We start from the raw sequence: 52,667 nt of genomic DNA on the forward strand, positions 1-52,667 counted from the left end.
CCGGATGGTCGGAGCAGGATCCGAACGCCTGGATCGCCGCGCTCGGCACGGCCATGGACGCCTTGAAGCGCGAACGTCCGGCCGAGGTCGCCGCCGTCAAAGGGATCGGCCTCTCCGGTCAGATGCATGGCGCCACGCTCGTCGCCAAGGACGGTGCGCCGATCCGCCCCTCGATCCTGTGGAACGACGGACGGTCCGCGGAGGAAGCGCGCCGCCTCGACGCCGATCCGCGCTTCCATGAGATCACCGGCAATCTCGTCTTTCCGGGCTTCACCGCGCCGAAGCTCGCCTGGGTGAAGACGCATGAGCCGGAAAACTTCGCCGCGACCGCCAAGGTGCTGCTGCCCAAGGACTTCGTGCGCCTTTATCTGACGGCGGATGCGGCAACCGACATGTCGGACGCCTCCGGCACCTCCTGGCTCGATGTCGGCAAGCGCTGCTGGTCGCCGGAGCTCCTGGCGGCGACGGATATGGACGAAAGCCAGATGCCGAAGCTCTACGAAGGCTCGCAGGCAACCGGCACGCTGCGCCCGGCACTGGCCCGCCTCTGGGGCATGACCGGCGAAGTGGTCGTCGCCGCCGGCGGGGGCGACAATGCCGCGGCCGCCTGCGGCGTGGGCGTCACCCATCCGGGCGCCGCCTTCGTCTCGCTCGGCACCTCGGGCGTCGTCTTCGCCGCAACGGAGGCTTTCGCGCCCAACGTGGAAAGCGCCGTTCACGCCTTCTGCCACGCCCTGCCGAACACCTGGCACCAGATGGGCGTCATCCTGTCGGCCGCAGGCTCGCTCGAATGGCTGAGCCGGCTTCTCAAGGAGCCGGTGCCCGATCTGATCGGCCATCTCGGCGCCACCCCGGATTACCCGGCGCCCGTCCTCTTCCTGCCTTATCTTTCCGGAGAGCGCACGCCCCACAACGATGCGGCGGCGCGCGGCGTCTTCATCGGCCTTGCGCAGGAAAGCGACCGCGCCACCCTCACCCAGGCGGTGCTGGAAGGCGTTGCCTTCGCACTCGCCGATTGCCAGGCAGCCCTTGCCGCCGCCGGCACCACCATTCCGCGCTATCTCGCGGTCGGGGGCGGCTCGCGCTCCAAGACCTGGCTGACGATCATGGCAAGCGCCCTCAACACCCCGATCGGCATTCCCGAAGAAGGCGATTACGGCGCCGCCTTCGGGGCGGCTCGTCTCGGCCTCCTGGCCGCAGAGGGCGGCGATCCCGCCGAGATCCTCACGCATCCGCCGCTCGCCGACACCATCGATCCGGTTCCGGCCCTGAGCGAAGCCTACCGCGACAGCTATGAGCGCTGGCGTGCACTCTATCCGGCGGTGCGCGACGTCATGCGGTAAGCCCGCGCGGCCACCGCATCTCGCCGGGAGATCGCCGACGGCCCTGCTGAGCCGGGGTGCGGCGACCACGTCCGCCCTCCCGCAACCCTTTGAACAAAAAGCGCTCGCGCCTGCTTTTCAGGCGCTTCAAAGTGTTGTGCAAATGAAAAATTTGACCAACTGGTCGAAAATGCGCATTCTTCCCGTGGGAACAGCAATATTCACGGGAGAAAGAAGCCGTGAACCAGATTTCGTCAGGCCTGCCGGCAGCAACACCGGCGGGCGAACCGGATATTTGTGCCGCCCGCCTAAATGTTGAAGATTATCTGAAGAATTTTTCTGACCTGCACCCGCCGCTTTCGCCGCACGAGGCGCTGGTGGAGGCAGACCGTTGCTATTTCTGTTTCGACGCCCCCTGCACCGAGGCCTGCCCGACCTCGATCGACATCCCGCTCTTCATCCGCCAGATCCAGGCGCACAATTCGAAGGGCGCGGCCGAGACGATTTTCGAGCAGAACATTCTGGGCGGCATGTGCGCCCGCGTCTGCCCGGTGGAGACGTTGTGCGAGGAAGCCTGCGTCCGCAATCTCGCCGAGGACAAGCCGGTGAAGATCGGCTTCCTGCAGCGCTTTGCGACCGACGCGATGATGGCGGCAGGCGAGCATCCTTTCGAACGCGCAGCGCTAAGCGGCAAGCGCGTCGCCATCGTCGGTGCGGGACCGGCGGGGCTCTCCTGCGCCCATCGGCTGGCCATGCATGGCCACGACGTCACGATCTTCGAAGCGCGCGACAAGCCCGGCGGCCTCAACGAATACGGCATCGCCGCCTACAAGACCCCGGACGGCTTTGCGCAGAAGGAAGTCGAATTCCTGCTCAGGATCGGCGGCATCACCATCGAAACGGGCAAAGCACTCGGGCGCGAGCTCAGCCTCGACGGCTTGAAAGCTGATTACGACGCAATCTTCCTCGGCCTCGGACTTGCCGGCGTCAACGCGCTCGGCGCCGAAGGTGAGGATGCCTCAGGCTCCGCCGACGCCATCACCTGGATCTCCGACCTGCGCCAGACGCTCGACCTTTCCACGCTGCCGATCGGGCGCCGCGTCGTCGTCATCGGCGGCGGCATGACCGCCGTCGACGCGGCCGTGCAGTCGAAGCTTCTCGGCGCCGAAGAGGTCACGATCGTCTACCGCCGCGGCCCCGAGGCCATGAAGGCCTCCGGCTTCGAGCAGGAACTCGCCCAGACGAAGGGCGTCACCATCCGCCATTGGGCCAAGCCGAAGCGCCTCCTCGCCGAGAACGGTCATGTGGCAGGGATCGAGCTCGAGCGCACCCGCGAGGAAGACGGCCGCCTCGTCGGCACGGGCGAAACCTTCGCTCTCGCAGCCGACATGGTGTTCAAGGCGATCGGCCAGACCTTTCTGCCCGCCTCGCTCGACGGCGCGGCCGAAGCCATCGCGCTCGCGCGCGGCCGCATCGACGTCGACGACGAACGCCGCACCTCGGTTACCAGTATCTGGGCCGGCGGCGACTGCGTCCTCGGCGGCGAAGATCTCACCGTCGCCGCCGTCGAAGACGGCAAGGTCGCAGCCGAGAGCATCCACCGCGCATTGATGGGGTAAGAGACAGAACATCTCGACACTGTCGGAGAATGCCATGAAGCCCATCAAAGACACCAAACTTACGGATCAAAGAGACACAAGCTCTCCATGGGACGAAAGCGCGATTGAATTTATCTCTTCATCACACGAAATAAATGCGTGGATAACATCCATAACAAAGACAGATTTAATTAAAGACACAAACCCCTTCAAATCATCATCCACGTTAGAAATATATGGAGTTTTAAAGTATACGAAAATCGTGTTTATAAATATTGATTTTCAGTTCTCTGGGTGCGGTATAGGTGATTTTTCGTACTTTATTAACGGGGGAGTCCTATCTGAGAACGATGATAATTTAATGATATTAAGCATATCCCTCAATCAGCACGCAGATTTTTTAATCAATAATATAATTAAATCACACAAAACCGCTCTCGATATGGGGAAGACGTGTTCCGATATTCGTTTTTTCAAGAACCCCGGCGATGGAGAGATTACGCATGCCGAGCGCTTGAACAAGTATACGCGTGAAAGTCGATATCCGATCACGGGTTTGGTCACTTGGGACACACTCGAATCACCAAATCTTGCCAGATGGGCTCGCCCCTACGTGGATACGGCGTTCTCTATGGAAAACGCTCCTACTAATCCCTTCCAACAACCCGAGCTCACCTTACAGGAAGAATCGTTGGTTCGAAGGAGGTGACGATGCCCGACCTTTCTCCCAACGTCTTCGGCATTAGATCGCTGAACCCGCTTTGGATTGCCTTCGCGTCCACGCTACCGGCAGCTCACCCACCGAATTGCATACAAAACTCGCCCTCTACGAGACGGAAACCGGATGGTGGAAAGACTTCAGAGTTGAAGAGATGAGTTTCTCCACAGCACACCACCCGAACAATCAGTGTTGCTCAACTTGTTACTATTGGCTGCTCAACCCGAAAGGAAACGGAGCCGTTGAACGTTTGCGCAGCCGCCCTCCGTTTATCGAGCAAATCATACGGAGAGAAAAGCTCCCGGTCGGAGTCTGCCAAAGATACCCACCCCCTCCCCAAGGATTGTTCCAGAGAGGAGTTCCCGTGGAGACGAATGCTTCTCAGTGGTGCGGCGAGTGGAAGAGCGATGATATCGGACAAGGCCTATAGCTCAAGAGAGCCGCGCAACTGAAACAACTCATCCGGAGGCGATATTTCATGCCTGACCTTTCTTCGAACTTTCTCGGCATCAAATCGCCGAATCCGTTCTGGCTCGCCTCCGCGCCGCCGACGGACAAGGAGTACAACGTGGTGCGCGCCTTCCGCGAAGGCTGGGGCGGCGTCGTGTGGAAGACGCTCGGCGAGGACCCGCATATCGTCAACGTCAACGGCCCGCGCTACGGCGCCATTCACGGGCCGGACCGGCGGCTCTTAGGCCTCAACAACATCGAACTGATCACCGACCGTCCGCTGGAGGTGAACCTTCGCGAGATCAAGCAGGTGAAGCGCGACTGGCCGGATCGCGCCGTCGTCGTCTCCCTCATGGTGCCCTGCGAGGAGAGTAACTGGGTCAACATCCTGCGCCGCGTGGAAGAAACCGGCGCCGACGGGATCGAGCTCAATTTCGGCTGCCCGCATGGCATGTCGGAGCGCGGCATGGGCTCAGCCGTCGGCCAGGTGCCGGAATACATCGAGATGGTCGCCCGCTGGTGCAAGGCGAACACGCGCATGCCCGTCATCGTCAAGCTGACGCCGAACATCACCGACATCCGCTACCCGGCGAGGGCGGCGCAGAAGGGTGGCGCCGACGCGGTCTCCCTGATCAACACCATCTCCTCCATCACCGGCGTCGACCTCGACCTCTTCGCCCCGGAACCGACCATCGACGGCAAGGGCTCGCATGGCGGCTATTGCGGCCCGGCGGTGAAGCCGATCGCCCTCAACATGGTGGCCGAGATCGCCCGCGATCCGGAAACCCGCAACCTGCCGATCTCCGGCATCGGCGGCATCACCACCTGGAAGGATGCGGCCGAGTTCATGGCGCTGGGGGCGCAGAACGTTCAGGTCTGCACGGCCGCGATGACCTACGGCTTCAAGATCGTCCGCGAGATGGTGGAAGGGCTCGAGCGCTGGATGGCCGAGAAGGGGTTTGAGACCCTCGACGACTTCATCGGCCGTGCCGTGCCCAACGTCACCGACTGGCAGTATCTCAACCTCAATTACGTCACGAAGGCGCGCATCGACCAGGAGCTCTGCATCAAATGCGGGCGTTGTCACATCGCCTGCGAGGACACTTCGCACCAGGCGATCACCCACATGGTCGACGGCAAACGCCATTTTGAGGTGATCGACGCCGAATGTGTCGGCTGCAATCTCTGCGTCAATGTCTGCCCGGTCGAGAACTGCATCACCATGGAGCAGGTCGCCGATTACGATCCCCGCACGAAAAAGCCGATCCCGGCCGAATACGGCAACTGGACGCGCCACCCGAACAACCCGATGGCGAAGCCCGACGCCGACATCGAAAAGATCGTCCCGGACGCGGCGGAGTAGCGCCAACGCCGGCTGCGCTCGCCGCATCGTCGTGATATTCTCGGGCAACCAAGAGCGAGGATCGACGGATGACTGAAAGCTCAACCCATTCGATCGAAATCACGGCAGACTGGGACCCTGAGGCAAGGGTGTGGGTCGCGGTCAGCGAGGACGTGCCGGGACTGGTGGTAGAGGCACGCAGTGTTGACACACTTGTCGCGGAGATCGAGGCGCTCATACCGCAACTCCTGAGAGCAAACGGGCATCATTCCGACGCCCCCGCAGGGATCGAGTATCATCTGACAGCCCACGTTCGGAGCACCCTTTCCGCTGCTGCGTGAGATCCTTCTGGCTCATCGCGATCGGGGGCGACGGCGATGGGAAACTACTACCGAGATTTGGCAAAGATACTCAGGGCCAACGGCTGTCGCTTCGTACGGCAGGGGACAGGCAGCCATGAAGTCTGGTACAGCCCGCTTTCACAACAGCATTTCACCGTGGCGGTGACCGTAGCTTCGCGCCACACCGCGAACGCGATACTCAAGCAAGCTGGCATATCCCGAAAGCTGTAGAGCGGCTCAGCTGAGTCGCATCCGGCCCACCCCGACACGCTCATTCGACATTTCTGCGATCGTCTTCGTCTTCCCCGAAAGCCGCGCGCCGAGCGTGAGGAGGGCGGGCAGCGCTTCGATCGCGCCTCCCATCAGCCGCGCGCCAGCCGGCCTCAGAGCAAGCCCGGCGATGGCGGAAGCGGCGAGGATGCGTGCACCGAACTGGGCGCGCCAGCGGCGGGAATAGCGGCGGCCGGCCGCATCACGTTCGGCACGTCTCGCCGGATCGATCGCTTCAAGCTCTTCGGCGAGATGCCAGGCCGATTGCATCGCCATCGAAATCCCCTCCGCGATCACCGGATGCGATTCCCCCGCCACATTGCCGATGCGAAAGACGTCGTCCCGGTAGCGGGCGCGCATGCCGGGCCGGATCGGCCCGGCCGCAAGCCATTGACCTTGAAGTTGCGCCTCGCCGATCGCCGCGCGCACGCCGCGACAGGAGGCGAGGAGATGGCGGTGCACCGCATCCGAAGCCGAGCCACCGCCGGCCTCCTTGCGAAGGGCTGCGAGCGCATCGCGGCGGATGCAGAGCGACAGCGAAAGCCGGCCACGATCCGCCCACACCATGCCGCCATAGCCGCCGGGAAAGACAAGAAGCGGCATCAGGTCCGGCTCCAGCCTCGCCCCCGAAAAGTGCGCCTTGAAGCCGAGGAGATCGGATGGAGCGTTGGTCTTCTGAAGCTGGCTCGGCAGGCCGCCCGGCTCCCAGGAACCATGGGCGGCGATGACGACCGGGGCCGACAAGGTCGCCTCCTCATCGCGCGAGGCGATCGTCACCGCGCTCTCGTCCCCGCTCGGACGCACACCGGTGGCGCGGAACGGCTGGAAGAGTGTGGCGCCGGCACGCGACGCCTCCTGCACCAGAAGATCGTCGAGCACGTCGCGACCGAGCGCCCGCCCGAATCCTGCCCCATGCGCGGCCGGCATCCGTGCCGTCACGACGCGTTCGCCAGAGAACAGCGCGACGCGCCGCACCTCCGGCCCGGCGAGCGATCGCCATGTGCTTCCGAGCCCCAGACGGTCGATCACCGCAAGGCTGGTTGCGGAGACGAACTCGCCGCAGACCTTTCGGCGCGGAAATTCCGCCTTCTCGACGAGCGCGACCTGAAAGCCGCGACGCGCAAGGACGATCGCCGCGGTGGAGCCCGCAGGTCCGGCGCCGAGGATGATCGCATCGAAGCTCATGCGGCCGCCGCCTCGCTCCGTCGCGCCACGAAGGCCTGGGTGAAGAGCCCCCGCCGCCCCTCCTGAAGCCTTCCGCGAAAGCCTGCCGGCCAGAGCGCCGAGAGCTCCCTGCCCGCAAAGCCGGCGCGCACGCTCGCCACCGCGTCGTGGCGCGTGACGTCGTTGGCGCCGATCGCCCAGAGCATGTGCGCCGTAACGAGAGGCAGCTTCCCGCGGAGCGGCTCCGTCGCGACGAAGACCGGCGCGATCTCCGCAACTCGGGCAAAGAGACGACCGAGCTCTTCGTCGTCAAAATGATGCAGGAAGAGGTTTGCGGTGACGAGATCGAAATCTCGGTCTGCCGATCGCTCGACATAGTCGAAGACGTCGGCCTGAACGGGCCGCACCTTCCAGCCGAGTGCGCCGAAGGCGGCGAAACTCTCATCGCTCAACAGATGCTGCCGGTCGAGGAGAACGAGGTCGACATCCCGCCAGTGGGGCGCCAGCCGGCGCGCGAGCTTCACCATAAAGGTGCCGTCGCCCGCGCCGATCTCCAGAATACGTTTGGGCGGTTTCACGAGGCTCGCGCGCAGAAGACCCGCTGCGATCGGCGCCTGCGCCATGATCACATTGATCCACTTCAAGTCGCGACGAGAGCCGACCGCCCGCGGATCCTGCTCCGACAGCTGATCGAGGATCTCCGGCTCGACCCGCCGAAACGCCAGGCCGCTCATGGCTGCCGTCCGACGGCTTCAAAGCGCATCGTCTCTGCCGTCAGACCCGGCCCGAAAGCCATACCGCAGCCGCGTTCGCCGGCCTTTGCCGTCGCCAGCATCTTTTCCAGCACGAACATGACGGTCGCCGAGGACATGTTGCCGTTGTCGCGTAGAACCGCCCGCGAGCAGTCGAGGGCATGCGCGTCCAGAGCGAGCGCCCGCTGCACCGCATCGAGCACGGAGCGTCCGCCCGGATGCACCGCCCAGAGATCGATGTCCTCGACCGCCGTGTTGCCCAAAACCTCTCGCTGACGGCCCCCGAGCAATTCATGAATGACCGCCGGGACACGGCCCGAAAGCACCATGTCGAAACCGTCGTCACGCACGTTCCAGGTCATCAATTCGCGGCTGTCGGCGGCAAGGAGCGTGCGAAAACTGTCGAGCCGAAGGCCGACCGGGTCGGCCGAGACGAGCGAGGCGGCGCAGCCGTCGCCCCAGAGGCAGAAGGAAAGAAGCGCCTCCATGTCGACGGTGTCTTTCAAGTGCAAGGTGCAGAGCTCGATGTTGACGACGAGCACCCGCGCTTCCGGTTCGGAGCGCACGATGTGGCGGGCGAGTTTCAGCGCGTTGAGCGCCGCGTAGCAGCCCATGAAGCCGACGAGCGTGCGCTCCACCGTTTGGGCAAGGCCGCAGCGCGCGACGAGTTCGAGATCGATGCCGGGCGCGGAAAAACCGGTGCAGCTCGTCACGATGAGATGCGTGACGCGGTCGCGCTCCTCTTCGAGATCGAGCCGCTCCACGGCAATCTCCGCGAGGTCCGGCGCATGGCTCTCGTAAAGGTCCATGCGCTGCGCCGTTCCCGGAAACGCACCGCGCAGGAAAATACCGCCCGCATCGACCTTGATGCCTTCGGGGTCCTCGGCCGGCGCCACACAGGAATAGCGGTGCTCGATACCGCCCTTGTCGGCCATCCGCGAAAAGATCGCCCGCTGGCGCGGGTCGTCCTTCAGCTGCGCCGCGGCAAAGCCAAGGAAATAGCGGTGCACGTCGTTGGCGGGCACCGCCGTCGCAATGCGGTTGATATAGGCTTCGGCCAAAATGCCCTCGACGCGAATTGCTGTTGTCAGCAAGATTAAGTAGCGCCCATCGGCACATGACAAAGGCAAACGCCGCTCGAATTTCCACTTCGACCGTCACGACGACGCCAAGAAACCAAATCCCTTTTGGCAACCTGCTCGGAATGCTTCTATTCCGCACCGCTGGCCGGCACGATCAGCCTCTCGGGCACCAGCACCTTGTCGATGACGTCGATCAGGCCGTTGCTGGCCGCGATATCGGCCTTGCGGATGCGCGCCTCGCCGACCATCAGCTGATCGCCGATCGAGGTCACGGTCAGCTTGGAGCCATCGAGCGTCTCGACCTCCGTCGCGCCGTCGAAGGATTTCGTCGGCAGCGCGGCTTCCACGATATGGTGGCGCAAGAGAGCGGCGAGCGTCTCCTTGCCGTCCGGCTTCTTCAGCATCTCTTCAAGCTCGCTCGGCAATTGCTCGAAGGCGACATTGTCCGGCGCGAGCAGCGTCAGCGGCTCATCGCCCTGCAGCGTTTCCTTGAGGCCGGCTGTCTCGACAGCCTCGGCCAGCGAGGAGAGTTCCGGCCGGTTTTCGATCGCGCTCCACAAATCCGCCTCGGCGGCAAACGCAGGTGCACTTTGAAGCCCGAGGCCGACAACAGCAGCAGCGGCGAGAATTTTCAGATGATTGCGCACGATATCCTCCCTCGTTGCGGGATCAACGGCGCGGGCCGGAACCCGTTCGACGGGTGCAGTCATATTTGCGCGAGGCGTCTTTCTGACGACGACAAGGAGGCGGAGGTGAGGCGTGCCCCGGTCAGCCGCCCCGTCAGCGTGGCAGGAGGCCCTCGAGAACCACCCGCCGCACGGTCTCGGCCGCGGTGTCGAAACGCGTCTCGTCGTCGGAGACGAGGACCGCACGCACCTGGACATCGAAATCGGCGTAATGCTGGGTCGTCGCCCAGATCATGAAAATGAGATGGCGCGGATCGACCGGACGGAGGCGGCCGGCCGCGATCCAATCGGCGATGATGCGCGATTTTTCATCGACGATCGCCTTCAACGGCCCGTGGAGGAATTCGATGATGGCACCGCCGCCCTGCAGGATCTCGCTCGCAAAAAGCCGCGACGCCGCCGGATTGTCGCGCGACATGGCGATCTTGGCGTCGATATAGCGCGACAGCTCTTCGGCCGGATCGCCGTCGGCCTTCATCGCGGCAAGCGGGGCGAGCCATTGGGCCAGCGTCTCTTCGAGCACCGCCACGTAAAGGCTCTTCTTGCGCGGGAAGTAATAAAGAAGATTGGGCTTCGACATGCCGGCCTTTTCGGCGATCTCGTCGAGCGTGGCGCCACGATAACCATAGGCGGAAAAGACGGAAAGCGCTGCCTGCAGAATGGCTTCGCGATTGACGGTCTGAATGCGCGTTCTCTTCCTCTTGGAGATGGCATCATCCAGCATCTTTGCCCCGCCCGAACGGATGCCTACTTGCTAGGCAGTCAGTCCAGCTTTTCGCCTTGACCGTAAATTAAGCCCCACCTAGCGTGAGATTTGACCATTTAGTCAAGTTTTCTGCCCCGCATGGCAGAAACCACAGGGGGGAATGCTGTGGACTCCAATCTGCGGATCAATGCCGACCGGCTTTGGAATTCCATTCACGAAATGGCCGAGATCGGACCGGGCCTGCGCGGGGGCAACAACCGCCAGACCTTGACCGATGACGACGCCGAGGGCCGGCACCTGTTCAAGACATGGTGCGACGAGGCCGGGCTCACGATGGGCATCGACGAGATGGGGACGATGTTCGCCCGTCGCGAAGGCACCGACCCGGACGCCCTGCCCGTCTATGTCGGCTCGCATCTCGATACACAGCCGACCGGCGGCCGCTATGACGGCGTTCTGGGCGTGCTCGGCGCGCTTGAGGCCGTGCGCTCGCTCAACGATCTCAACATCAAGACGAAGCACCCGATCGTCGTCGTTAACTGGACGAACGAGGAAGGTGCGCGCTTCGCCCCGGCGATGCTCGCCTCCGGCGTTTTCGCCGGCGTCCACACGCTCGATTACGCCTATGGCCGCAAGGATCTCGAAGGCAAGACCTTCGGCGAGGAGCTCGCCCGCATCGGCTGGAAGGGCGACGAAAAAGTCGGCGCGCGCAAAATGCACGCCTATTACGAATTGCATATCGAGCAGGGCCCGATCCTCGAAGCCGAGAACAAGGAAATCGGCGTCGTCACCCATTGCCAGGGCCTGTGGTGGCTCGAATTCACGCTGACCGGCAAGGAGGCCCATACCGGCTCCACGCCGATGGCGATGCGCGTCAATGCCGGCCTCGCCATGGCCCGCATTTTCGAGATGGTGCAGAAGGTGGCGATGGACGCCCAGCCGAACGCCGTCGGCGGTGTCGGCCAGGTGACGTTCCAGCCGAACTCGCGCAACGTCCTGCCCGGCAAGGTCGTCTTCACCGTCGATATCCGCACCGTCGATCAGGAGAAGCTCGACGGCATGCGCGCCCGCATCGAGAAGGAGGCGGCCGCGATCTGCGCCGAGATCGGCGTCGGCTGCGAGGTGGAGGCGGTTGGCCATTTCGATCCGGTCACCTTCACGCCCGAGCTCGTCGCCACCGTACGCAAGGCCGCGGAGACGCTCGGTTACGCCCACATGGACATCGTGTCGGGCGCCGGCCACGACGCCTGCTGGGCGGCAAAAGTCGCCCCCGCCACCATGGTCATGTGCCCCTGCGTCGACGGCCTGTCGCACAATGAAGACGAAGACATCTCCAAGGAATGGGCCGAGGCCGGCGCCAATGTCCTCTTCCACGCAGTGCTCGAAACGGCGGAGATTGTGAGCTGAGCGGCACTCACTGCCGAAGCGTTCGGGCTCAGGGAGGATCGGATGAGATGTTCGGTACGGTCTCCTTCGACCCCCACCCCTATCCCCTCCCCACAAGGGGGAGGGGGATATGCCGTGCTTGTCGGGTCATGCCGATGACACCCTCCACGATCGAACCTCGGACGATCGGCCTGGCGCGCGCATTCCGGCGCGACCTGACGCTCGGCGAGAGGAAGCTATGGAACGAGCTGCGCGAGCTTCGCCGGCTCCATGGGGTTCACGTGCGAAGGCAGGCACCGATAGGGCCGTATGTCGCCGATTTTGCCGTTCACTCCGAGAAGCTCGTCATCGAAGTGGATGGCCACCATCATCTCCACAGCAGAACCGCTGCGAGAGATCGCACGAGAGATGCGTGGCTGAAAACTCAAGGATATCGCATCCTGCGCTTTTCGACCGCCGAGATCGATGAAGCCTTCGACGGATGCGTGGAGGAAATCCTGCGGGAGCTGGGGATTGCATGAGAAGAGAAATCCCGCGTTCCGCGCGAAGCGCCGATCTCGAAGGAGAGCCCCAGCCACAGACAAAGCCTCGATTGCAGAAGCTGGGCGGGGCAGAGTGGTCATCCCTCCCCCTTGTGGGGAGGGAATGAGGGTGGGGGTCTTCGGAGTGCAAGTCCGGAAAAGAGTTTAGGGGAGCAAGAGCGCCATGACCAAGATCATCAAGGGCGGCACGGTCGTCACCGCTGACCGCACCTACAAGGCCGACGTCTTCATCCAGCACGACAAGATCGTGGCGATCGGCCCCGATCTCAATCACGACGCCGATCACGTGATCGATGCGACCGGCTGCTACGTGATGCCGGGCGGCATCGACCCGCACACCCATATGGAAATGCCCTTCATGGGCACGCATTCGACCGACGATTTCGATTCCGGCACGGCCGCGGCGCTTGCCGGCGGCACCACGATGACCGTCGATTTCTGTCTGCCCGCGCCGAACCAGGGCCTCATCGACGCGCTCCAGCAATGGTACCAGAAGGCTGGAAAAGCGCGCACCGACTATTCCTTCCACATGGCCATCACCTGGTGGGACAAGCAGGTCTTCGACGAGATGCCGAAGGTCGTCGCGCAGGGCATCAACACCTTCAAGCATTTCATGGCCTACAAGGGCTCCTTGATGGTGAACGACGACGAGATGTTCGCCTCCTTCTCCCGCTGCGCGGAGATCGGGGCGATGCCGCTCGTCCATGCCGAAAACGGCGATGTCGTCGCCTTCCTGCAGCAGAAGCTTCTCGCCGAAGGCAACAACGGGCCGGAAGCGCACGGCTTTTCGCGCCCGCCGGAAGTCGAGGGTGAGGCCGCCAACCGCGCCATCATGATCGCCGACCAGGCGGGCGTGCCGCTTTATATCGTGCATGTCTCCTGCGAGCAGACGCATGAGGCGATCCGCCGGGCGCGCCAGAAGGGCATGCGCGTCTTCGGCGAGCCGCTCATCCAGCATCTCCTCCTCGACGAGACGGAATACTTGAACGACGATTGGGACTATGCCGCCCGCCGGGTGATGTCGCCCCCCTTCCGCAGCAAGGACCATCAGAACTCGCTCTGGGCGGGGCTTGCCGCGGGTTCTCTCCAGGTCGTCGCCACCGACCATTGCGCCTTCACCACGGAGCAGAAGCGCATGGGGCTCGGCGATTTCACAAAAATCCCGAACGGCACCGGCGGCATCGAGGAGCGCCTGCCGCTTCTGTGGACCTATGGCGTCCGGACGGGCCGGCTGACGATGAACGAATTCGTCGCCGCCACCTCCACCAACATCGCCAAGATCCTCAACATCTATCCGCGGAAGGGCGCGATCGTCGAAGGCGCGGATGCCGACATCATCATCTGGGATCCCGAGGCGACGAAGACGATCACCGCAGGGAGCCAGAAATCGGCGATCGACTACACGGTCTTCGAAGGCATGCCCGTGCATGGCCTGCCGCGGATGACCCTGTCGCGCGGCCGCGTCGCCTATGAGGAGGGCGAGGTGAAGGCCGGCACCGGCGATGGCCGCTTCGTGGAGCGCCCGGCCAATCCGCCGGTTGCGAAAGCGCTGTCGACATGGAAAGAGCTCACGGCCCCGCGCCGCGTGGAGCGCGCCGGCATTCCGGCTGGTGTTTGAGGAGCCACATGCACAACGCCTCTTTCATCCCATCAACGCCTTCGGGAGCCTAGAGGCCCATGGTCGAAGCTGACACCACACCCGCAACGGCCGCGCCCCCCAAATCGGCGCCCCCGAAACCGGCGCATACCGGCGCGGTCATCGCCGCGTCCGACCTGTCGCTGACCTTTCAGACGGCCGACGGCCCCGTCCAGGCGCTTGCCGACATCGATCTTGCGATCCATCGCGGCGAATTCGTCTCGCTGATCGGCCCGTCCGGTTGCGGCAAGACCACCTTGCTGCGCGTCATCGCCGATCTCGAACAGCCGACGTCGGGTGAGATCACCGTCAACGGCGTCTCGCCCGATGCGGCGCGGCGCGAGCGCTCCTACGGCTATGTCTTTCAGGCGGCGGCGCTTTATCCCTGGCGCACCATCGCCAAGAACGTCGCTCTGCCGCTCGAAATCATGGGTCTGCCGAAGGCGGAACAGCAGAAGCGGGTCAAAAAGAACCTCGATCTCGTCAACCTCGCGGGGTTTGAGCGCAAATTCCCCTGGCAGCTTTCCGGCGGCATGCAGCAGCGCGCCTCCATCGCCCGCGCGCTCGCCGTGGAGCCGGATCTTCTCCTCATGGATGAGCCTTTCGGCGCCCTCGACGAGATCGTCCGCGACCACCTCAACGAACAGCTCCTGCAGCTCTGGGCCAAGACCAACAAGACCATCGTCTTCGTCACCCATTCGATCCCCGAAGCGGTCTTCCTGTCCTCGAAGATCGTCGTCATGTCGCCGCGCCCGGGCCGCATCTACGACGTCATCGATTGCGGCCTCCCCCGCGACCGCGGCCTCGACATCCGCGAAACGCCGGAATTCCTGGCAATCGCCCACCGCGTCCGCGAAGGCCTCCGCGCCGGCCATTCCTATGAGGACTGAGATGTCGGAGCGCGACCTTGAGATCGATCCGACTGGGGCGTTTTTGCGCTCACAAGCCGGCCTGAAACAGCGGGGCGGCGGCGACGCAATTGGCGTCCCCCTCCCCCTTGTGGGGAGGGGACAGGGGTGGGGGTCGAACGAAGACCTGAAGGCGGCCGCTTGTCCGCCCGAAAGCCCAGTCGGAGAGCCCCGCCCATGAGTGAGATCGCGGAGCCCGGTGGCGGGGTCGGTTATGCGCCGCGCGTGTGGGTTCAGCGCATCTTCGCTGGCCAGACGGGCCCGGTTCTCGTGGTCGTCGCGGCGCTGATTCTCGTCTGGTATGCGGGCGCGATCTATCTCAACGCCCCGCAGCAGATCGACCGTGACCGCCGTGCCGGCATCGAACGCAATTTCATCGATTTCGCCGCCGCCACCTACGCCCAGGAGCGCCCCGTCCTGCCTGCCCCGCACCAGGTCGCCGCAGAGATCTGGAAGACGACCGTCGAGGTGAAGCCGTCCTCGAAGCGCAGCCTCATCTACCATGGCTGGGTGACACTCTCTTCGACCCTCACCGGCTTCGGCATCGGCACGCTTCTCGGCATCGTGCTGGCGATCGGCATCGTCTCCTCGCGCACCCTCGACAAGAGCCTCATGCCCTGGATCATCACCTCGCAAACGATCCCGATCCTGGCGATCGCGCCGATGATCGTCGTCGTGCTTGGATCGCTCGACGTCCCGCCGATCTGGGCGAAAGGGACGGTCTCCGCCTATCTCGCCTTCTTCCCCGTCGCCGTCGGCATGGTGAAGGGGCTGCGATCGCCCGACCCGATGCTGCTCGATCTGATGCGCACTTATTCGGCGAGCCCGGCACAGACGATGGCGAAGCTGCGCCTGCCGGCCGCGATGCCGTTCCTGTTTGCGAGCCTCAAGGTCGCGATCGCCATTTCGCTGGTCGGCGCGATCGTCGGCGAGATGCCGACGGGCGCCCGCGCCGGGCTCGGCGCGCGCCTTCTCTCCGGCTCCTATTACGGCCAGACGGTGCAGATCTGGTCGGCCCTCCTCGTCGCGGCCTTCATGGCGGCGATCCTCGTCACCATCGTCGGCATCGCCGATCGCATGGTGCTGCGCCGCATGGGGGTGAAAGCGTGAGCGCAGCACACGTCACCGCCGAGCGGCCGCAAAGCCAGGGCGCATTTCTTCTCACCCTCCTCGCGGCGATCCTCGCCATCGTCGCGCTGCCGTTTCCGGTGGCCGAAGGCGGGTCGCGCGTCGCCGGTTCGTCGCTTCTCCTCGGCGCCCTCCTCCTCGTCGTGCCGATGGCCGGCTGGCCCCGCATCGTCGGCTTGCGCCTTCTCCTCAATGCCGTCATCGCGACGGCGGCCTTCACCCTGCTTCTCTTTTTCCTGTCCGCCATCGAAGGCCGGGCGGGGCTCGGCTTTTGGGCGACCCTTGCCGCAGCCGCCCTTCTCACCGTGCAGGTGATGCGCGATCTCGCACGCCTGACGGAGGGGCGGCCGACGCCTCTGCGCCGCGCCTTCTCGCTCGCCGTACCCGTCGTCTTCGGCCTTTGGCTCCTGATCTTGTGGGAATGCCTGGTGCGCGGCTTCGGCGTGCCGCCTGTGCTGTTGCCGCCGCCGAGCGCGATTGCCGTCACCTTCGCCTCCTCGCTTCCCACGCTCTGGGCCGATTTCAGGCAGACGTTTCTGAAGGCGGTCATTGCCGGCTATGCGATGGGCTGCGGCGCCGGCTTTCTCCTTGCCCTTCTCGTCGACCGCGTGCCCTTCCTGAAGCGCGGGCTCCTGCCCGTCGGCAACCTCGTCTCGGCGCTTCCGATCGTCGGCATCGCCCCGATCATGGTGATGTGGTTCGGCTTCGACTGGCCGTCGAAGGCGGCCGTCGTCGTCGTCATGACCTTCTTTCCGATGCTGGTGAACACGGTTTCGGGCCTCAATGCCGCCGGCGCCATGGAGCGCGACCTCATGCGCACCTATGCGGCGACCCACACCCAGTCGCTCATCAAACTGCGCCTGCCGGCGGCGCTGCCCTTCATCTTCAACGCCCTCAAGATCAACTCCACCCTCGCCCTCATTGGCGCGATTGTTGCAGAGTTTTTTGGCACGCCGATCGTCGGCATGGGGTTCCGCATTTCGACCGAAGTCGGGCGCATGAACATCGACATGGTCTGGGCGGAGATTACCGTCGCGGCGATCGCCGGATCGCTCTTTTACGGCCTCGTCGCCATGATCGAGCGGGCGCTGACATTCTGGCATCCGTCCTACCGACATTAGGGCGGCGGCCCCAAAAAGAGAGGGAGAATGGTATGAAGCGAGTTTTGGCAGCTCTCGGACTGGCCGTCGGCATGTCCGCCGTCGCCGCCGGTCCCGCGGCTGCGGACGACAATGTCGTCCTGCAGCTCAAATGGGTCACCCAGGCCCAGTTCGGCGGCTATTACGTGGCCCAGGACAAGGGCTTTTACGAAGAGGCCGGCCTTGATGTCGAAATCAAGCCGGGCGGCCCCGACATCGCGCCGGAACAGGTGATCGCCGGCGGTGGCGCCGATGTCATCGTCGACTGGATGCCCGCCGCCCTTGCGGCCCGCGAGCGCGGCGTCCCCCTCGTCAACATCGCCCAGCCCTTCGCCAAATCCGGCATGGAGCTCACCTGCCTCAAAGAGACCGGCATCACCAAGCCGGAGGATTTCAAAGGCAAGACGCTCGGTGTCTGGTTCTTCGGCAACGAATATCCGTTCCTGTCGTGGATGAGCCATCTCGACATCCCGACGACGGGCGGCGAGGACGGCGTCACCGTCATCAAGCAGGGCTTCAACGTCGACCCGCTCATCCAGAAGCAGGCCGATTGCATCTCCACGATGACCTACAACGAATACTGGCAGGTGATCGACGCCGGCATCCCGGAAGATGAGCTCGTCGTCTTCAAATACGAAGATCAGGGCGTGGCGACCCTCGAAGACGGCCTCTACGTCATGGAGGAGAACCTTCAGGATCCCGAATTCGTCGACAAGATGGCCCGCTTCGTGAAGGCCTCCATGAAGGGCTGGGACTATGCCCGCGAGCACCCGGACGAGGCGGCCGAGATCGTGCTCGACAACGACGACACCGGCGCCCAGACCGAAAAGCACCAGAAGCGCATGATGCGCGAAATCAACAAGCTGACCGAAGGCTCCGACGGCACCCTCAATGTCGAAGATTACGACCGCACCGTGAAGACGCTGCTCGAAGGTGGTTCCGACCCGGTCATCACCAAGGAGCCGGAAGGCGCCTACACGACAGCCGTCACCGACAAGATGAAGGAGATGTGAGCCGGGCTCACGTCACATCGCGCGCATGACAATGAAAGGGAGGCTCAGGCCTCCCTTTTTTCTTCCCCGCCGGCACGGCTGTCCCCATCACCCTCATCGCCCGGCACTTTCGCGGAGACGATCCTGAGCGCCAGGATGATGAAAAGCCCGATCCCGGCCCCAAGCATGGCGATGATGCCGTAACCGAGGCCGGCCGCGGCGCCGATCGCCCCCGACAGCCACATGCCCGCGCCCGTCGTCAGCCCTTCGACCCGGCCGCGCGAATGCAAAATCACACCGGCGGCAAGAAAGGCGACGCCCGCCGTGATGGAATCGATGAGCCGGATCGGGTCTGAGCGCACATTGTCCCCGGCGCCCTCGTAAAGCGCGACGATCTCGAGCGTCAAAACCGCAAACGTCGCGGCCGCGAGCGCCGTCACCATATGCGTGCGCAGACCCGCGGGCTTTGCCTGCCACTCGCGTTCGAGACCGAGAATCGCCCCGAGCACGGCCGCCAGAATGAGCCGTGCCGCGATGACCGCGACAGGCGTCGTCGTGGTCTCGAACAGACCGTTCAGGGCCAGGCTCAGTTCCTCCATGCCGCTCCTCCTCGCCGTTCCTCAGACAGGGAGCGAACACATGTCTTGCCCTCCGGTTGCGTCGCATTCCAACCGAAGCAGAGCGCCCGAAACGAAAACGGCAGGCGCTGGGGCCTGCCGTCTCCTCACTCGTCGATTTGCCACAAATCGGCCGCAGCGGGCTCAGCCGTGCTTCGCCTTCGCCTCGATGCGCCGGCGATAGAGGATGGGCTCGGTATAGCCTGAAGGCTGCACCCGGCCCTTGAGCACCAGATCCTTGGCCGCCTGGAAGGCGACGCTGTCGTCGTAATTCGGCGCCATCGGCCGGTAGCTCGGATCGCCCTCGTTCTGACGATCGACGACCTTCGCCATGCGCTCCAGCGTCTCCACGATCTGCGCTTCGCTGACCACGCCATGGTGAAGCCAGTTCGCCATATGCTGAGACGAGATGCGCAGGGTCGCTCGGTCTTCCATCAGCCCGACATCGTTGATGTCCGGCACTTTCGAGCAGCCGACGCCCTGGTCGATCCAGCGCACGACATAGCCCAGAATGCCCTGCGCGTTGTTGTCGAGCTCGGCCTGGATCTCTTCGTCCGTCCAGTTCGGGCTCTCCGCCACCGGAATGGTGAGGATGTCGTCGAGGCTCGCTTTCTCGCGGCTCTTCAATTCCGCCTGGCGCTCGAGCACATCGACCTTGTGGTAGTGGATCGCATGCAGCGTCGCCGCCGTCGGCGACGGCACCCAGGCCGTGTCGGCGCCGGCTTGCGGATGGCCGATCTTCTGCTCCAGCATCGCCGCCATCTTGTCCGGCATCGCCCACATGCCCTTGCCGATCTGCGCGCGGCCCCGAAGCCCGCAGGCAAGGCCCACATCGACGTTCCAATCCTCGTAGGCGCGGATCCAGGCAGAGCCCTTCATGTCGCCCTTGCGGATCATCGGGCCGGCTTCCATCGAGGTGTGGATCTCGTCGCCGGTGCGGTCGAGAAAGCCGGTATTGATGAAGACGACGCGGTTCTTCGCGGCGCGGATGCATTCCTTGAGGTTGACGGTGGTGCGCCGCTCCTCGTCCATGATGCCCATCTTCAAGGTGTTGCGCGGCAGGCCGAGCGCATCCTCCACACGCCCGAAGAGCGTGTCGGAGAAGGCGACCTCGAAGGGGCCGTGCATCTTCGGCTTGACGATGTAGACCGAGCCCGTGCGGCTGTTGCCGCGACGCCCGTTCGGCCCGATGTCGTGCAGCGCGATCAGGCTCGTGCACATGGCGTCGAGCATGCCTTCGAAGACCTCGTCGCCGTTCTCGTCGAGCACCGCGGACGTCGTCATCAGATGCCCGGAATTGCGCACGAGCATCAAGGAACGGCCGGGGAGGACAAGCTCCGATCCGTCGGGCGCGGTATAACGCCGGTCCTCGTTGAGCGCGCGGGTCTTCGTCTCGCCGCCCTTTTGGAAGGAGGCGGTGAGATCGCCCTTCATCAGGCCGAGCCAGTTGCGATAGACGAGCGTCTTGTCCTCGCCGTCGACCGCGGCGACCGAATCCTCGCAATCCTGGATGGTGGTGACGGCCGATTCCAGGATCACGTCGGCGATGCCGGCCTGATCGGTGCCGCCGATCGGGTGATCGCGGTTGATGACGATCTCTGCGTGCAGATGGTGGTTCGCAAGAAGGACGGCCGAGGGCGAACCCGCCTCGCCGCGGAAGCCTGCAAACTGCTCCGGCGCTTTGAGACGGACGGAACGCCCCTCCTCGACCCAGACGGCGAGCGCCTGGTCCTGCACGGACAGCCCCTTCGCGTTGCGCCAGCTGTCGCCGTCGAGCGGGAAACATTCATCGAGGAAGCCGCGGGCATAGGCGATCACCTTCTCGCCGCGCTTCGGATTGTAGCCGCCGCCGATCTCCGCCCCGTCGTCTTCGGAGATCGCGTCGGTGCCGTAAAGCGCGTCATAGAGCGAGCCCCAGCGTGCATTGGCGGCGTTGAGCGCATAGCGCGCATTCATCACCGGAACGACGAGCTGCGGGCCCGCGATGGTGGTAATTTCGCGATCGACATTGTCGGTCTCGACGGTGACCTCGCCGCGCTCCGGCTGCAGATAGCCGAGCTCGCGTAGGAAGGCGGTATATTCCGCCGCTGAGGTGCCCTTGCCGCGACGCTGGCGGTGCCAGTCGTCGATGCGCGCCTGCAGCCGCTCACGCTCGGCCAGGAGTGCGCGGTTCTTCGGGGTGAGATCGCGCACGATCGCCGCGAAGGAATCCCAGAATGTCTCCGGCGCGATGCCTGTGCCGGCCAGAGCCTCGTTGTTGATGAAATCATAAAGCGGGCGGGCAACCTTCAGTCCCCCGGCCTCGACACGGTCACTCATGACGCATCCCCCTGTTCTCGCCCTCCGGTCGCTTGCCAACGTCCGGAGCATGGTGTTGTTGCCGTGTGATCTAAGGAATTTTCCATTCTGTCAAACTGGCGGAAAGGCTGAGAGGCGGGGTTCGAAAGTGTCAGAGCCGAAAATCGAAATGGTCGGAGGCTTCGGCCTCCTCTTCATCATGGCGACCGAGCAGGAATATCGCAGCGAGCTGCGGGCGCGCATTCACCCCCTGATCACCGGCGTCGGCCCGGTGGAAGCGGCCATCAGCACCACGGCCTTCCTCGCCCGAACGAAGCCCGAGGAACGCCCGGATCTCCTCGTCTCCATCGGCAGTGCCGGCTCCAGGGCACTCGAGCAGGGCGCGGTCTACCAGGCGAGCCACATCAGCTTCCGCGATATGGATGCCTCGCCTCTCGGCTTCGAGAAGGGGCGCACGCCCTTCCTCGATCTTCCGGCGGAAATCGAAATCCCGCAGCAGATCGGCGACGTCGCCGCCGCAAGGCTCTCGACCGGCTCCAACATCGTCTCCGGCGCCGCCTATGATCTCATCGATGCGGACATGGTCGACATGGAAGGCTTTGCGGTGATGCGCGCCGGCCATGCCTTCGACCTGCCGACGATCGCCCTCAAAGGCATCAGCGACGGCAAGGCGGACCTCCGCCATTTCCGCGACTGGGCCGACTATCTGGAGGCCGTCGACGAGTCTCTCGCAAAGGTGATCGACCGGCTGGAGGGCGCCATCGCCGCCATGGATCGCGCCTACTGGACGCAACTGCCACATCGCACGGCGGCGCGCTGAGAGCCCGCCGTACGCGGGGTTTCGGCAGGAGCCGCTTTACCGCCATAAAGGCGCCCCTTATGCTCGCCTGACGCAGAAAAAGTGTTGGGGAGCGTGCGGTGTTTGCACTGTTTCGCGGATTTCCGGCGGCCCTTGCCGCCCTTGCCGTCGTCTTTCTCACTCTCCAGCCAGAGCCTGCGAGCGCCCAGGCACAGGAGCGCCGGCTTCTGACCACGGAAGGCGCCGACTATTTCGGCGGCGATTACGACGTCATCAAGGATGTCGAGCTCGAAGGCTGCAAACGCGCCTGCGTCGTCGATGGCCGCTGTGCCGCCTTCACCTACAACACCAACGCCAAATGGTGCTTCCTGAAGGAGGAGGTCGGCGATCTCCGCGCCGTCAAGGCCGCCATCTCCGGCCGCATCGTCACCTCCGATCTGCCGACCTTGTCGCTTGCCGAAGAGCGCACGGCCGAGCTCTCCTTCCTGCCCTCGCGCTTCATCGACGAGGCACGCCGCCTCTCCGGCGATCTGGCGCGGGCCGACGGCGCCTCCTCGCTCGACGCGGCACTCGCCCTGGCCGACAAGGCCGCGGTGAACGGCAACTATCTCCTCGCCGCAACGCAACTCAAAAGCGCGCTCAAGATGGCGCCGGATCGCGTCGATCTGTGGCTGCGGCTTGCCGCCGTCAGCGCCGAGGCGACCTCCGACGACTGGCAGACCCGCCAGCGTCTCGCCGAAGAGCGCACGGCCGCCGCCGTCGACGCCTACCTCCACGCCCGCGGCTCACGCGACCGCGCCGCAGCCCTTGCGCTTCTTGCCCGCTCGCTTGGCGAGCGTGACGAGTGGAAGCCCGCAATCAAGGCCTACCGCGCAAGCCTCGCGCTCGAAGAACTGCCGGACGTGCGAAGCGCCTATGAAAGTGCGGTGGCCGAACACGGCTTTCGCATCGTCGACCATCAGGTCGATTCCGACGCCGCCGACCCGCGCATCTGCCTCAACTTCTCCGACCAGCTGCCTGTGACGCGTTCCGATCTGAGCGATTTCGTCTCGATCGAAAATGCCGACAATCTCGCCGTCGAGGCAGAGGGCCAGCAGATCTGCATCAGCGGCGTCGAACATGGCCGCCGCTACCGCATCACCGCCCGCGCCGGCCTGCCGTCCGCCGACGGCGAGGCGCTTCTGAAATCGGCGACCCTCGACATCTATGTGCGTGACCGCTCGCCCGCCGTGCGCTTCTCCGGCAACGCCTATGTCGTGCCGGCCGGCGGCAGCGCCTCCTTGCCCGTCACCACCGTCAACACCTCGACCGTCGAGGCTTCGCTCTACTGGATCGCCGATCGCGGCATCGCCGAGACCCTGCGCAACGGGAATTTCCTCGACCAGCTCTCCCAATGGCAGGCGGACGAGATCGAAAGCGAGAGAGGCCGCAAGGTCTGGGAAGGCAGTGTCGACGTCGAAACCCGCCTCAACCGCGAGGTGGTGAGCGCCATTCCGATCGGCGAACTCGTCGACGACCTTGAGCCCGGCATCTATGTCCTCGTCGCAAGCGCGGAAAACGACGCCCAGGATTGGGGCGCGAAGGCGACGCAGTGGTTCCTCGCAAGCGATCTCGGGCTTGCGACCTTCGCCGGCAATGACGGGCTCGATGTCAGCCTGCGCTCGCTCGCAAGTGCGGAGCCCGTCGAGGGCGTGCATCTGCGCCTCATCGCCACCAGCAATGAGATCCTCGGAGAAGCCGACACCGATGCGGACGGCAAGGCGAATTTCGCCCCCGGCCTCATCCGCGGCACCGGTGGCATGGCGCCGGCGCTCCTCGCCGCCGAGACGAAAGACGGCGACTACAATTTCCTCGATCTCACAAAACCGTCCTTCGACCTCACCGACCGCGGCGTCGAAGGACGTGCGGCGCCCGGCCCCGTCGACGTCTTCCTGACGACGGAGCGCGGCATCTACCGCGTCGGCGAGACCGTCTATCTGACGGCGCTGGCCCGCGATTCCCGCTCAACGGCGCTCACCGATCTGCCGCTGACGGCAAAGATCACCCGCCCGGATGGCAAGGAAGACCGCCAGGAGCTTCTCGAGGATGAAGGCCTCGGCGGCGCGCTCGCCGAGATCGCGCTTTCCGACAATGCCATGCGCGGCCAGTGGCGCGTCTCCATCCACACCGACCCGAAAAAGCCGGCGATCGCCGAGACGACCTTCCTGGTGGAGGATTTCCAGCCGGAACGCCTCGACTTCACGCTGGAAACGGAGGCAACGCAGTTCGAACCGGCGAACCCGCCCGAGATCAGCGCCGATGCCCGCTTCCTCTATGGCGCACCGGCCGCGGATCTCGACGTGGAGGCGGAAACCATCGTCTCCACCGCCGACGAGCTTGACGGCTGGGCGGGCTACCGCTTCGGCCTTGCCGACGAAACCTTCGACACGCAGACCGCGCCCCAGTCGGGCCTTGCAACCGACGAGAACGGCCATCTCGCCTTTCGTCCGCAGCTCCCCGAGACGGCCGTCTCCTCGCATCCCCTTAAGGCGACGGTGAATGTCCGCGTCATCGATACGAGCGGCCGCCCGGTCGAGCGCAGCCTCACGTTGCCCCTGGCAGGCGACACGCCCAGGCTCGGCATCAAGCCGGCCTTCGAGGACGAGGTCGACGAGAATTCGACCGCGAATTTCAGCGTCATCGCCTTGTCTGAGGACGGATCGCGGATCGCCGCCGACGGCCTCAGTTGGACCCTCTCCAAGATCGACACGAATTACCAATGGTACCGGTCCGACGGGCGCTGGAACTACGAGACGATCGAGACGCGCCAGCGCGTGGCGAGCGGCGATGTCTCGATCTCCGCCGAGGATCCGGCCAAGATTGCGGCCGATGTCGAATGGGGCAAGTACGAGCTTGAAGTCGCCAAGGCGGACGGCTCTCTCCTCCCCGCCAGCATGACCTTCGAGGCCGGCTGGTATTCCGCCCCGAAGACACTCGAAACGCCGGAATTCCTGAAGCTCTCACTCGACAAGGAGCGCTACCGGATCGGCGACACCGCAACGGTGCATCTGGAGCCGCGCTTTGCCGGCATCGCCCAGGTGATGGTGATCGACGACCGCATCGTGGCGACGAAATCCGTCGAGGTCTCCGAAGGCTCCACCGAAATTACGCTTCCCGTGACCGAAGACTGGGGTGCGGGCGCCTATGTGACGGCCGCGCTCTACCGCCCGATGGATCTCGAAGCGAAGCGCATGCCGGCGCGCGCCCTCGGCCTGTCCTGGGCGGGCGTCGAAAATCCCGCGCAGCGGCTCGCCGTCACCATCGACGCGCCCGAAAGCGCCAAACCGCGACAGGCTTTCGAGGCGAGCGTGGGGATCGCCGATCTCGCCGAGGGCGAAGAGGCCTATGTGACGCTCGCCGCCGTCGATCTCGGCATCCTCAACCTGACTGGCTTCGAAACGCCCGATCCGGAAAGCTATTATCTCGGCCAGCGCCGTCTCGGCGTTGAAATCCGCGACATCTATTCGTCCCTGATCGACCGTTTCCAGGGCGCGCCGGGCCGTGTCCGCACCGGCGGCGATGCGGCACTCGCCCGCTTCGAAGGCCCCGCACCGACCGAGAACCTCGTCGCCTGGCATTCCGGCATCGTGAAAGCCGGGCCGGACGGCAAGGTGACAGTCTCCGTGCCGATCGGCGATTTCAACGGCACCGTGCGCCTGATGGCCCTCGCCTGGAGCGAAAAGGGTGTCGGTCATGCCGAAAACGACGTCCTCGTCCGCGACCCGGTGGTGGTTTCGACCGCCCTGCCGCAATTCATGGCGCCGGGCGACCAGTCCCGCCTCGCGCTCGATCTCACCCATGTGGAAGGCCCCGCCGGACCCGTTTCGGTCGAGGTCGCAAGCAGCGACGAGGACATCGTGAGCGTCGCAGGCTCCCCCGTCGAGACGGACCTCGCCGAGAGCGCCCGCAGCCAGCTCCTCCTGCCGGTGACGGCCGGCAAGGAAGGCGATGCGACCCTTTCGGTCCGCCTCACCACACCGTCGGGCGAGGTTCTGGAAAAGGATCTGGCGCTCACCGTTCGCGATGCGACGCCGGAAGTCGTCCGCACCTCCTTCGTCACGCTCGCGCCGGGCGGATCGGTCGATCTCTCGTCCGACCTTCTCGACGGCCTCGTCCCGGGTTCGGGCAAGGTGCGCGTCTCCGCCTCCGGCGCCGGTCGCATCGACGTGCCGCAGATCTTGAGAAAGCTCGACCGCTATCCCTATGGCTGCGCCGAACAGCTGACGAGCCGCGCTCTGCCGCTCGTCTATCTCAACGACGTCGCAGTCGCCGCCGGCCTCGGCAGCGATGCGGAAACCGACAAGCGCATCGATAAGGCGATCGAATCGGTCCTCGCCTATCAAAGCGCCAGCGGCGGCTTCGGCCTCTGGGGACCGGGCTCCGACGATCTTTGGCTCGATGCCTATGTGAGCGACTTCCTGACCCGCGCCCGCCGCGCCGGCCACGAGGTTCCCGACACGGCCTTCACGATCGCGCTCGACAACCTGAAGAACCGCATCGCCTATGCCTCAGACTTCTCCGATGGCGGCGAAGACATCGCCTATGCGCTTTATGTGCTCGCGCAAAACGGCCGCGCCGCGATCGGCGACCTGCGCTATTACGCCGAGACGAAGCTCGGTGATTTCGCCACCCCGCTCGCCAAGGCGCAGATCGGCGCGGGCCTTGCCCTTTATGGCGATCGCAGCCTGTCGCAGACGGTCTTCCGGCGCGCGGTGTCCGAACTTCAGGAGGCATCATCGAACGAGCGGCGCAGCGATTACGGCTCCAAGCTCCGCGACGGCGCGGCGATCCTGACCCTCGCCTCCGAAACGAGCGCCGATTCCGTCGATCTGCCGCTTCTCGCCAATTTCGTCGCCGACCGTCGTGCCGAGGAAAAGCGCACCAGCACGCAGGAAGACGCCTGGTCGCTGATGGCCGCCCATGCGCTGATGCAAAGCGCCGCCCGGCCGGAGCTCGAGGTCGCAGGCAAACGCTATGACGGGCCGATGTCGACGGCGATCGCGGAAGACGCACTGCAAGGCGAGGGACCGAAAATCGCCAATCTCGCCGCCTCGCCCGTCGATGTGGCGATCAGTGCGACCGGCAAGCCGGCCTCGCCCGAACCCGCCTCCGGCAATGGCTATCTGATCGCGCGCGAAACCTTCACGCTCGAAGGCGATCCTCTCGATCCGAGCCATGTGGCACAGGGCGACCGCCTCGTCGTCGTTCTGACCGTCACCGCCGAACAGACAGGCTCCGGCCATCTCATTCTCGACGATCCGCTGCCGGCGGGTTTTGAGATCGACAATCCCAACATCCTGCGTTCCGGCGATGTCGGCACGCTCGACTGGCTCGATCTGTCGACCGAGCCGGCGCATGTGGAATTCCGCGCCGACCGCTTCGTGGCGGCCCTCGATCGCCAGCCCGACGATCAGACCCGCTTCAGCCTCGCCTACATGGTTCGCGCCGTCTCGCCGGGCGATTTCGTGCAGCCGGCCGCCACCATCGAAGACATGTACGAGCCGGAGCTTCGCGCCCGCACCGAGGCCGGACGCGTGCATGTGGAGGGGCCGCTGCGCTGAGCGAGAACGGCCCCCATACGCGCGGCCGTCGCCGGGGACGACGCCGCCTCGGCATCGGCCTCGTGCTGGCCTGCGTCCTCGCGCTCGCAGCGCCCGCGGGCCTGCGGCTCGCAGTGCATCTCACGCCTCTGCCCGACCTTCACCCGCCGACCTCGCAGCTCGTCGTCGACCGCAACGGCACGCTGCTCCGCCCCTTCCCGGTGGCGGACGGCATCTGGCGCCTCAACGCCGCGAAAGGTGATGTCGACCCGCTCTTCACCCGTCTCCTTCTCGCCTATGAGGACAAGCGCTTCTTCACCCATCACGGCATCGATATGGCCGCGATGGGCCGCGCCTTCTGGCAGATGCTGCGCCACGGGCGCATCGTCTCCGGCGGCTCGACGCTCACCATGCAGGTGGCGCGACTTCTCGGCGACGACGACACGCGCAACCTCGCCGGCAAGGTGCACCAGATCCTCCTGGCGCGCGCCCTTGAGACGCGCCTGTCGAAGGACGAGATCCTCGATCTCTATCTCCTGCTTGCCCCCTATGGTGGCAATATCGAAGGCGTACGCGCCGCCTCGCTCGCCTATTTCGGAAAGGAGCCGCGCCGTCTGACCGCGGCCGAGGCCGCGCTTCTCGTCGCCATCCCGCAATCGCCGGAAGCCCGCCGGCCGGACCGTTTTCCGAAGCGGGCAAAAGAGGCGCGCGACCGTGTGCTCGCCCGCGCAGCCACGGCCGGCGCGCTCCGCTCCGAAATCGCCCGCCAGGCGCGCACCGAAGCCTCGCCGGACACGCGCCATCCCTTCCCGATGCTCGCGGCCCATCTCGCGAACCGCCTCGCCCATCAGCCGGACGCGCCTGCCGTCGTCGCCCTTTCGATCGATGCGGATGCCCAGGCCCGCCTGGAAGCTCTGGCGCACAAGGCGGCAAAGACGCTCGGGCGCAAGACGAGCGTCGCCATCCTCGTCGCCGACCACCGCACCGGCGAGGTTCTGGCCTCTGTCGGTTCCTCCGATCCGCTCGATTTCGCCCGCGCCGGCTTCATCGACATGACGGAGCGCGAGCGCTCGCCGGGCTCCACCTTGAAGCCCTTGATCTACGGGCTCTCCTTCGAGCTCGGTCTCGCCCATCCCGAAAGCCTGATCGACGACCGTCCGAGCGCCTTTTCCGGCTACACGCCGTCGAGCTTCGACGGCGAATATCGAGGCACGGTGACGGTGCGCCGCGCCCTGCAATTGTCTCTGAATGTGCCGGCGATCACACTTCTGGAAGAGGTCGGCCCGGCGCGGCTTCTCGCCCGCATGCGCCGCGCGGGTGTGCGCCCCGCTTTGTCCGACGTCTCGCCGCCGGGCCTAGCGATCGGCCTGGGCGGGCTCGGCGTCACGCTCCGCGATCTCGTCACCTTGTCGGCGGCGATCGCCCGCGGCGGGCGCGCCATGTCGTTGACGGAAGAAAAGGGTCAGACAGGCAAGGCGCTCGGGCGCGTCCTCTCCGAGGCCGCGGCCTGGCAGGTCTCCGACATCCTCGCCGGCGCGCCGACGCCGCTTGGCGCCAAGGCCGACAACATCGCCTTCAAGACCGGCACCTCCTATGGCTACCGCGATGCCTGGGCGGTCGGCTTCGACGGAAACCACGTGATCGGCGTCTGGGCGGGCCGCGCCGATGCGACCCCCGTTCCGGGCCTCGTCGGCATCGAGGCCGCCGCCCCGATCATGCTGGAGGCCTTCGCCCGCCTCGGGCCCACAAAGCGCCTGCGCGCCGCCCCGCCGAACCTTCTCGATGTCGCGACGGCGGATCTGCCGCCGCCACTCCGCCATGTCGCCCGCACCTCGCAGCCGGGCACACCAGGGCCCGAAATCGCCTTTCCGCCGGACGGTGCCCGCATCGACCTCGGCCTCGCCGACCAAGTTGGAGAAGGCCATGGCGAAGCGCTTGCCGTGAAACTTCGCGATGGCGCCCCACCCTTCACCTGGTTTGTCAATGGTCGCCCGGTCGGCCGCACCGCCTTTCGTCGCGAGCTCTTCTTTGAGCCGGACGGTCCGGGTTTTGCCGATGTCACGGTGCTCGACCGAACCGGCAAAGGCGCCTCCGTCCGCGTCTTCCTGCAATAGACCGCTCCCGAAGCCCCAAAAACGCCCCCGACCAAACAAAAAGGCGGCCGCCGGAGCGACCGCCTTGTTTCTTGCCGAAGAGTGCGTGCCGCTTATCCGTGCACGAGCACGTTGCGGAACTGCCAGGGATCGCTGTCGTCGATATCTTCCGGGAACAGCCCGGGCCGGTCCGTCAACGGCGTCCAGTCGGTGTAATGGCCTTCGACGGGCCCGAGATAGGGAAGCTGCACCTCGAGGCAGCGGCGGAAATCCATCTCGTCGGCTTCCACGATGCCGGCTTCAGGATGTTCCAGCGCCCACACCATGCCGGCGAGCACGGCGGACGTCACCTGCAGGCCGGTCGCGTTCTGATAGGGGGCGATATCGCGCGTCTCCTCGATGGAAAGCCGCGAGCCGTACCAATAGGCGTTCTTCTTGTGGCCGTAGAGCAGCACGCCGAGCTCGTCGATGCCGTCCTCGATCTCGTCTTCGTCGAGAATATGGTGCTTCGGCTGCGCCTGACCGGCCTGACCGAACATTTCATGCAGCGACAGAACGGCGTCGTTCGCCGGATGATAGGCGTAATGCACCGTCGGCCGGTATTCCGGCTCGAGCCCTTCGCCGATCGTAAAATAATCGGAGATCGACACCGATTCATTGTGGGTGACGAGGAAGCCGTACTGCGCACCGGGCGTCGGGCACCAGGTGCGGACACGGGTATTGGCGCCCGGCTGCAGCATGAAGCGGGCCGATTGGCACCCCGTCTGCTGCACCCGCATATTTTCGGGCATCCATTTTTCATGCGTGCCCCAGCCGAGCTCGGACGGCTGCAGGCCTTCCGAAATGAAGCCTTCCACCGACCAGGTGTTCCAGAAGACGTTCATCGGCTTCGGATGCTTGGCACGCTGCGTGTCGCGCTCGGCGATATGGATGCCTTTGACGCCGACATCGCGCATCAGCTTCGCCCAGCCGGCGCGATCGTCCTGCGCAGGCTCCTCATAGGAAAGCTGCAGTGCCTCGGCGAGATCGACGAGCGCCTGCTTCACGAACCACGACACCATGCCCGGATTGGCGCCGCAGCAGGAGACGGCCGTCGTGCCGCCCGGCGAACGCGCCTTCTCGTCGCGCACGGTCTGACGCAGCGCATGGTTGGTGCGTTGCGCCTGGTCCATGCCGCGGTCGAAATAGAAACCCAGCCAGGGCTCCACCACGGTGTCGATATAAAGCACGCCGATCTCGCGGCAGAGCTTCATGATGTCGAGCGAAGACGTATCGACCGAAAGGTTGACGCAAAAGCCCTGTCCCTCGCCCTTGGTCAGAAGCGGCGTCAGAAGCTCGCGATAATTGTCCGCCGTCACTTCCTTCTGGATGAAGGCGATGCCGCGCTCGTCGAGGAGCTTGCGGTCCGTGTCGACCGGGTCGATGACGACGAAGCGGTCCTTGTCGAACTCGAAATGCCGCTCGATCAGAGGCAGCGTCCCGCGTCCGATCGAGCCGAAGCCGATCATCACGATGGGGCCGGTAATCTTGCCGTGGACGGGCCAGTCGCTCATCAACATCTCCTTCGGGCTCATGCCGGCTTCCGATTGGAGGAAAGCGGCAGAAAGGGCAAGGCGGCAGAAGAGAAAAGGCGCCGGAGACTGAATACGCGTTAAACACAACCCTACCGCGCATTTCTGCTTGATTGCGCCATTTTGTTCTTCTATTGTTCTCGCCATCACGACGGCGGGGGGTTGGCCGTGAACACCGATACGATCGATATTGCAGGCGCCGTCACCCATCTCGGGGCCTGGCTCTTCTGCGGTTTTCTGATTCTGAGTTTCGCCTGGTCGCTCGTCGAGCGTCTGCTCATGTGGATCGATGCTGCGCTCATCAAGCCTGGCCTGGCGCGCCTGCTCGACGGATCGAAGGCCGCGATCGGGAAAATGAGGCGCCGCCGCCGCGGTTTCCGGATCGTCCTCGCCGATCTCTCCGGCGACGACGATGGCAGCGGGGCCACGCGCATCGCCGCGGCTCTCTCGTCGATACCGGCGCTGAAAGTGGCAAGGATTCCTGCCCCGCCGGGATGGAAATTCGCCGGCCGCATCGAAATGGAGCGCCAGGCGGAAGACGTCCTGCGCGCCCGCAAGGCGGATGTCCTCGTCTTCGGTCGCATCGACCGGGCCGAACAGGTGCTTGCGGTCAGCTTTCTCGGCCGCGACGTTGGCGGCGACATCTGCGGGCTTGCGACGCTCGAACTGCCGCTCGATTTCGACGCGTCTCTCGCGCCGGCTTTCGTCGCCACCGCTCTCACCCAAATAGCGCTGACCGGAGAGGACGATGTTCCTCTGCTTCTCGATTGGCTCGTGCCTCAGACGCTTGAGCTGAAGGCCCGGTGCGAGAGGATGCCGACATCCCTCTCCGATCCGCAGCGTGCCGGCCTGCTCCATGCCGTGGGGCGATCGGCGGCTCTGCTCGGGCGATTGAACCATGACCCGAACGCTCACCAGCTGGCGCTCGCTGCCTATCGCCACGCGCTCGAAGGCCTTCCGCCCGACACCGCGCCGCTCGCACGGGCAGGCACGCTCAACGCTTTGGCGATCACCCTTCGGCACATCGGGTACGAGGAAAGGGATCCCGCCCTCCTGGAAGAGGCCGTCGCGACCTTCGCGCAGGCGTTGCCGTACCGCCGGCGCGATCTCATCCCCTTCGACTGGGCCGAGACGAAGCGCGAATGCGGCACGGCCCTCGCCTGCCTGGCGGAGATGGACGGCCCCTCTCGCCTTGAAGAGGCCGAGGCCTGTCTCCGCGAAGCGCTTGAGGAATATCGTCCGGAGCGCACCCTGGTGAGGTGGGCCGACGCGCACATCATGCTGGCACACATTCTTCGGCTCCGGGGCAGGAACGCGCCGAAGACCGCGGCGCTGGAGGAAGCGATCGCGATCGGCCGGCGCGTCGTCGCCGACCTGCCGCAGAAGCGCGCGCCATTCGTCTGGGCGCAGGCGCATACGAGCCTCGGGCATGCGCTTGAAGCCCTCGCCGAGCGAAAGGGCGATCCGAGCCTCCTTCTGGAAGCGGGCCGCGTTTACGCTCAGGCCTTGAAGGAATGGCCGCGGTCGCGACTGCGTCTGCGATGGGCCGCGACAAACGCAAATCTCGGAAATGTGCTCGCCACGCTCGCCGACAGGACCGGCAAACCGGACACGCTCGAAGATGCGATCGCCTGCTATCATGCAGCCTTGAAGGTCCAGAACCGTCGCAAGCACGCAAAGGCCTGGGCCAGCACTCAAAACAGCCTTGCCTATGCGTTGCGGCTTCTCGGGGAAGAGACCGGGAACCGGACGCATCTCGAAAAGGCGGTCGCCGCCACACGCGCCGCGCTGGAGGAATGGCCGCGCGAGCGCTTCCCGCAAGACTGGGCGATGGGCCAGATGAATCTCGGAACGAACCTCTGTGTCCTCGGTCAACGCCGCCGCAACAAGCGGCTCATCAGGGAGGGGATCGCGGCCTTCTACCGTTCGCTGGAGGAACGGCGGCGCGAGGAAATGCCCGTGGAATGGGCCGAAAGCCAGGGGAGCCTCGCCAATGGGCTGCGCGCACTCGGGGAGCTTGAGAAGAGCCCGCAGCGCCTCGAAGAATCCCTCTCGGCCTACCGCGCGGTTCTGGCACTCCACGATTTGGACACGGCACCTTTCGATTGGGCGGACGCGCAATCGCGGCTCGCCAAGGCTCTCCTCGCGCGGGCCAGGATGACGCGCGACGTCGCCGAATTCAGGCGGGCCGAGGAAGCCTTCGAGGCGGCCGCACATGCCTATCGGCTGGCGGGGGCCTACCCGCATGAGGCCGGGAGCGTGCGCATGCTCGAAGACGTTCGCGCCAGACGGCAGAGGCTCGAAGCGAGAGCGAATTCCGGGATCGCCGGCTGGCTCCTACCAGAAATTCGCCACCTTGTGCGTCGCGCTCTCCGGCTCGGTCGCAAGGTGGTGATAGGCTGACGCGTAATAGAGAAGCGGCGTGCCGGTCTTCGCCTGCATGCCGCGGACCTCGCCCAGGAAAAGCGAATGGTCGCCGCATTCATGCACCGCATGCGGCGTGAGCGCGATATGGGCGAGCGCGCCCTCGAGCGCGGGGGCGCCGTGAAAATCGAAAAACTCCGCCTTTGCGCCCTCCACCTTGCGTCCCGCAAAAAGGTTGCTCAGATCCTCCTGCTCGCGGGCGAGAAAGCTGATCGAATAGGTTTCGGCCTCTGACAGCACCGGATGCATATGGGCGCGTTTGGCGACGGAAACGACGGTGAGCGGCGGGTTGAGAGAACCCGACAGAAACGCGTTCGCCGTCATGGCCCGCACACCGCTCTCCGTCTTGACGGCAACCACGGTCACGCCGCTGGCAAAGCGCGACATGACATTGCGGAAAAGCTTTGGGTCGATGGCGGGCGCCGCCGTCTGGTCCATGAAATCGTCCTGAACGCCTGGGGTTTTCTGATCGACCCTGCATATAGGGTCGCTCGCGATCCCACAAATGCCGGGCGTGGAAGCGACCATGCCGCGATGTCACGCCTTACGCTCGGGCGCCTGCCATACGCGCGTTCCCATCGGGCGGCAGGTGACGCGAGGAGGTCATCGGCGAACCTGAAGACGAGACGGCCGATGCTCAAGGCCGAACGGAGCTGTCAGCCCGACCCGTCAGGCCGACGGGTCCAGGCCGACTGCCCCAGGACCGACCGATCAGGGAATAAGCTGCGATTTGGCGAGCGTCAGCTCGTAGCACAGCCCGTCGCCGTCGAAGACGAGCTCCGCCTCGCCGCCGACGGTCGTCGGCACGACATTGCACAACATGACGACGCCGAAGCTTCTCGACTTCGGCTCCTTCACCGGCGGACCTTTGCGCTCGCACCAGGTGAAGCGATAGCGGCCGGCATCGTCCGGCACTTGTTCGAAGGCGACTTCCACACGCCCCTCATCGGTGCCGAGCGCGCCGTATTTGATGGCATTGGTGGTGAGCTCATGCAAAGCGAGCCCGAGATATTGCGCCGCGTTCGGCCGCAAAAAGCCGTTGATGCCGGTGATCTCGACCTGGCTCAGCCGCGGCTCGGCATAAAGCGAAATCTGCGAGCGAACGAGATCGAAGATGCGCGCCCCGCGCCAGTCGGCCTCCGTCAGCACGTCATGTGCGCGCGACAGGGAAAAGATGCGCCCGTTGAAGCGGCTGACGAACTGCTCGGTGGAGGAGGCGTTCTCCGCCGTCTGCCGCGCGATGCCCTGAATGACGGCCAGCAGATTTTTCGAGCGGTGCGCCAGCTCGCGCATGACGATGCGAAGATGCTCTTCCTGGATCTTGCGCTCGGTGATGTCGATCGCCGCGCCGATGATGGCCGTCTGCGAGCCATCCTCGTCTTCTTCGGGCACCAGCATCACGTCGTACCAGCGCGGATCGTCACCGTAAGGCAGACACAGCTCCACCTGCTGCATCTCGCCCTCCTGTATCGCCGCCTCCTTGGCCGCTCCGAGCTGCTCGGCCGCGGCGAGCGGCAGCACCTCCTCGTCGGTACGTCCGAGCACGGTGGACGGGCTCAAGCCCGCAGGCGAATTGAAGACCCAGTTGAAATGGCCTTCGGCGTCTTGAGAAAACAATGAGATCTGCGAGCCGCGCAGGAGCTTGGCACAGCGCTCCCATAGCGCCGCTTTGGCGACGTGCGTCGCCCCGAGAGGGCGTCCTTCCTTGTCGCGAGGCGGTGAAGCTGTCACGGCCGAAAACACCGAAAATACATGAGACAGGTCATACCGGAGGTCGGTCCTCGGCACAACGATAGGCGGCGCATCAAGTTCCCGTCCATGGCGGCGATAATTCGCCACAAGAAAAAAGCCGTCGGCCTTGCCTCGCAGGCACCCATCTCGCCGTGTCCGAGGGGACCTCGAAAAATCCGGGTGGTCCGAAGGAGAGAAAGCCGAACCATAAAAAAACGGCCTCCCGGAGGAGGCCTGTTCTTGCTGCTTGGAAAGTTGACGGAAACAGCGGACGCTGGGGCAAAGGGGGGAAGAGGAGGCGCGCCCGCCGTTTCCGTAACTCTTACTTATGGACCCACAACGGCGGGTTCGAAGGAAGGTTCCGAAAAAAACGACGGGCTGCGATTTTTTTTTGCGAAGGCCGCCTGCAGCGCGCGCGCCCTCGCGCCGGACGGGGTTCTGAGCCCCCCTCCGGCCGCCTCGCACCTAGCTCGCGCGGCGCTCGAAAAACAAAGCCTAGCTGATCACCGCCTTCACCGTGTCCGGCTGGAACGGCTTGGTGATGAGGAAGGCCGGCTCCGGCCGCTCGCCGGTCAAAAGCCGCTCCGGATAGGCGGTGATGAAGACGACGGGCACGGAAAACGACTGCAGCATTTCATTGACGGCATCGAGGCCGGAGCTGCCGTCGGCGAGCTGAATATCGGCGAGAACCAGCCCCGGGCGATGCTCTTCCACCGCCTTGATCGCCTCCGAATGCGTACGGGCGACGCCGGTCACGCTGTGGCCGAGCGTCTTCACCAGGGTTTCGATGTCCATGGCGATCAGCGGCTCGTCCTCGATGATGAGGACGTCGGTCGCCACCTGCTCGGCGATTTCGCGGCCGGCCTGGTCGACGAGGCGGGAGACCTCTTCTTCCGACTTGCCGAGAATTTCGGCCGTCTCGCCGGCGGAGAAATCTTCCACCGACATCAACAGAAAGGCCTGGCGCGGCAGCGGCGTGATCGCCTCGAGCCGCCGCACGGACGGGTCGCCAACCGGATCGACCGTGTCTTCCTTCAGATTGATATCGACCGAATTCCAGTAGCGGCAGAAGGCTTTGAAGAGCTCGACGCGCGGGTCGTTATCGGAATTGAAGGAATCGGGATCCTCGACGAGCGCCTCCAGCACGGAAACCACATAGGCATCTCCGCTCTTCTGCCCGCCCGTCAATGCGCGGGCGAAGCGACGCAGATAAGGAAGGTGGGGCGCGGTGTTGGCGACTAGCGACATGTCATCATCCTGAATGGAACAACGAGGTTGCGGACAATCAAAGCGTCACCGGCAAAGGCTGCATGAGGTCCGTCCTCTGGGGTGCTGCAACGCGTCGTTATGAAATGATTGTGGCAAGAGTTGCAAGGAGGCAAGGCGCCAAACGCCGCGAAATCATTGACTTTGCCGGCTTCCGAACCGGAGCCCCCAACGCGACGCATCAGGCGGCAGCGGCCGAGCCTGCACGCAGGAGGCGTGGCGGGGGAGCAGAGCGCGCAAAGGCTGGGGCGCCATGCCCTCCCCTCGCGACGGCGCCGCGCCGTCCTAGATGCCGGAGTGAAACAAGGCCCTGACGAGGAGACCGCCATGCCAATGACCCTGAAAGGCTCGTGCCGCTGCGGCGCGGTGCACTTTTCCGTCGAAAGCCACACGCCCCAGCCCTATCAGCTCTGCTATTGCTCCATCTGCCGCAAGACGGCGGGCGGCGGCGGTTACGCCATCAATCTCGGCGGCATTGCCGCGACGCTCAAAGTGGAAGGCCGCGAGGCGATCGAGATCTTCCGCGCGGAAATCGATCGCGGCGGCCATTGCGAGATCTCGACCGGGGAACGCAATTTCTGCCGCCATTGCGCCACCGCCCTCTGGCTCTTCGATCCGACCTGGCCGGAGCTCATCCATCCCTTCGCCTCGGCAATCGACAGCGAACTGCCGGCCCCGCCGGAACGCGTGCATCTGATGCTCGGCTCGAAGGCAAACTGGGTCGTGCCCGATATCGGCCCGAACGATCAGACCTTCGACGTGTACCCGGAGGAATCGCTCGAAGGCTGGCACAAGAGCCGCTGCCTCTGGGTGGAGTGACGATCCCCCGGGGCCACGAAATCGCACGCAAAGAAAAGGCGGGCCGCAGCCCGCCTTCTCGAACTCTCGTGAGTTGAGACTTCAGCTGCCCAAAATCCCCGGCAGCTTCAGGCCCTTCTCGCGGGCGCATGCGAGCGCCTCTTCATAGCCCGCATCCGCGTGGCGCATGACGCCGGTCGCCGGATCGTTCCACAAAACCCGTGAAATCCGCCGCGCCGCGGCCTCGCTGCCGTCGCAGACGATCACCTGGCCGGAATGCTGCGACCAGCCCATGCCGACGCCGCCGCCATGATGGATCGACACCCAGGTCGCGCCGGACGCGCAGTTGAGAAGCGCGTTGAGGAGCGGCCAGTCGGAGACGGCATCCGAGCCGTCCCGCATCGATTCCGTCTCGCGGTTCGGCGAAGCGACGGAGCCGGAATCCAGATGATCGCGGCCGATGACGACCGGTGCTTCCAGTTCGCCCTTCGCCACCATCTCGTTGAAGGCGAGACCGAGCCGGTCGCGGTCGCCGAGCCCGACCCAGCAGATGCGCGACGGAAGACCCTGGAAGTGAATGCGCTCCCTCGCCATGTCGAGCCAGTTGTGCAGGTGCTTGTCGTCCGGCAGGAGCTCCTTCACCTTCGCGTCGGTCTTGAAGATGTCTTCCGGGTTGCCGGAAAGCGCCGCCCACCGGAACGGCCCGATGCCGCGGCAGAAGAGCGGGCGGATATAGGCCGGCACGAAGCCCGGAAAGTCGAAGGCGCGTTCGAGCCCCACTTCCTTGGCACGCTGGCGGATGTTGTTGCCGTAATCGACGACCGGCACGCCCTGGTCCCACCAGCCGAGCATGGCTTCCACCTGGGCCCGCATGGACTCTTTCGCCGCCTTTTCCACGGCTTCAGGGTCGCTCTCGCGCCGCTCTTCCCATTCGCCGAGCGTCCAGCCGGCCGGAAGATAGCCATTGAGCGGATCATGCGCCGAGGTCTGATCGGTGACGGCATCCGGGCGGACGCCGCGGCGCAGAAGCTCCGGAAAGACCTCGGCGGCATTGCCGAGAAGCCCGACGGAGATCGCCTTCTTCTCCTTGGAGGCGCGCTCGATCATCGCGAGCGCCTCGTCGAGATCCTGCGTCATCTCGTCGACATAGCCGGTGCGCTTGCGGAACTCGATGCGGCTCTGCTGGCATTCGACGGCGAGCATGGAGGCGCCGGCCATGGTGGCGGCGAGCGGCTGCGCGCCACCCATGCCGCCGAGCCCGCCGGTCAAAATCCAGCGGCCCGCGAGATCGCCGCCGTAATGCTGGCGGCCCATCTCCGCAAACGTCTCGTAGGTGCCCTGAACGATGCCCTGCGTGCCGATATAGATCCACGAGCCGGCCGTCATCTGGCCGTACATCATCAGCCCGGCCCGATCGAGCTTGTTGAAATGCTCCCAATTGGCGAAGGCCGGCACGAGGTTGGAATTGGCGATCAGCACCCGCGGCGCGTCTTCATGCGTGCGGAAGACGCCGACCGGCTTGCCCGATTGGATGAGCAGCGTCTCGTCGGCTTCGAGCTCCTTCAGCGTCGACACGATGCGGTCGAAAGACTCCCAGTCGCGCGCCGCGCGCCCGATTCCGCCATAGACGACGAGGCTTTCCGGCTTTTCGGCGACCTCCTGGTCGAGATTGTTCATCAGCATGCGCATCGGCGCTTCGGTCAGCCAGGATTTGGCCGTGAGCTCGGTTCCCCGCGGGCTCGAAATCTTGCGGGCGTTGTCGAGACGGTTCATGTGCTCAGCTCTGTTCCTTGGTTTTGGCCGCCACGAGGAGGGCGGTCAGGGCTTTGGTCAGGACCGACCGCATGGCCTCGGCCTTCTCCTCGTTCCAGGCGACGGGGTCTTCGTCCATGTAGCCGCGGCAGGCGAGCTCCATCTGCAGCGCGTGCACGCGCTCGTCCGGCCGGCCGTAATGGCGGGTGATCCAGCCGCCCTTGAAGCGGCCGTTGACGATGCTCGGAAAATCCGAAGCGGCGCAGACATCGGCGACGGCCGCCTGCATTTCGGGCGCGCAGCTCGCCCCCGCATTGGTGCCGAGATTGAAGACCGGCAATTCGCCCTCGAAAAGCCGGGGAATGACGGAGCGGATGGAATGGCAGTCGTAGAGGACGGCAAAGCCGTGCCGGCTCTTCACGCGGGCGATCTCCGCTTCGAGCGCTGCATGATAGGGCGCGAACCAGCTCTCGCGGCGCACGTCGATCTCCGCCGCATCCGGCTCTTCGCCGGGGCGATAAAGCGGCTCGCCGTCGAAAGTCTCCGTCGGCACCAGCCCCGTCGTCGCCTGCCCGGGATAGAGCGAGACGCCCGACGGGTCGCGGTTGACGTCGATGACGCTGCGCGACATCACAGTGTGCACGATGCTCGCATCGAGCTGCTTGGCGATCGGGCCATAGAGCCGGTCGATCCACCAATCGGTGTCGAGGATGGCCCGCTCGCGGCTGACGAGACGTGTCTCGAGCTCCGGCGGGATCGCCGTTCCCGTATGCGGGAAAGACAGGATGAGCGGTGAGCCGCCGCGTCCGACGGTGATGAAATCGCGCAAGGATCAAGCCTCCAGATCGGGAAATGCCACGTCCCGGCATGCCGCAAGCGCCGCGCCCGCTTCCACGAGGCCCGCCGCCGCACCGAGATCGGGCGCAAGATAGCGATCATCGTCGAGCGCCGGCACCGCATCACGCAGCCGCGCCAGCGCCTTTTGCAAAGCGTGCGAGGTCTGAAGCGGCGCACGCAGCTCCACGCCCTGCGCCGCCACCAGCCATTCGATGCCGATGATGCGCGAAAGATTGTGGTTCATGGGTCCGAGCCGCCGCGCCCCATGCGCGGCCATGGAGACATGGTCTTCCTGGTCGGCACTCGTCGGCGTGGAATCCGTCGAACAGGGATTGGCGCGCTGCTTGTTCTCGCTCATCAGCGCCGCCGCCGTCACCTCGGCGATCATGAAGCCCGAATTCAAACCGGGCTTCGGCGTCAGGAAGGCCGGCAGTCCGAAGGAGAGCGTCGGATTGACCAGCATGGCGATGCGCCGCTGCGCGATCGAGCCGAGTTCGGCGATCGCAAGGGCGATCTGATCGGCCGCGAACGCCACCGGCTCGGCGTGGAAATTGCCGCCCGAGACGATGTCCCCGCTCTCGGTCAACACGAGCGGATTGTCGGTCGCGGCATTCGCCTCGATCCTGAGCGTGTTGCCGGCCTGGCGCAGAAGGTCGAGACAGGCACCGGCGACCTGCGGCTGACATCTGAGGCAGTACGGGTCCTGCACACGCTCGTCGCCCTCGCGGTGCGATTCGCGAATTTCGGAATCGGCCATCAGCGCCCGCAGCGTCGCCGCCGCCGCGATCTGTCCCGGCTGGCCGCGCAGCGTGTGCATTTCTTCGCGGAAGGGCGCGGCAGACCCCATCGCCGCATCGGTGGAAAGCGCGCCCGTCACCAGCGAGGTGAGACCCGCGCGCCAGGCACCGAAGAGACCCGCAAGCGCCATCGCGGTCGAACATTGCGTGCCGTTGATGAGCGCGAGGCCTTCCTTCGGTCCGAGCACGACGGGCTGAAGCCCGGCCGCCCGCATCGCCGCGCCGCCTTCCATGCGCGCGCCGTCATAGACCGCCTCGCCCTCGCCGATCATCACCGCCGTCATATGGGCGAGCGGCGCCAGATCGCCGGAGGCGCCGACCGAGCCCTGCCGCGGCACCACGGGAACGACGTTCTTCGCCATCATGTCTTCGAGACAGGCGATGATCTCCCAGCGCACGCCGGACGCGCCGCGTCCGAGCGACAAGAGCTTCAGCGCCATCATCAGCCGCACGATCGGCGCCGGCAGCGCCTCGCCCACGCCGCAGCAATGCGACAGGATGAGATTGCGCTGCAGCTGCGCCGTGTCCGCCGGGGCAATCCGCGTCGAGGCGAGCTTTCCGAAGCCCGTATTGATGCCATAGACGGCAGCCTCGCCGGCGGCCGCCTTTTGCACCTGCTCCTGCGAGGCTTCCACCGCAGGGCGGCAGGCCCGGTCGAGCTCGGCATCGAGACCGTCGCGGTAAAGGCGTTCAAGCTCGGCGAGGGTGACGGCACCCGGCGTCAAAGTCAGCTTTGTCATCGTCCCTGCCTCACACGCTGCCACAGCGGATTGAAGCCGATGCGGTAGGCGAGCTCGGCCGGATGCTCGATGTCGAAAATCGCAAGATCGCAGTCCTTTCCTTCGGCCAGCGTGCCGATCCGCGCCGCGCGCCCGAGGGCCTTCGCGGCTTCGCGGGTAACGCCGGCGATCGCCTCTTCCGGGGTGAGACGGAAGAGCGTGCAGGCCATGTTCATGGTGAGCGTGAGGGAGGTCATCGGCGAGGTGCCGGGGTTGCAATCGGTCGCGATCGCGATCGGCACGCCCGCCGCGCGCAAGGCGGCGACCGGCGGAGACTGCTTTTCGCGCAGGAAGTAATAGGCGCCGGGCAGAAGCACGGCGACCGTGCTCGCCTTGGCCATCGCGGCAATGCCGTCATCGCCCAGATATTCCAGATGGTCGGCCGAGAGCGCGCCATAGCGTGCGGCCAGTGCCGCCCCGCCGAGATCGGAGAGCTGTTCGGCATGGAGGCGCAGAGGCAGACCGAAACCGTTGCCGGCGTCGAAGACTTTGGCGATCTGCTCCGGCGAAAAGGCGATCCCCTCGCAGAAGCCGTCGACCGCATCGGCGAGCTTTTCCGCTGCCACGAGCGGCAGCTGCGTCTCGCAGACCTCAGCGATATAGGCGTCCTTGTCGCCCTCCGCCTCCGGCGGCAGCGCATGCGCGCCGAGGAAGGTGCGGACCACATCGACGTCCCGGAGCTCCGCGAGCCGGCCTGCGGCCCGCAGCATCTTCACTTCGTCGTCCGGATTGAGCCCGTAGCCGGATTTCACCTCGATCGTCGTCACGCCCTCGGCGAGGAGCATATCGAGGCGCGGCAGCGCCGATTGGACGAGATCGTCTTCCGAAGCGGCCCGCGTCGCGGACACGGTGGAGACGATGCCGCCGCCGGCCTTGGCGATCGCCTCGTAGCTCTCGCCCTTCAGCCGCATTTCCCATTCCGCGGCGCGGTTGCCGCCATGAACGAGATGCGTGTGGCAGTCGATGAGGCCCGGAAGAATGAACCGGCCTTCGCAGTCGATCGTTTCTTGGGCGGCGACGGCCGGCATGTCGCTCTCGCGGCCGACGAAGACGATCTTGCCGTCTTTCGCGGCGAGCGCGCCACCTTCGATGATGCCGAGCGCGCCATCACCCGATCCGGCGCCCGACCCGGGTTCCAGCGTGGCGATGCGCGCATGGCGCCAGAGACGATCGACAGGTTCAGCCAAGCTCTTCCCTCGCTCTCATCATTTGTCTATACAAATAAGGATTAGCGAGGATAAAGCCGATGATCAAGCTCCGTTTCGACAAGGCTCTGTTGCCGACAGGCTGGGCCGACCATGTTGCGATCGATGTTGCCGAGGATGGCGCCATCGCAAAAATCGAGACGGATCAAAGAGATGGCAGCCCGGCCTCCGGCGTCGCCCTCCCCGGCCTGCCGAACCTGCACAGCCATTGCTTCCAGCGCGGCATGGCGGGGCTTGCCGAACGGCGCGGCGAGAAAGCCGATTCCTTCTGGACCTGGCGCGAGGTGATGTATTCCTTCCTGGAGCGCCTGACGCCGGACGATGTGGAGGCGATCGCCGCGGAGGCCTGCGTGGAAATGCTCGAAGCCGGCTTCACGGCGCTCGGCGAATTTCACTATCTCCACCATGCGCCGGGCGGGACCGCCTATGACGACATCGCCGAAATGGCCGGCCGCATCGTCGAGGCGACGCGCGCAACCGGCATCGGCCTGACGCTTCTCCCCGTCTTTTATGGCGAGAACGGCTTTGCCGGCGAACCGCTGAGCCCGGCGCAGCTTCGCTTCGGCAACGACCCGGAACGCTTCGCCCGGCTTCTCGAAGCCTCCCGCACCCATCTTGCGACGCTCCCGGATGCCCAACTCGGCATCGCGCCACATTCGCTGCGTGCCATCAGGCCCGAGATGTTCGACGACGTTCTGGCGCTTTGTCCCTCCGGCCCGTTCCACATCCACGCCGCCGAACAGACGAAAGAGGTCGAGGAATGCGAGGCGGCCCTTGGCGCCCGCCCCGTCGAATGGCTCCTCGACAATGTGGCGCTCGACCGCCGCTGGTGCCTCGTCCATGCCACGCATATGCTGCCGAAAGAAACCGAAGGCCTGGCGCGATCGGGGGCGGTGGCGGGCCTTTGCCCGATCACCGAAGCGAGCCTCGGCGACGGCATTTTCGACGGCACCCGTTTTCTGGCCGCCTCGGGCGCCTTCGGCGTTGGCAGCGACAGCAACGTCCTGATCAGCGCGGCCGAGGAACTGCGCATGCTGGAATATTCGCAGCGCCTCAAGGAGCGCGCGAGAAACGTCCTCGGCGAACCCGCCCTCTCCACCGGCCGCCGCCTCTACGAGGGTGCCGCCGCAGGCGGGGCGCAGGTGCTCGCCCGCCCGATCGGTCGTCTGGAAGTCGGATGCCGTGCCGATATCGTGGTCCTCGACCAAGACCATCCGACCCTCGTCGGACGCGAGGACGATCGCCTTCTCGACAGCTACATCTTTGCAGGCGGTCCCGCCGCGATCGCCGATGTCTATGTCGGTGGCGAGAAGAAGGTGGAATCCGGCCGCCACGTCGCCCGCACCGAAATCCGGGAGCGTTTTGCCGAGACGATGCGCCGGCTCGTCTCATGACGGCAGAGTTGAAGCTCGACGGCGAAGGCCCGCTGCACGACCAGATCCGCCGGGCGATCGCCGATCCGATCCTTTCAGGCAGCTGGCAGCCGGGAAAGCGCATTCCCCCGGAAGTCAGTCTGATGGAAACGTTTGGCGCCTCGCGCATGACGGTGAACCGCGCGCTCAGGGCCCTTGCCGATCAGGGGCTGATCGCCCGCCGCCGCCGCGTCGGCAGCTTTGTCGCCCCGCGCGCCGGCGAACACGCCGTCACCTCGATCGGCGACATCCGTCACGAAATCGAGGCCCGCGGCGAAAACTACGGTTACGAATTGATGCAGCGACAGGAAGCGCGCGTGTCCGCGGCGATGAGCCTTGCAACGGGTGTGGCGGCGGAAACGCCGATCCTGCATCTCCATTGCCGGCATTTCGCAAGCTCGAAGCCCGCCGCGCTCGAAGACCGCTGGATCAATCTCGCCATCGTGCCGGAAGCCCGCGGCATCCCGTTCGAGGATATTCCGCCGGGGCCCTGGCTGCTGGAAAACGTCTCCTACACCGAAGGCGAGCACCGCATCGCTGCCATCCGCGCCGGCAGCACGGCCGGCGGTCTGCTTCAGATCGCCGATGACGAGCCCTGCCTCAGCGTCGAACGCCGCACCTGGCGCGGCAAGACTATGATCACCTTCGCCAACTTCGTCTATCCGGGCTCCAGCCACATCCTCTCCGGCCGCTTCCGCCAGGGAGCCTAGAGACATCGTCAGGCAATCATCCGGGAGGCTTCGCGGACCTGATAGGTGGAGTTTCGCACCCCCTGCGTCGCCGCCGCGATCGCGGTCATGTTGTCTGTGATCGTGGTAACGCCGAAGGACGCCGTCTCCATATTCGAGGCCATATCGCGGGTCACGGCGGACTGCTCCTCCATCGACGAAGAGATGCTGATGGAGATGGTGTTGATCTCGCTGACCAGCGCCGTGATCTCCTTCAACGCATCCGCCGCCTCGCCCGTCACCGCCTGAACGGCCGCGATCTGCGTGGTGATGTCGTCCGTCGCCTTGGCGGTCTGACCCGCGAGATGCTTCACCTCGGAGGCGACGACGGCAAAACCCTTGCCCGCCTCGCCGGCACGCGCGGCCTCGATCGTCGCATTGAGGGCAAGAAGGTTCGTCTGGGCGGCGATGCTGTTGATGAGGCCGACGAAGTCGCCGATCCTCTGGGTCACTTCCGACAGCCCGCCGACGATGGAATTGGCGCGATCGCCCTTGCCGACGGCGGCTGCCGTGATCTCCAGCGCATGGCCGACCTGCCGGCTGATGTCCGCGATCGAGGCGGCGAACTCTTCGGCGCCCGAAGCGACGGCCTGGACGTTGGTGGAGGTCTGCGTGGACGCACTGGCGGCCGATGTCGCCTGGTGGCTGGCGTCGGTGATCTCCTTGAGGATCGCCTCCAGATCGACGTCGATTGACTTCTGAATGGCTTCCCGCTCCAGCCGCTCCTTGACCCGGTTGGTCTCGGTGGCGAATTTCACCACGCCGCACACGTCGCCATTCTCGTCGAAAATCGGATTGTAGGTCGCCTGGATCCAGATCTCTCGGCCGCCCTTGCCGAAGCGGCGGTATTCGGCCGCCTGAAATTCACCCTTGCGCAGCGCTTTCCAGAACTGGCGATAATCCGCGCTCTCGCGCTCCTGGGCATCCAGGAACATCGAGTGATGCTTGCCGACGATCTCCTCCAGAGAATAACCGGTCGCCTCCAGGAAATTCGCATTGGCGTGGACGATCGTCCCGAAGAGATCGAATTGAATGACCGCTTGTGAGCGGTTGAGGGCGGAGAGCCACGCCGCATCGGTCTCCGTCTGCAGCTTCTTTTCGGTGATGTCGGTCGCCAGTTTGACGATCTTGACGACCTTTCCCTTCGACACGACGGGATTGTAGGTCGCCTGCAGCCAGATACGCGCGCCCGACTTGCCGACACGCTTGAACTCCGACTGAATGAATTTGCCGGCCGCCAGATCGCGCCAGAAATGCTCGTACGCCTCGCTCTGCCGATAGATCGAATCGACAAACATCGAATGATGTCTCCCGACGATCTCGCTGAGTTCATAGCCGACACAATCGAGGAAGTTTCGATTGGCCGTGAGGATCTCTCCACTCGGCGTAAATTCGATGATGGCGAGCGAACGATCGAGAGCCTCCACGATCAGTTCGGCATTCTTGGCTTTGGTAGAACGCAGCATAGTCTCCCCAAGACCCCCCTCAGCGCTTCCGACCAAGGCGCGCATAAAGATGTAGAAGATCGACGGCGAATATATCGAATACCTTGCGCACAGCTTGCATCGCGCACACACGCAAAACTTCTAATAGGCTCGAGAATCCTTCTTACAGAACTCCCCAGCCTTTCCGCGTGATTTCAAAACTGGTCATTCTTCTTGTGCCCGGGAGACGCCAGACAAGCCTGTCGGCACGGCACGGAGAGCGGACCCGAGCGAGAAAACCCAGCCAAGACGATCGCACGAAAGCGGGAACGACCCTTCGGCTCGAACGCTGCGCCTCAAAGGCCGGCGCGCTTGCGAAAACCCGCCGCCGTCACGCCGCCGCCGTCACGCCGCCACGCGTTCGAGCACGAAGGCCGCACGGTCCTCGATGCTGGCGTAAGGCAGGTGCACGACCTCGTAGCCGAGCTCCAGATAGGTTCTCTCCATCACCGCGCCGGTTTCCTGCGCTTCTGCGGCATCCTGCTTGCGCTCCGCATCCTGCGCGAAGATCTCAGGCCACCAGGGCGCGAGAAAAACCCGCGAGTTGTATCGGTAGAGCTCGGCCGCCTTCCGCACATGATCGGGAACGCGAAGACCGCAAAGCCGCAGATAGCCCATCACGTCCGGCACGCCACGATCCATCACCAGCGGGCCGGCGATGGCAAGCGCCTCGCGGTGGGAGCGCAATTCCCAGGAGAGCATGAGCTCGGCAAAGGCACTCCGGTCCGCCCAGGGCAGAGCGGATCCGCCGATTTGAACCTGATCCTGGATGATCGCGCGTCCCGCCTCCGGCATGGTGCGCAGCCCCGCCGCCGCGAGAGCTTCGATGAGCGCGGTTTTCCCCGAGCCGGGGCCGCCGGTCACCACGTACATATGGTCGGCCAAAACTCTCTCCTTCTCTTCGAATATTATCGGCGCCGCACCCCGCGCGATCGCTCAGCCTCCGCCGAGCGCCACCACCCGGTCGAGGCCGAGGCGTGCAAGGAATGCCGTGTCGTGGCTGACGACGATGAGCGCGCCGTCATAGGCCTGAAGCGCGCTCTCGAGGGCTTGAAGCGCATCGAAATCGAGGTGGTTCGTCGGCTCGTCCAGAACGAGAAGGCCGGGCGGCTCGGCCTGGCCGATGGTGCAGGCGAGACCGGCGCGCAGGCGCTCGCCCCCGCTCAGGCTCCCCGCCTCCTGCAGCGCATCTTCCGCCCGAAACCGAAACCGCGCCAGGGCCGCGCGACATTGGTTCTCGTCCGCCTCCGGGTTCAGGCGGCGGAAATTCTCCCGCAACGAGAGGTCTGGACGCAGCAGGCTCACATGCTGGTCGAGAAACGCAAACGGCACGCAAAGATCGACATGACCGCTTAGCGGTTCGAGCCGCCCGGTGATCAATTTGATCAGCGTGGTTTTGCCACAGCCGTTCGGGCCCGTTATGGCGACACGCTCAGGCCCGGCGATCATCAGGGAGAAATCGCGAATGACCGGCCTCGCCCGCTCATACCCGCCGGCCACCGCATCGACCCGCAAGACGGTCTTGCCGCGGGGCAGACCAGTCGGCGCAAGCTCCATCGACAAGGGCCGCAGGATCTCGACAGACGCCCGCGCCGCAGCAAGCGCGTCCTTCGCCGTCTGAAGCCGTGCATCGCGCAGACGCGCATGTGCCCCGCCTGTCGCCTCGGCCCGCTCCTTTGCCGCATCCATCAGAATTTTCGGCTGGTCTTTCCTGGCGCGGGCCTTTCGTCCCCGGCTGTCCGTGCGCGCCTTGCGCTCCGCCGCCTGCTGCGCCCGTCGCCGCGCTTCGGCGAGAGTTTTCTCCGCATCCGCCAGCTCGCGCTCGGCGGCCTCAGATTCCGCGGCCTTCTGCTCCCTGAAGGCGCTGTAATTGCCGCCGTAGCGCACCGCTCCGAGTTGCGACAGCTCCACGATCGCATCCATCTCTTCCAGAAGCTCGCGGTCGTGGCTGACGATGATGGCGCCGCTCCCCCAGCCGCGGATGAGCTCGATCACCGCCTGCCGCCCCGCACGGTCGAGATTGTTCGTCGGCTCGTCGAGAAGCAGGAAATCGGGCGCCTCGAAGATCAGAGCGGCAAGGGCGACACGCGTCCGCTCGCCTCCTGAGAGCGCCGCAAGCGGCGTGCGCGGATCGGCGTCGAGACCGCAGCGGGAGAGTGCCGTCCTGATGCGCTCCGAAATCGTCCAATCGGCGTGACCAAGCTCGTCGACGCCGGCAAGGCCAGCCTCGGCGCGATCGATCAGGTCCACGGCCGCGCCCGCACCGAAAAAGCCCGCGATGGTCGCGCCGCCCGCGACCGCCATCTCCTGGCGCATCAAACCGATCGTGCCATGGACGTCGATATGACCCGTTGTGGGACGCAGTTCGCCGGCAATGAGCCGCAGAAGGGTCGTCTTGCCGATGCCGTTGCGCCCGACGAGGCCGACGCGCTCGCGGCCAAATCTCAGATGAACATCGCTGAAAAGCGGCGCGCCGTCAGGCGTGGACCAGGAAAGATCGGAAAGGGTGAGAAACACGGACATGGAAAGACACTTCTCGCAGCGAGATCGGAAGGGCGAAAACGGCGAGATTTCTGTCCATGTCGAAGCGGCTCCTGTCCTGTCGACATCAAGCGGGCGAAAAACGGCAAGGCCCGCCATCGATATGCCCGAGAACGCTCGGGGGGATTCTCACAGATACTGGCCGCGCGGCCGATGCGGCAGGAGCGGAGGCGATGAAGCGCTTGAAAGAGAATCACATCGAAAAATGGTGGAGCCGAGGGGAATCGAACCCCTGACCTCGTGAATGCCATTCACGCGCTCTCCCAACTGAGCTACGGCCCCATTCTTTGGGAACGACCGATCAATCGAGGAGATCGGCCTTCAGGCTGCCGCCTTGGAGGCGGGAACCTTGTTCGGCCGGGGAGCGAATGCCCTCCGACCGAAGCGGGCGGAAACTATGCGCGACTTTGCCGTTTTGCAAGTCCCGAAAAACGCGAATTTTGCAGCGCCTCAGCGCTCCTCGTCTTCGTCGACGTCACCGAGGATGTCGGAGACGTCCTCATCCTCGTCTTCGTCGTCGTCGAGGAAGGCGTCATCGTCGTCGTCGTTGTCGATCTCCAACCCGTCGTCGTCGATCTCCGGAACGTCGTCGTCATCGCTGTCGTCGTCGTCGGAAGACTTCGAATCGCTCGTCTCGCCTTCTTCCTCGTCCTCGGCCTCTTCGAGGGAGACGACATCCACGTCCTCATCCTCCTCATCGTCTTCCGCTTCGACGACGTCCTCGACCTCTTCCTCCTGCTCGGCCGCGGCCGCTTCTGCCGCCTTTTCGCGGGCGGACAGCTCATAGACGGTACCGCAATGCGGGCACACAATAGGATCACGATTGAGGTCGTAATACTTGGTGCCGCATTCCTGGCAAACGCGTTTGGTTCCAAGTTCTGGCTTGGCCACGTCGGCTAATCCTCGAATGTCAGAAAATCGCGGTCCCACTACCGGCCGGTGCTGCCCCTGTCAAACGCCTTCTCTGTGCATCTGTCTCGCGCGGGGCGCCCGCGGGGATGACCCCCGCCGGGGAGGATGCTAACGGGAGGGCGCCGGGGCATGCCCCCAAAGCGCTCCGGAAAGCATCCGCGAGACCACCTTGTCGCAGCATCATATGAGGACATCGCCCATGTCGGAAGCCGTTCCACGCCCGTCGACGGCACGCGCCTCCTCCAGCCTTTCGGGCCGCGTCACGGTGCCGGGCGACAAGTCGATCTCGCACCGCTCCTTGATGTTCGGCGCGCTCGCTCTCGGCGAGACCAGGATCACGGGCCTGCTGGAAGCGGCCGATGTTCTCGCCACGGCCGCCGCGATGCGCAGCTTCGGCGCCAAGGTCGAGCGGCATTCGAGAGGCGAATGGAGCGTCCACGGCCTCGGCACCGGCGGCTTTCTGGAGCCCGAGACGGCGCTCGACTTCGGCAATGCCGGCACCGGTGCGCGCCTCACCATGGCGCTTGCCGGCGCCCATCCCTTCGCCACGACCTTCCTCGGCGATGCCTCTTTGTCGCGCCGGCCGATGGGCCGCATCCTCGATCCGTTGCGGGAAATGGGCGTCGAGGTGATCGCCCGCTCCGGCGACCGTCTGCCTTTGACGCTCAAAGGCGCCTCCCCGATGGCGCCGATCGAGTACCGCGTTCCCGTCCCGTCGGCGCAGGTGAAATCGGCCGTCCTTCTCGCCGGCCTCAACATCGCCGGCACCACGACGGTGATCGAACCGGTGCCGACGCGCGACCACACCGAAAAGATGCTCAAAGGCTTCGGCGCCGATATCGAGGTGAAGACGACGGCCTCGGGCGAAGCGGTGATCCGCCTTCAAGGACTGCCCGAGCTCAAGCCGCAGCCGATCGAAGTCCCGTCGGATCCGAGCTCCGCCGCCTTTTTGATCGTCGCCGGCCTCATCTGCCCCGATTCCGATATCGTCGTGGAAGGCGTTCTCCTCAACGAGCGCCGCACCGGCCTCCTGCAGGTGCTTCGGGACATGGGCGCCGACCTGTCGATCGAGAACGAGCGCGAGACCGGGGGCGAGCGCCTGGGCGACGTGCGCGCCCGCACCTCGCGTCTCAAAGGCGTCACGGTCCCGGCCGAACGCGCGCCCTCGATGATCGACGAATATCCGATCCTTGCCATCGCCGCCGCCTGCGCCGAAGGAACGACCGTCATGCACGGGCTTGAGGAATTGCGCGTCAAGGAATCCGATCGCCTTGCCGCCGTCGCCGCCGGCCTCGCGGCGAACGGCGTCACCTGCGAAGAGGGCGAGGCGAGCCTCGCCGTCACCGGGGGAGCGGTTCCGGGCGGCGCCACCGTCACCACCCATCTCGATCACCGCATCGCCATGAGCTTCCTCGTTCTGGGCCTCGTGGCCGACAAGCCGGTGACCGTCGACGACGCCAACATGATCGCGACGAGCTTCCCGAATTTCGAGGAGACTTTGCGAAAGCTCGGCGCCGACCTCAAGGATCAGGAGGTGGCCCTCTCATGAGTACGCCTCTCATCATCGCCATCGACGGCCCCGCCGCTTCCGGCAAGGGAACGCTCGCGCGCCGGCTCGCCGCGCATTACGGCCTGCGCCATCTCGACACGGGCCTCACCTACCGCGCCGTGGCGGCCGAGCTTCTCGCCTCGGGCGAGGACGAGCCGGATGTCGCCGCGGCCGTCGCTGCAGCGTCCCGGCTCGATCTGTCGACGATGGAGCGCGACCGCCTTGCCGCGCACGATATCGGCGAGGCGGCCTCGAAGATCGCCGTCATGGGCGAGCTCCGCCGCGCCCTCGTCGACCGCCAGCGGCACTTCGCGGCCGAGCTGCCCGGCGCCGTCCTCGACGGACGCGACATCGGAACGGTCGTCTGCCCCGATGCCGCTGCCAAGCTTTTCGTGACGGCAAAGCCCGAGGAACGGGCCCGCCGCCGCACCGACGAACTGCGCGGCCGAGGACAGGATGTCGACTACGAAGCCGTGCTTGAAGATCTGAAGCGACGCGACGCGCGCGACATGCAGCGAGCTGATTCGCCGCTGCGTCCCGCAGACGACGCCCACTTGATCGATACCAGCGCAATGACTATAGAAGCGGCATTCCGCGCAGCTGTCGCGATTATTGATCGAGCCGTTTCGGCCCGCAGCGAGGCATGCCCTTCTTGAGGGTGTGCCTTTAGGGCTATCTGGAGATCGTGAAGACGGCGCGTGGGGGAACCGCGCCGTTTCGTCCCGATGCGCCAACCGCTTCGATGCGGGGGAAGAGACGGCCAGAGCAACACGAACCGATGGCGCTGTGACCCGCAGGCGAGCCGCGAGCCGCCCGAAGACGCGGGCCCTAACAGGAGCATGAATGGCCAGTATGCAACAGGCTGCCCCGCAGCCGAGCCGTGAAGATTTTGCGGCCCTACTCGAACAATCCTTTGCCGACGCCGATGTCCAGGAAGGCACGGTTGTCGATGGGACTGTGGTCGCCATCGAAAAGGACATGGCCGTTATCGATGTCGGCCTGAAAGTCGAAGGCCGGGTGCCGCTGAAGGAATTCGGCGTGCGTGGCCGCGACGGCGAGTTGAAGCCGGGCGACCGGGTCGAGGTCTATCTGGAGCGCGTGGAAAACGCGCTCGGCGAGGCCATGCTGTCGCGCGAAAAGGCGCGTCGCGAGGAGAGCTGGGTCCGTCTTGAAGAGAGCTTCGAGAAGAACGACACCGTTCAGGGCACCATTTTCAACCAGGTGAAGGGCGGTTTCACCGTCGATCTCGACGGCGCCGTGGCGTTCCTGCCGCGTTCGCAGGTCGATGTGCGCCCGGTGAAGGATGTCGGCCCGCTGATGCAGACGCCGCAGC

At 65.1% G+C, this 52,667-nt stretch carries 42 protein-coding genes and 1 tRNA gene (1 of these 43 only partly in view); 23 read left to right on the forward strand and 20 right to left on the reverse strand.

The genetic code is table 11. The annotated features are described in order from the left end of the window. The 6 genes from xylB to L0F51_RS11455 form a co-directional block, all read left to right on the forward strand. Positions 1-1,343: the 3' portion of a xylulokinase gene (xylB, locus tag L0F51_RS11435; RefSeq protein ID WP_234629244.1), read on the forward strand. The gene continues 112 nt to the left of window position 1, outside the view; the window shows 1,343 of its 1,455 coding nt (coding positions 113-1,455); the start codon falls outside the window, past its left edge; the stop codon is at positions 1,341-1,343. Positions 1,344-1,561: 218 nt separating this feature from the next. Beyond that, complete coding sequence (locus L0F51_RS11440) at positions 1,562-2,941, forward strand: NAD(P)-dependent oxidoreductase (protein ID WP_234629245.1); 1,380 nt, start codon at positions 1,562-1,564, stop codon at positions 2,939-2,941. 34 nt (positions 2,942-2,975) lie between these two features. Continuing rightward, positions 2,976-3,629, forward strand: a complete 654-nt coding sequence (locus L0F51_RS11445; protein WP_234629246.1) for a hypothetical protein — start codon at positions 2,976-2,978, stop codon at positions 3,627-3,629. A gap of 487 nt (positions 3,630-4,116) precedes the next feature. Next, positions 4,117-5,451 carry an NAD-dependent dihydropyrimidine dehydrogenase subunit PreA gene (gene preA, locus L0F51_RS11450; protein WP_234629247.1) on the forward strand — a complete coding sequence of 445 codons (1,335 nt, stop codon included), beginning with the start codon at positions 4,117-4,119 and terminating at the stop codon, positions 5,449-5,451. A gap of 68 nt (positions 5,452-5,519) precedes the next feature. Further along, the gene (locus L0F51_RS20170; RefSeq protein WP_370642354.1) at positions 5,520-5,771 is read left to right on the forward strand and encodes a DUF1902 domain-containing protein; all 252 of its coding nucleotides are present in this window, start codon (positions 5,520-5,522) and stop codon (positions 5,769-5,771) included. 36 nt (positions 5,772-5,807) lie between these two features. Next, positions 5,808-6,002 carry a type II toxin-antitoxin system HicA family toxin gene (locus L0F51_RS11455; RefSeq protein WP_234629248.1) on the forward strand — a complete coding sequence of 65 codons (195 nt, stop codon included), beginning with the start codon at positions 5,808-5,810 and terminating at the stop codon, positions 6,000-6,002. A gap of 6 nt (positions 6,003-6,008) precedes the next feature. Here L0F51_RS11455 and L0F51_RS11460 read toward each other — a convergent pair whose 3' ends face one another. From L0F51_RS11460 to rutR, 5 genes are all read right to left on the reverse strand, one after another. After that, positions 6,009-7,226, reverse strand: a complete 1,218-nt coding sequence (locus tag L0F51_RS11460) for an NAD(P)/FAD-dependent oxidoreductase (protein WP_234629249.1) — start codon at positions 7,224-7,226, stop codon at positions 6,009-6,011. Then, the gene (locus L0F51_RS11465; protein ID WP_234629250.1) at positions 7,223-7,939 is read right to left on the reverse strand and encodes a methyltransferase domain-containing protein; all 717 of its coding nucleotides are present in this window, start codon (positions 7,937-7,939) and stop codon (positions 7,223-7,225) included. The genes L0F51_RS11460 and L0F51_RS11465 overlap by 4 nt, the downstream gene beginning before the upstream one ends. Continuing rightward, the gene (locus tag L0F51_RS11470) at positions 7,936-9,051 is read right to left on the reverse strand and encodes a type III polyketide synthase (RefSeq protein WP_234629251.1); all 1,116 of its coding nucleotides are present in this window, start codon (positions 9,049-9,051) and stop codon (positions 7,936-7,938) included. The genes L0F51_RS11465 and L0F51_RS11470 overlap by 4 nt, the downstream gene beginning before the upstream one ends. Positions 9,052-9,167: 116 nt before the next feature. Then, positions 9,168-9,686: a fasciclin domain-containing protein gene (locus L0F51_RS11475; RefSeq protein WP_234629252.1), complete on the reverse strand. Its 519-nt coding sequence runs from the start codon at positions 9,684-9,686 to the stop codon at positions 9,168-9,170. Positions 9,687-9,819: 133 nt separating this feature from the next. Next, a complete protein-coding gene (gene rutR / locus L0F51_RS11480) occupies positions 9,820-10,449 on the reverse strand; it encodes an HTH-type transcriptional regulator RutR (protein WP_234629253.1) in 630 nt (209 codons plus the stop codon). 120 nt (positions 10,450-10,569) lie between these two features. On the opposite strand from rutR, the gene L0F51_RS11485 reads away from it, so the two are divergent. The 7 genes from L0F51_RS11485 to L0F51_RS11515 all read left to right on the forward strand — a co-directional run bounded on the left by L0F51_RS11485 (position 10,570) and on the right by L0F51_RS11515 (position 18,183). Next, on the forward strand, positions 10,570-11,838 hold the full coding sequence (locus L0F51_RS11485) for a Zn-dependent hydrolase (protein WP_370642355.1): 1,269 nt from the start codon (positions 10,570-10,572) through the stop codon (positions 11,836-11,838). Between the two features lie 47 nt (positions 11,839-11,885). After that, positions 11,886-12,338, forward strand: a complete 453-nt coding sequence (locus tag L0F51_RS11490) for an endonuclease domain-containing protein (protein WP_234629254.1) — start codon at positions 11,886-11,888, stop codon at positions 12,336-12,338. 184 nt (positions 12,339-12,522) lie between these two features. Beyond that, the gene (gene hydA / locus L0F51_RS11495) at positions 12,523-13,977 is read left to right on the forward strand and encodes a dihydropyrimidinase (protein ID WP_234629255.1); all 1,455 of its coding nucleotides are present in this window, start codon (positions 12,523-12,525) and stop codon (positions 13,975-13,977) included. 59 nt (positions 13,978-14,036) lie between these two features. Continuing rightward, positions 14,037-14,885, forward strand: a complete 849-nt coding sequence (locus L0F51_RS11500; RefSeq protein WP_234629256.1) for an ABC transporter ATP-binding protein — start codon at positions 14,037-14,039, stop codon at positions 14,883-14,885. 195 nt (positions 14,886-15,080) lie between these two features. Next, complete coding sequence (locus tag L0F51_RS11505) at positions 15,081-16,013, forward strand: ABC transporter permease (protein ID WP_234629257.1); 933 nt, start codon at positions 15,081-15,083, stop codon at positions 16,011-16,013. Continuing rightward, on the forward strand, positions 16,010-17,152 hold the full coding sequence (locus tag L0F51_RS11510) for an ABC transporter permease (RefSeq protein ID WP_234629258.1): 1,143 nt from the start codon (positions 16,010-16,012) through the stop codon (positions 17,150-17,152). Before L0F51_RS11505 ends, L0F51_RS11510 begins: the two co-directional genes overlap by 4 nt. Positions 17,153-17,184: 32 nt before the next feature. Further along, on the forward strand, positions 17,185-18,183 hold the full coding sequence (locus L0F51_RS11515; protein WP_234629259.1) for an ABC transporter substrate-binding protein: 999 nt from the start codon (positions 17,185-17,187) through the stop codon (positions 18,181-18,183). A 44-nt stretch (positions 18,184-18,227) separates the two neighbouring features. Here the strand turns inward: L0F51_RS11515 and L0F51_RS11520 are convergent, their stop codons facing one another. Together L0F51_RS11520 and L0F51_RS11525 are read right to left on the reverse strand one after the other, a co-directional pair. Then, positions 18,228-18,761, reverse strand: coding sequence for an MgtC/SapB family protein (locus L0F51_RS11520; protein WP_234629260.1), 534 nt, complete (start codon positions 18,759-18,761; stop codon positions 18,228-18,230). A gap of 162 nt (positions 18,762-18,923) precedes the next feature. Next, positions 18,924-21,098, reverse strand: coding sequence for a malate synthase G (locus L0F51_RS11525; RefSeq protein ID WP_234629261.1), 2,175 nt, complete (start codon positions 21,096-21,098; stop codon positions 18,924-18,926). A gap of 148 nt (positions 21,099-21,246) precedes the next feature. Here L0F51_RS11525 and L0F51_RS11530 point away from each other — a divergent pair, with 148 nt between their 5' ends. From L0F51_RS11530 to pbpC, 3 genes are all read left to right on the forward strand, one after another. Further along, positions 21,247-21,897, forward strand: a complete 651-nt coding sequence (locus tag L0F51_RS11530) for a 5'-methylthioadenosine/S-adenosylhomocysteine nucleosidase (RefSeq protein WP_234629417.1) — start codon at positions 21,247-21,249, stop codon at positions 21,895-21,897. Between the two features lie 98 nt (positions 21,898-21,995). Beyond that, positions 21,996-27,476, forward strand: a complete 5,481-nt coding sequence (locus L0F51_RS11535) for an alpha-2-macroglobulin family protein (RefSeq protein WP_234629262.1) — start codon at positions 21,996-21,998, stop codon at positions 27,474-27,476. A 62-nt stretch (positions 27,477-27,538) separates the two neighbouring features. Beyond that, positions 27,539-29,569, forward strand: a complete 2,031-nt coding sequence (gene pbpC / locus L0F51_RS11540; RefSeq protein WP_234629263.1) for a penicillin-binding protein 1C — start codon at positions 27,539-27,541, stop codon at positions 29,567-29,569. 92 nt (positions 29,570-29,661) lie between these two features. Here the strand turns inward: pbpC and L0F51_RS11545 are convergent, their stop codons facing one another. After that, positions 29,662-31,107 (reverse strand): homospermidine synthase, encoded by a 1,446-nt coding sequence (locus L0F51_RS11545; RefSeq protein ID WP_234629418.1) that lies wholly within the window; start codon positions 31,105-31,107, stop codon positions 29,662-29,664. A 180-nt stretch (positions 31,108-31,287) separates the two neighbouring features. Here L0F51_RS11545 and L0F51_RS20175 point away from each other — a divergent pair, with 180 nt between their 5' ends. After that, a complete protein-coding gene (locus L0F51_RS20175) occupies positions 31,288-33,522 on the forward strand; it encodes a tetratricopeptide repeat protein (protein ID WP_234629264.1) in 2,235 nt (744 codons plus the stop codon). On the opposite strand, the gene L0F51_RS11555 is transcribed toward L0F51_RS20175, so the two are convergent. From L0F51_RS11555 to L0F51_RS11565, 3 genes are all read right to left on the reverse strand, one after another. Beyond that, a complete protein-coding gene (locus L0F51_RS11555; protein WP_234629265.1) occupies positions 33,457-33,981 on the reverse strand; it encodes a flavin reductase family protein in 525 nt (174 codons plus the stop codon). The two genes, L0F51_RS20175 and L0F51_RS11555, sit on opposite strands and share 66 nt — an antisense overlap. A 273-nt stretch (positions 33,982-34,254) precedes the next feature. Then, positions 34,255-35,160 carry a sensor histidine kinase gene (locus tag L0F51_RS11560; RefSeq protein WP_234629266.1) on the reverse strand — a complete coding sequence of 302 codons (906 nt, stop codon included), beginning with the start codon at positions 35,158-35,160 and terminating at the stop codon, positions 34,255-34,257. Positions 35,161-35,769: 609 nt separating this feature from the next. Next, on the reverse strand, positions 35,770-36,522 hold the full coding sequence (locus tag L0F51_RS11565; protein WP_234629267.1) for a response regulator: 753 nt from the start codon (positions 36,520-36,522) through the stop codon (positions 35,770-35,772). 345 nt (positions 36,523-36,867) lie between these two features. Between L0F51_RS11565 and L0F51_RS11570 the strand changes: the two genes are divergently transcribed. Then, on the forward strand, positions 36,868-37,359 hold the full coding sequence (locus L0F51_RS11570) for a GFA family protein (protein ID WP_234629268.1): 492 nt from the start codon (positions 36,868-36,870) through the stop codon (positions 37,357-37,359). Between the two features lie 81 nt (positions 37,360-37,440). On the opposite strand, the gene hutU is transcribed toward L0F51_RS11570, so the two are convergent. Genes hutU through hutI form a run of 4 tightly spaced genes read right to left on the reverse strand, consistent with a single transcriptional unit; the run spans position 37,441 to position 42,690 of the window. Next, complete coding sequence (gene hutU / locus L0F51_RS11575) at positions 37,441-39,111, reverse strand: urocanate hydratase (RefSeq protein ID WP_234629269.1); 1,671 nt, start codon at positions 39,109-39,111, stop codon at positions 37,441-37,443. Between the two features lie 4 nt (positions 39,112-39,115). Continuing rightward, on the reverse strand, positions 39,116-39,919 hold the full coding sequence (gene hutG, locus L0F51_RS11580; protein ID WP_234629270.1) for an N-formylglutamate deformylase: 804 nt from the start codon (positions 39,917-39,919) through the stop codon (positions 39,116-39,118). 3 nt (positions 39,920-39,922) lie between these two features. Continuing rightward, on the reverse strand, positions 39,923-41,464 hold the full coding sequence (gene hutH / locus L0F51_RS11585; protein WP_234629271.1) for a histidine ammonia-lyase: 1,542 nt from the start codon (positions 41,462-41,464) through the stop codon (positions 39,923-39,925). Beyond that, entirely contained in the window at positions 41,461-42,690 is a 1,230-nt protein-coding gene (hutI, locus tag L0F51_RS11590) for an imidazolonepropionase (protein WP_370642356.1), read from the reverse strand. Before hutI ends, hutH begins: the two co-directional genes overlap by 4 nt. 59 nt (positions 42,691-42,749) lie before the next feature. On the opposite strand from hutI, the gene L0F51_RS11595 reads away from it, so the two are divergent. Both L0F51_RS11595 and hutC read left to right on the forward strand, forming a co-directional pair. Further along, positions 42,750-44,102 (forward strand): formimidoylglutamate deiminase, encoded by a 1,353-nt coding sequence (locus tag L0F51_RS11595; RefSeq protein ID WP_234629272.1) that lies wholly within the window; start codon positions 42,750-42,752, stop codon positions 44,100-44,102. After that, entirely contained in the window at positions 44,099-44,830 is a 732-nt protein-coding gene (gene hutC, locus L0F51_RS11600; RefSeq protein ID WP_234629273.1) for a histidine utilization repressor, read from the forward strand. Before L0F51_RS11595 ends, hutC begins: the two co-directional genes overlap by 4 nt. Positions 44,831-44,838: 8 nt before the next feature. Here the strand turns inward: hutC and L0F51_RS11605 are convergent, their stop codons facing one another. The 5 genes from L0F51_RS11605 to L0F51_RS11625 all read right to left on the reverse strand — a co-directional run bounded on the left by L0F51_RS11605 (position 44,839) and on the right by L0F51_RS11625 (position 49,764). Next, entirely contained in the window at positions 44,839-46,314 is a 1,476-nt protein-coding gene (locus L0F51_RS11605; RefSeq protein WP_234629274.1) for a PAS domain-containing methyl-accepting chemotaxis protein, read from the reverse strand. A gap of 363 nt (positions 46,315-46,677) precedes the next feature. Then, positions 46,678-47,205 (reverse strand): AAA family ATPase, encoded by a 528-nt coding sequence (locus tag L0F51_RS11610; protein WP_234629420.1) that lies wholly within the window; start codon positions 47,203-47,205, stop codon positions 46,678-46,680. 63 nt (positions 47,206-47,268) lie between these two features. Next, entirely contained in the window at positions 47,269-48,855 is a 1,587-nt protein-coding gene (locus L0F51_RS11615; protein ID WP_234629275.1) for an ABC-F family ATP-binding cassette domain-containing protein, read from the reverse strand. Between the two features lie 224 nt (positions 48,856-49,079). Then, a tRNA-Ala gene (locus L0F51_RS11620) sits at positions 49,080-49,155 on the reverse strand. A 168-nt stretch (positions 49,156-49,323) separates the two neighbouring features. Continuing rightward, on the reverse strand, positions 49,324-49,764 hold the full coding sequence (locus L0F51_RS11625) for a TIGR02300 family protein (RefSeq protein WP_234629276.1): 441 nt from the start codon (positions 49,762-49,764) through the stop codon (positions 49,324-49,326). A 220-nt stretch (positions 49,765-49,984) separates the two neighbouring features. On the opposite strand from L0F51_RS11625, the gene aroA reads away from it, so the two are divergent. From aroA to L0F51_RS11640, 3 genes are all read left to right on the forward strand, one after another. Continuing rightward, complete coding sequence (gene aroA, locus L0F51_RS11630) at positions 49,985-51,334, forward strand: 3-phosphoshikimate 1-carboxyvinyltransferase (RefSeq protein WP_234629277.1); 1,350 nt, start codon at positions 49,985-49,987, stop codon at positions 51,332-51,334. Beyond that, positions 51,331-51,990 (forward strand): (d)CMP kinase, encoded by a 660-nt coding sequence (gene cmk / locus L0F51_RS11635; RefSeq protein WP_234629278.1) that lies wholly within the window; start codon positions 51,331-51,333, stop codon positions 51,988-51,990. Before aroA ends, cmk begins: the two co-directional genes overlap by 4 nt. Before the next feature lie 187 nt (positions 51,991-52,177). Beyond that, a partial coding sequence (locus tag L0F51_RS11640) for a S1 RNA-binding domain-containing protein (protein ID WP_234629279.1) occupies positions 52,178-52,667 on the forward strand: 490 nt, incomplete at its 3' end.

This window comes from Afifella sp. H1R (genome assembly GCF_021462425.1).
Taxonomy (GTDB): Bacteria; Pseudomonadota; Alphaproteobacteria; order Rhizobiales; family Afifellaceae; genus Afifella; species Afifella aestuarii.

What these genes read in the sequence shown, in the direction of transcription:
- L0F51_RS11530 (WP_234629417.1), top strand. Translation starts at nt 21,247, where the DNA reads ATGGTCGGAGGCTTCGGCCTCCTCTTCATCATGGCGACCGAGCAGGAA.
- L0F51_RS11455 (WP_234629248.1), top strand. Translation starts at nt 5,808, where the DNA reads ATGGGAAACTACTACCGAGATTTGGCAAAGATACTCAGGGCCAACGGC.
- hutH (WP_234629271.1), bottom strand. Translation starts at nt 41,464, where the DNA reads ATGACAAAGCTGACTTTGACGCCGGGTGCCGTCACCCTCGCCGAGCTT.
- L0F51_RS11500 (WP_234629256.1), top strand. Translation starts at nt 14,037, where the DNA reads ATGGTCGAAGCTGACACCACACCCGCAACGGCCGCGCCCCCCAAATCG.
- L0F51_RS20170 (WP_370642354.1), top strand. Translation starts at nt 5,520, where the DNA reads ATGACTGAAAGCTCAACCCATTCGATCGAAATCACGGCAGACTGGGAC.
- L0F51_RS11520 (WP_234629260.1), bottom strand. Translation starts at nt 18,761, where the DNA reads ATGGAGGAACTGAGCCTGGCCCTGAACGGTCTGTTCGAGACCACGACG.
- L0F51_RS11505 (WP_234629257.1), top strand. Translation starts at nt 15,081, where the DNA reads ATGAGTGAGATCGCGGAGCCCGGTGGCGGGGTCGGTTATGCGCCGCGC.
- L0F51_RS11445 (WP_234629246.1), top strand. Translation starts at nt 2,976, where the DNA reads ATGAAGCCCATCAAAGACACCAAACTTACGGATCAAAGAGACACAAGC.
- aroA (WP_234629277.1), top strand. Translation starts at nt 49,985, where the DNA reads ATGTCGGAAGCCGTTCCACGCCCGTCGACGGCACGCGCCTCCTCCAGC.
- preA (WP_234629247.1), top strand. Translation starts at nt 4,117, where the DNA reads ATGCCTGACCTTTCTTCGAACTTTCTCGGCATCAAATCGCCGAATCCG.
- L0F51_RS11490 (WP_234629254.1), top strand. Translation starts at nt 11,886, where the DNA reads ATGTTCGGTACGGTCTCCTTCGACCCCCACCCCTATCCCCTCCCCACA.
- L0F51_RS11595 (WP_234629272.1), top strand. Translation starts at nt 42,750, where the DNA reads ATGATCAAGCTCCGTTTCGACAAGGCTCTGTTGCCGACAGGCTGGGCC.
- L0F51_RS11465 (WP_234629250.1), bottom strand. Translation starts at nt 7,939, where the DNA reads ATGAGCGGCCTGGCGTTTCGGCGGGTCGAGCCGGAGATCCTCGATCAG.
- L0F51_RS11610 (WP_234629420.1), bottom strand. Translation starts at nt 47,205, where the DNA reads ATGTACGTGGTGACCGGCGGCCCCGGCTCGGGGAAAACCGCGCTCATC.
- L0F51_RS11555 (WP_234629265.1), bottom strand. Translation starts at nt 33,981, where the DNA reads ATGGACCAGACGGCGGCGCCCGCCATCGACCCAAAGCTTTTCCGCAAT.
- cmk (WP_234629278.1), top strand. Translation starts at nt 51,331, where the DNA reads ATGAGTACGCCTCTCATCATCGCCATCGACGGCCCCGCCGCTTCCGGC.
- hutU (WP_234629269.1), bottom strand. Translation starts at nt 39,111, where the DNA reads ATGAACCGTCTCGACAACGCCCGCAAGATTTCGAGCCCGCGGGGAACC.
- rutR (WP_234629253.1), bottom strand. Translation starts at nt 10,449, where the DNA reads ATGCTGGATGATGCCATCTCCAAGAGGAAGAGAACGCGCATTCAGACC.
- hutC (WP_234629273.1), top strand. Translation starts at nt 44,099, where the DNA reads ATGACGGCAGAGTTGAAGCTCGACGGCGAAGGCCCGCTGCACGACCAG.
- L0F51_RS11605 (WP_234629274.1), bottom strand. Translation starts at nt 46,314, where the DNA reads ATGCTGCGTTCTACCAAAGCCAAGAATGCCGAACTGATCGTGGAGGCT.
- L0F51_RS11545 (WP_234629418.1), bottom strand. Translation starts at nt 31,107, where the DNA reads ATGTTGATGAGCGACTGGCCCGTCCACGGCAAGATTACCGGCCCCATC.
- L0F51_RS11615 (WP_234629275.1), bottom strand. Translation starts at nt 48,855, where the DNA reads ATGTCCGTGTTTCTCACCCTTTCCGATCTTTCCTGGTCCACGCCTGAC.
- L0F51_RS11570 (WP_234629268.1), top strand. Translation starts at nt 36,868, where the DNA reads ATGCCAATGACCCTGAAAGGCTCGTGCCGCTGCGGCGCGGTGCACTTT.
- hydA (WP_234629255.1), top strand. Translation starts at nt 12,523, where the DNA reads ATGACCAAGATCATCAAGGGCGGCACGGTCGTCACCGCTGACCGCACC.
- L0F51_RS11525 (WP_234629261.1), bottom strand. Translation starts at nt 21,098, where the DNA reads ATGAGTGACCGTGTCGAGGCCGGGGGACTGAAGGTTGCCCGCCCGCTT.
- L0F51_RS11460 (WP_234629249.1), bottom strand. Translation starts at nt 7,226, where the DNA reads ATGAGCTTCGATGCGATCATCCTCGGCGCCGGACCTGCGGGCTCCACC.
- L0F51_RS11565 (WP_234629267.1), bottom strand. Translation starts at nt 36,522, where the DNA reads ATGTCGCTAGTCGCCAACACCGCGCCCCACCTTCCTTATCTGCGTCGC.
- L0F51_RS11515 (WP_234629259.1), top strand. Translation starts at nt 17,185, where the DNA reads ATGAAGCGAGTTTTGGCAGCTCTCGGACTGGCCGTCGGCATGTCCGCC.
- L0F51_RS11485 (WP_370642355.1), top strand. Translation starts at nt 10,570, where the DNA reads ATGGCAGAAACCACAGGGGGGAATGCTGTGGACTCCAATCTGCGGATC.